Origin of the sequence: Gimesia maris (assembly GCF_008298035.1) — a bacterium.
GTDB classification, from domain to species: Bacteria; Planctomycetota; Planctomycetia; order Planctomycetales; family Planctomycetaceae; genus Gimesia; species Gimesia maris.
The window spans coordinates 57,672-115,342 of sequence record NZ_CP042910.1 but is presented as its reverse complement, the minus strand read 5'-3'; the positions used below and the strand labels follow the sequence as shown (position 1 = coordinate 115,342).

Sequence of the window (57,671 nt, the reverse complement as noted above, 5' to 3'; positions counted from 1 at the left end):
CATTCGCGTGGAAATGGTTTTAAGATGGACCGACGCCACTGATGAGCAGATTCGCAGTTATGTGAACGGGATCCGCACCCATGCCGGGGGAACACACGAAAGCGGGTTGCGCTCGGGGATCGCCAAAGCGGTCAAAAATTATATGGACGTGCATAACATCAAGCACAAAGGGCTGGCGATTACCACGGACGACATCCGTGAAGGCGTACTCTGCCTGATCTCCGTCTTCCATAATGACCCCATGTTTCAGGGGCAGACCAAAGAGAAGCTGAATAACCCTGAAGTCAGCGGTTTTGTTGAAGGGATCGTCCGACCGCTGCTGGAAACCTGGTTAAATCAGAACCCGAGTATCGCGGATGCAGTCGTAGGGCGGATCGTCCTCGCGGCGCGGGCACGAATGGCCAGTCGCGATGCCCAGAAAGAAGTACGGCGAAAATCGGTCACGAACCGCAAATCGACGCTGCCGGGCAAACTGCTCGACTGCCGCTCGAATAAGCCGGAAGAATCAGAACTGTTTCTGGTCGAAGGTCTGTCGGCGGGTGGTACGGCGGCCATGGGACGCGACAGCCGCATTCAGGCGGTACTGCCTCTGCGTGGTAAAGTTCTGAATACCGAATCGTTGGCCATTTCCAAAATCATGGGGAACCAGGAAATCAAAGACCTCGTGGAAACTCTGGGAACCGGGATTGGCCCGAATTTTGAGATTATGAATCTGCGTTACAACCGCATCATCCTGCTGATGGATGCCGACAGCGATGGTTATCATATCAGTACGCTGCTGCTGACGTTCTTCTTCCGGCATATGCGGGAACTGATTCGTCAGGGCAAGCTGTTTCTGGCCCAGCCGCCACTGTATTGCATCAAGGTGGGTAACGAGAAGCACTATGCCCAGGATGATGCCCAGAAGGAAGAGATCGTCGAATCACTGGGAGCGAACCGCAAGTACGAGATTGGTCGCTTTAAAGGTCTGGGGGAAATGACCGCCAGCGAGCTTAAAGAGACGACGCTGGACCCCAAACACCGCGTATTACTGAAAGTAGATATCGACAGCCAGCTGGAAGCGGACGCCACATTCGCACAACTGTTCGGAAAAGATGCCAGCCTGCGTTATGACCTGATCATGCAGGAAGCGATTGAAGCAGACGACATCGATTATTGATCACGACTGTTTTTAACGGCCGCTATAAAAAAGAGGCGAATCAATCGATTCGCCTCTTTCATTTTTCAGCTCAGACTTGAGTAGTCTGACTATTTTACGGAAGCAGTTTCTGCCGGTTCGGGTGGCAGAGGCAGCTTGCTTTCATTCTTTTCGACTGTCAGGTCGTTTCCGACGGTGATCGTCAACCAGCCATCGTTGGCTTTGATGCCAGTGATGTCCAGGTAGACGGTCCGGTTTTCCAGCTTGGCTTTGACCTGTGAATCTTCGACACGATCCGGAAATGCCTTTTCCATTTTGCTGCGAACCACGCCGGCCCGAGCGATCTGAGAAGCAATCCGTTCTGGTCGAACGACGGCTGATGATTTTACATCACCACGTGTGATGTAAATTTTGTCACCGTCGACTTTGAACTGCAGAGGTACTGTGATAATCTGAGTTGGCACAGCGGTTTCGCCCTGCTGTTCAAAACCACAACGCAGGATCAGATTCAGCGTATTGTCTGTAATCTGCACCCGAATAGGATCGTGATCGTCGAAGGCCAGGATATTGGGTCCTTTATCTGGATCAACGGGAGGTCGTTCCAGTTTGACTTTACGTCCCAGGACATCTTCGATTGATTTTTCAAATTCGGTGATCAGGTCCTGGTCTGTAATTTTACGGCCTTCCAGGTTCATGCGGGAAAGGCTGTTATTCATAACTGATTCATGCAGTTGCACCACAACACTTTCATCGGGAGTGATGGTCAGTGGTGGCGAATTGGCAGCCAGTTCGCCGGTGTCCATCAGCCGGGTGCGAATGTAAAGATGCGTGTCTGTCGAAGCGAAGCTGCGGGCTGTGGGGAACAATCCATTATCCTGCAGACGCTTATTCAACTTTCCGCCGACCTCTTCATTGGCGCGGTCAATGCGTTCGTCAACTTCTTCATCAAAGCGGGGACGAACCCGATCACGCACGCGTTGTGCAGCAATTGCTTCTGCTTCGCCTTTCAGTTCAGCAGTACGACGGTAAGCCATGTTGCGACCAATGCCGGCCAGCAGGGGAATGCCGTCCAGTTTAGTGCTGGCACCGACGGTGGTGTTGTTGGCGGCGACTTCCACCCAGGCAGGCTGAGTTACGAACAGATCACCATCAAAGTTGATTTCCTTGGTACCCCAGATCTGATGATGACCCGATGTGTAAATCGTGGCCTGGCTGGTTGTACCGGAAGTTTCACTGTTTGTAACACCATTCAGTGTTAAATCAAATCGCAGTGTAGAATCGCTGGGTTTGAAATCCACGCCGATTTCGGTGGTTGTGGCCTGATTTCCGGTCACGTATGCACCCAGAATGCAGTCTACAACAGGACCGGTTTCGCAGGTGCTGTCATGGATCAGACGGTTGATGAAGTCTTCAGCAACCATGACCCGCAGATTGTAGTTGAAGTAATTGTTTCGCAGTGCAGTCGTGAGGGGCTCCAGTCCACCGGCCAGTTCCTGACGCAGCAGAGCATAAGCCTTACGTGCTTCGAATGCATTCTTGTTGCTTTGAGTAGCTTCATACTCTTCGAGGTTGCTGACCAGAGTCGTCAGCTGCGTGCGAACTTTACCAGCGTCAATCTTGGTCGCACCTGGTTTGGAATCAGCCAGAAGCGCACGGACGGTTTTTTCCAGGTTCTGGAACTGAGGACGGTTGAAGAATTTTCGCTGCTCGGCATCGGTTAATGCGCCCCGCTCTTCAAATTTCTTTTTGAGCGATTTCAGCAGATCCATCAATTCAACTTCGGAATAGCTGTTTTTCAGTTCTTTCTGCAAATCATTTAGCTGCAGGTAATCGACCCAGCTGTTTCCATTCTCCATGCTATCCAGGTATTTTTTCAGAGCAGCAGCAGCTTTCGCCACTTTGTTCTGCTGTGATTTCAACTGGGCAGCTTTGACGGCAGCGACATCGACTTCCAGTGTTTTCAAAACCGCATCCGCGATTTCCACACGACGCTGCAGGCGGCCGGTGTAGTCAGCGAGAACAGCCTGACCTTGTGCATCCTTGATCTTTGTCTGCAGTGCTTTCAGAGTCTGCTTCTGTTGTTCCAGAGTCTGGTCTGATTCGTAGAGTTTGGCCAGCAGATCACCAACCTGTTGATCCCAAGTGGCCCACTTGCCTTCCAGACCTTCCGGAGCTTCCGAAAGATCTTCCGGAACTTCGGGTGGTAAAATGCCCTGCAGACCCACGTCTGCTTTTTCCGGCTTCTTGTCTTCGACAGCCATTGTGGTTGTGACAACCAACGCCAGGCTGGCTAATCCTAAAACTGCCAAGCCGAGTACACCAAAATATTTCTGGTTCTTTCTGGTTCGGTTTGATTCCTTGAGAAGCATATCTGATCTCACTCCGTCGACAAAGGGATTCGAATAACGGTCTCCACCATTCACAAGAACGCGGGACACCAAAGGCCCTCATTAATGGTAGTAGGGGTGGAAACTACCGTTGTAAAATAATTTATCGTCATTTAGCAGCAGGGAATGTGTGTTGAATTCATACATCCCCACAGCCAATTAACTTTTCCAGTATCAAACTCCGCAAAACCATATCTACATACAGGTTTCAAAAATAATATTTTGAGATTGCAGAATTCCTGTTGTTTTTCATGGCGAAAATCAGGACCGGCGATACTGGCCAGACACCCTATTCATTAAGATCGTCAAAGTCAGCCGGCCATTTTTCAACATACATCATCACACTCTCTCTGCGCAGTCTAGTGGACCCACAAATATTGTGCAATCAACCAAAGCAGCTTGTATTCGCAACATTACCAAAACATGCGAATGTTCACTACTTCTGCTCTCTGAACCTGCTTTTCGTCCTGAAAATGCCTGCGAAAACCCCTTCTTCCTTATACTAAGTGATGCAGATACAAATTCGGGCTGAATAATCAATGGGTTCGATTTGGAATTTGGGAAGCAGGACCGTACATTGGTCATTTCAGATAATAAATCCAGCTCAACGTATAAAAGGACTTTCACTTGGATTTTCAGCAGGTCCTGACGCCGCCTCAATTCGCCGCCGTCTCCCATCACCAGGGACCATTACTGGTACTGGCGGGACCAGGCTCAGGAAAAACCCGTGTTATCACCCACCGGATCGCCTCGCTGATCCATGCGCACGTTCCCGCCCATCAGATTCTGGGAATCACTTTCACCAACAAGGCAGCGGATGAAATGGGCGAACGGGTCAGGCAGCTGATACCCGACTCGCGCGTGGAGATTTCAACCTTTCATAAGTTTTGCGTCAAAATCCTGAGGCGATACGGCAGAGGGGTAGGCCTGGACAGTAACTTCTCGATTTTTGATACGACCGATCAACAACAGCTCATCCGCTTCGTGTTGAATGAATTAGACATCGATACCGTGGCGTATAATCCTTCGACCATCGCTTCGATGATCAGCCGCGCCAAAAATGATCTGATTACCGTAGATCGGTTCGTGGAAATTTATCAGGAATCGGTGGGCGATCATCTGCAGGCTGTCGCAGCTCGCGTGTATCCGATGTATCAGAAACTGCTGCTCGAATCGAACGCGGTTGACTTTGACGATTTACTGCTGCACGTCGCCAGTCTGCTCAAAGGCTCCCCCGAATTACGGGCGACACTGGATGAACGTTATCAGTACATTTTAGTTGATGAATACCAGGATACGAACCTGGCGCAGTATCAGATCATCATGGGACTCTCGCTCAACACACGCAATCTGTGTGTCACCGGAGATCCCGACCAGTCAATTTACGGCTGGCGGGGGGCGAAGATTGAAAACATCCTGCAGTTTGAGCGGGATTTCCCCGACTGCAAAACCATTCGACTCGAACAGAATTTCCGCAGTACCAAAGAAATCCTTCGGGTCGCCGACGATCTGATTTCTCACAATCAGCGCCGCAAAGTCAAATCGCTGTTTACAGAAAACGAGGAAGGTTCGCCGGTCGAGCTGCTCTGTTTTCAGGATGAGCGGCACGAAGCCGACGACATTGCCAGGCGCATTCGCAACGCCGTCGATCAGGGAAAGCAGGAATATACGGATTACGCCATCTTTTACCGGGTCAATTCGCTGTCGCGCGAACTGGAGCTGGCGCTGGCCCGGCATAAAATTCCCTACCAGCTGGCAGGCAGTGTGGCCTTCTATGAACGCACGGAAGTCAAAGATCTGCTTTCCTATCTGAAACTGGTCAATAACCCCGACGATCGCGTCGCGTTCTCTCGCATCGTCAATAAACCACTGCGCGGCATCGGCAAAACGACGCAAAACAAACTGATTCGCTGGGCCGACGAGCGGGGCATCAGCCTTTTGGAAGCCGCCCATCAGGCAGCAGACTGTCCGAAGCTTTCTAAACGGGCGGCGACCATGGTGGCACGGTTTGCCAAAATGATTAACGGATTTTCAATGGCCGACTCGGGATCCGTCGCGCACCTGATGGAAAATATCATCGACAGTACGCGAATGGTTGACAGCTGGAAAGAAAGTCCGGACGAAGCGGATCAGCAGCGGATTGCGAACGTCAATGAATTACTCTCCACTGCCAAAAAGTATGATGACATTTATGGTGAAGAAACCACGCTGGAAGGTTTTCTGGAAGTCAGTACGCTGGCCAGTGCAACAGACCAGCTGGATACTGACGCGGGGCGCGTGACGCTGATGACGCTGCATGCGGCGAAAGGCCTGGAATATCCGGTGGTGTTTATTGTCGGTGTCGAGCAGAACCTGATTCCCCATGAACGGGTGCTGCGTGAAGAATTCCGCGACGGACTGGAAGAAGAGCGCCGCCTGTTTTTTGTAGGGATCACCCGGGCCGAACAGAATCTGTACCTGACACAGACACGCGAGCGCTCCATGCGCGGCCGTCCCTGGAGAACCATTACCAGCGACTTCCTCAAAGAAATCGATGTGGAATTCAACGATCAGTCGACTGATGAACTGTTCGAATCCCGTTCGCACTTCGATGAATTTGTGGAATCGGTCAAGCGAGGCGAGATTGACACGGCCGCTTTGAAAGCAGCCAACCCGGAACGTCCCCTGCTGATGACCGGGGCAGATCTCCTCAAGGATGCGCCCCAGGCTGCAGAAATCCCGCAGGGATTTTCGGTAGGTATGCGAGTCAGACATCCGCGGTATGGCGTGGGAACGGTAATGGGCATCAGTGGTTTTGCCCGCAAACGAATGGTGAATGTCCTGTTTGACGATGCCGACGAACCACAGACCTTTGTCGCCGCACATTGCCCCCTGCAACCGTTAGGATTGCGCTAACCCGACACTGCTTCAAGCGGATCACGTCTGCTTGCCGATAAACCCGATTGGCGCCTGCCATTAATTCTGTGGAAGAATAAACTGGTAGTGTCGCAGTCTTTTCTCACTTAAACAGACTTCGGGTTCTCTCATGCCGCCACGTAAACGACCACCGGCGAATTCCAGATTCCAGGTCCGCAAACCAGCCGACCCCGGTGTGCATCTGGAACCCTTTCTGCATTACCTGGAAGCAGAATGCGGGATGGCAGTGAATACCGTCTCCGCGTATCGCTCGGATATCGTACAGTTTCTGGACTGGTACCGCATGCAGAAACCGGTTCCGCTGAGTGAAGTGGATCTCGCTTTTCTCTCCGGCTATCTGCAGCATCTCAATCGGCGCAAACTGGCGGCAACAACTGTTTCCCGACACCTGGTCACGCTCAAGCTCTTCTTTCGCTACCTGGTGCTGGAAGGCGTGCTCGCCGAAAGTGTCGCCGACCTGTTGAACTCGCCTAAGCTCTGGAAATACCTGCCGAAAGTTCTCAGTCCGGAAAAAGTCAATCAACTGCTCGCTGCTCCCTGCCGCCAGGATCGCTATCCGCTCCGCGACCGGGCGATACTGGCGATGATGTATGCGACCGGCTGCCGCGTGACAGAGATCGTCACTCTGCCTTTGAACTCGGTGAAGCTGACGGAAGGCTATGCCCGCTGCGTGGGAAAAGGAAACAAGGAACGCATGGTGTCATTAAATCCGGTCGCGGTCGCTGCAGTGGAAGCGTACCTGCGGCATGAACGCCCCGTGTTGACAAGGCGCAATACAACAGAACAGGCGCTCTTTCTGAATCGGGGAGGCAAGCAGCTGTCGCGGGTCATGGTCTGGAACATCGTCAAGAAAAATGCGGCACGAGTGGGCTGCAGTAAAGAAGTCAGTCCACATACACTGCGTCACAGTTTCGCGACACACATGATGGCTGGCGGAGCCGAGATCCGCGCGTTACAGGAACTGCTGGGACACGCCAACATCCGCACGACCCAGATTTACACGCACGTCGATCACAGTCGCCTGAAAGCCGTGCATCAGATGTATCATCCGCGTGGCTGATTAAAACGGGTCCATCAGTTTGCCATCGCCGCGATTCCCCAGTTGCTCAAGCAGTCCGGGGTCAATATTTTCAGAAATGAAGCGAACCGAACCGTCTCCCAGTCCGATGTGTGCACCGCCGACATGATAACTGCCAAACCCGCCGACGTTTAACAGTGGATCGATGGGAGCTTTTTCCTCTTCCTCTTCTTCAGAAGTGGGATAATAGGAACCTCCCCAGCCGCCTCCATATCCAGGCAGATCTCGATTAATGGAGCCGGTATTCCGCAGACTGGCGCGCGTTCCGGAGAGCCAGCCGAGGTTGGTATCATCATAGAGATGCTCGCCGATAAAGATAGTATTGCTGCTGCCGTCGGTGATTTGATCATAAGTAATGCTACTGTTTAAAAACATGACTCCCGAGTTGTTCACGTCGATCGGTGCTTCATCGGCGTTATAACAGGCCGCGTAGTTTGTCTGAAACAACGGGAGATTATCATCGATGGGGACTTCCATAATGGGCCCTTTGGGATCGGAAGGGCAGCTTAAAAACGAAATCGGTCTTTTGCGTACTTCGTAATTGGCCTCGGCGTACACACTCTGTTTGAAGTCAATATGCCGATAAACAATCGCCTGCTCCAGAAACGGCATAAGTCCGCCGAGCCAGCCCATGTCATAACCTTTGGGTTCATTTTTGACAGGTCCCGTCTGGTTGTAGACCCCTGCGGGCAGGACCTCGAACGCCATTTCGTAGTTTTGCAGCGCCAGGCTGATCTGCATCAGATTGTTTTTACACTGCGTACGTCGGGCCGCCTCGCGTGCCTGTTGTACGGCGGGCAGCAGTAGCGCAATCAGGATCGCGATGATTGCTATCACAACCAGCAGTTCAATCAGCGTGAAGCCGCGACGCTGCAGACTCTGGTAATATCGGGGGGTCTCTTTTTTCATCATCTGTGTTTCCTGAAACAATAATACCAACTCATTTAAAATCAGGTAAATTATAAGGACGGATCGCTGACCCGTTCAGTGTGGTCATAAAATTATTTTTTTTGTTCGGGTAATCGTATCAGTCTGATTCTCAGGATATTTCACTCGTGCCTGGATCGACAGTCGACGTTCTGCTTCCCCGTCACCTTCCGTTTTCAATACAATTTCAGCGGAAGCAGCATAGCGGGTTCCCAGTTCTTCCGGATCAATCTGCCAGACTTCCCCCTGGTATTCGGGATTCGTCAATCGTCGCTGTGCAGCGCGCTCCAGAGCCGACTCGACAAGCCAGTCTGCCTGCACCTGCAACTGTTCCTTCAGCATTTGCCGTCTCTGCATTAATGTCGATTTCAGCAGGGAAGCCATCACCAGTGAAATCAACAATAGACAGATCATGACAATGACTAACACTGCCCCCTGGCGCGTTTTTTTCTTCTGAGTTCCCATTTCTGATTTGTAGACGAGACGCATATGTTTGATCCTGTCACTCGGTTTTTTTTGTTTCTTTTTCTGGTTGTTTCAGCTTCAAATCCGCCAAACGATAATCATGGCCGATGGTGGAAATGATGGATAATTCCTGAACAGCCGGCCTCCCGGATTGATCTGATTTACTGTAGTTTTTACTCAATACACGCTGTAATGGATCGGGTTCTTCAATGGAAATTCCTGCACGATGCAGTCGCTGCTGTTCAAAAAATTGAGCGTGACTCCCCTCCGGCAGATAAAAGACATCACGGTGCGCTACTTCACCCTGGCTGGTGACCACTCGGAAGATCTGATGCTGGTCAATGCGATACGTCACACTCCGTTTGTCCGGCTGTTGAAGCGTGATTTCTGTGCCCCCCTCTGCGGGAAGCCGGACGTCATCGGCGGCATGGATGTCCGCGCGAAACAGATGGGAAAAGCGCTGGAACGAAGATCCCAGCCAGGCGGCTTTACTGGTTTCCCGTTCAGCGCGGAGTATGGTATGCATGGTCGTCATACTGATGCCCATCAGCACCGAGGCGATGCCCATGGCCACCACGACTTCCACCAGAGAAACCCCCGGGGGACAGCCATATTGTCTGATCGAAATAGTAAACCCGCGTCGCTGCATTACTGCTGTTCCTTCAGGCAGACCCACGAAGTGAGACTTACCGGCATTGCTCTGATTCCCTGCTGGTTTTTCCAGCCCAACTGGATCTGAATTTTTTTCATCTGCTTGACATCAGTCGCCTCACTGATTTTGATTTGCAACCTGGCATCAGGCAATTGCCTGACTGCACTTTCCGACAAGGCGAATTTATCCACGATTGACTGCTGTACCTGATCGTATGGTAAAGCGACCACGCGTTCCATCAGATTTTCCACTTCTACGATCGCTATCTGACGGCGTTCGGTCTGCCTGCGTTCACGATGCACCCAGTAGATCGCTGGCACCACAATCATGGAGACTGTCATCAGCAGCACGCCGGCCACCATCATCTCCACCAGAGTAAATCCGCGCCGTCGACATCGACGTGATGCGTCACGACTTGAACAGGCTCTCTGATTCTGATTTTGATTTCTCACGTTTCAACCGTTTTCTGAGGTTAAGACAGGGCATGCATGATGGTTACCAGTGGCAAAAACAATCCGATGACGAATATTCCCACTAAACAGCCCACGCTTAGAATAAAAGCAGGTTCCAGATATTCCCGTATCAGTGCCAGGCGATAATTGATGCGCCGCTCAATCCCTTTAGCAATCGCTTTGAGTGCCCAGCTTAAGTTGCCCGCCCGCTGCGCTGACTGTAACAGACGCACTTCACTGGGGGTCAGCAGACTGTAGTCATGCAGTGACGTCCAGCAGTCGTTCCCTTTATGAACATCTTCCAGGATCGCGTTAAAGCGGGCAGACAGATATGGATTTTTTGTGGTATGTGACAGGGTTTCAAATGCCCCCAGCAGGGGACGTCCTGATTCAGTAGTGATATGCAGAAACCGTAAGACATCTGGCGCAATTAAACGGGGATAATAACGCCCGGAAATAAACCGGGGACGCCAGCCATTTTCCAGATAGCCGGTATGGCGAAACCTGAGATACATGATCAAGAGAAACAGGAATCCTGGAAGAATCCACAGAAAGTAATTAACAACCAGATCCGAAGTATGAATGATCGTCACTGTCAGATCCGGCAGTTCCATATTGAAGTCATAGAAAATTTTTTTCATCTTGGGAATGATCCAGTAACAGATAAACATGAAGACATTTGCCATGATGAGAAAAACGGTAAGCAGATAAATTCCGATGCCGGGGCGCAGGTAATCCCGTTCACTGCGTTGCTCGGCACACACTTCTGCCGCCAGGGAAAGTGCCGAAGGCAGTGTTCCTGACTCGGCTCCCGCTTTGACCAGAAAATACGCATTGGCAGGAATGACATACGGGATTTTCTCAAGCGCTTCTGCCAGGGGAACGCCACTGCGCAGCAAGTCCACCAGCCTCATGATCTGATGACGCCAATGGCCTCGAATGTCCTTCCCGAACGTTTCCAGGACGTCGATTAACGGAAGCTGCTTGTCCGCGGCGATCGCCAGAATCCGCAGTAATGCCACCTGTTGAGAATAAGAAACACGCCCGAAGGATAGAATCGAACCGAGTGATGACGAACGCCTTACGTTGCCATAAATTCGATTCAGATTTTCAAAACGGGATTTCTTATCCATGAGTCTCTTAACTCGCCAGCGGTTCTCAACGTAAAAGATTTGAAATAAGTGATATCAGGACTCTGGCTGATTCAGTACAGCAAGTTCAATAATTGAATTAAAGGGGCCAGCATGGCGATGAACAGAAAGCCCATCAGAATGCCACAGAAAATGATCACCATTGGTTCAACAACAGACGAGAAGAAAGTAATGCGGACCCGCGTCTGACTGTTCAACATGTCCGACAGTGCATTCAGAATTTCGACAGAATAGCGGGGTCCCTGATGGGATGTGGTGCCTGACTGACTGGCCAGTGTCTGCAGGAACGTGGCCGGGAATATTTTCAATGACTCCAGGGAAGCAATCTCCGCCTGTCCGGACGATACCGATTCGGAAAACCGACGGCAGGCATTGCGGATTTCATAATTACTGGAACTTTCCCCGGTCATCTTGAGCGCTTCAAGGAACGGGACCTGGTTGTCAACCAGCAACGCCAGCAGATGGGAGAATCGCGAAACCGATAGACCGCTGAGCAGTCCGCCAATCAAAGGCAGACGATAGATTATTTTCTGTGACCAGATCTGACCGCGCTCTGTTTTCATCAACAGCAGATAACAGCCTGCCAGCAGCAGTCCCGTAGGCAGATACCACCACCATTGCGTCCGCAGGAACAGGGATAGCTCAAACAGCCGGAGAGTCATCCCAGGCAACTCGATTCCAAATTCCCGATAAATCGATTCAAAGGCAGGCAGGATCCAGAGCATGATGCTCAGAAACATCAGCATGGCAAATGCCATCAGGATCAAAGGATAGCTGAGCGCCATCAGCAACTGGTTTTTCATCTCTGAGATTTGTCGGGTATGTGCGACATAGTCCGCCAGGATCTCGCTCATCTTCCCGGAGCGTGTGCCGGCATGCACCAGGGCACACAGTTCGCGCGGGGCCCGGGAATCCGCGAGCACCGTTTCCAGGTCATTGCCGGCATCCAGTTGTGAAGCCAGATTCTGTACCGCAGACCGCAGACGCGGACTCTCGATTTCATAGGAAACCGCTTCCAGACCGGTTGATAAAGGGAGCCGCGCACGGGTCAGGTCAGACAGGTGATCGGAAATCACATCATAGTCGCGGGACGACAGTTTCTGACTGCCTGCGGAAGCAGACACGGCCGGCATGGAAAAGGCCAGCGCTGATTCTTCCTCTTCGATCCGTGCTATCTTCAGCCCCTGATCCTGCAGCCTGCTCGCAACTTCATCCCGGTCTGCGGCCTGGATGCGGCCGGAGACATGTTTACCCTGCGAATTGATTCCCTGGTAACGATACCAAATCATCTGATAACCATCCCGCTATGCTTCCCATTGCTGCAATCATTAAACTTCGAATCAGGACAATAGCCTCTCACTCTAAGAACCTCATGGCTGGGCCAATTGTTTAAGCATGTCCGAGAACGGAAGAAATAATACCAGAGAATAGCATAACACCGTCCCTCCGCCGATGATCGCGCCGGTAAAGATTGGAAACAAAACGCGAAACCAGCGTGTATAACTGGTGGCTTTTCTCCGATACATATCTGCTGCGTTTTTCAGCGCCAGGCTGAGATCCCCCTGATGATTTTTCGTCGTGAGCAGCCAGGTTAACAGCGGAGGCCAGCCATATTCTTTCGTGGAGATGACGGTCTCGGGCTGTGCTTGCAGATGCCGGTCCGCCATCAGACTGGCCGATTTCACCAGCTGATCATCACCGGTCGCTTCCGCCGCCAGTACGACCGATTCAGCAAAGGGTATGTTCTGTTGAATCAACAGTGACATCAGTTCGGAAAAATTGCCGTACCGATAATAGTTGGCAATTTTCTGCACACCGGGAATCCAGCCGATCAGGCGACTGGTCCCTTTGAAATTCAGCAACTGTGAACTGCCCGTTCTCATCCATAAGATAGCAAACAGAAACAGTACCAGCGGCGGAACCATGCCCCAGTAGACGACCGTGGACTGCATGGAGTTTAACAACTGCAGAGGCTTTGATTCGCTGAGACGAAAAATATCGTAAGCGGCATTGAACCGTGACAGCACTTCAAACAGGAAAATCATAAACAGCCCGTATGCCAGGCTGAACACAATCAGCGGGTAGACCATCGCCATACCGATCTGGCGGCGCAGGTGAAACAGTTCCCAGGCATAATTCGACATTTCTTCCAAAGCGACCGTCAGCTTGCCTGACTTGATGCCTGCTTCGACGATCACGCGATACACGCGCGGAAAACAGGCGCCTTCCGCGGCCATCGCTTCCGGCAGCGTACTGCCCCGCTCCATCCTGGTTGCCAGGTCAGCAGTGATCCGGCCGAGACGATCGGGGAGTTCATTTCCCATTTCGCGGAGCCCCAGTTCGAGGGGAATCCCGGCCTGCACGAGTGAAATAATTTCTTCATTCAGCGCGATCAGTTCATCGAGTTCAAAGCGGGTTTCGCTGGTCTCGTTCGATTCAGAATCGTCTCTTGAATTCATGGTCACACCTGCTTTTGACAGAAACGATTATTGCCGTGTCATGTTATGTTATGTTATCATTCGAATTTCAGGGTGAATTAATCGATCACCCTTTAACCGTTGTTGCGCGTCATGCCCAGTACCCGACGTACTTCCGCCGGACTGGTGAGCCCCTGGTTCACTGCCTCTTGCGCGCGATCCCACTGGGTCCGCATGCCCGACTGGATGGCCAGTTGATGGAGTACCGTGGCATCCGCGCCATTTAAAATGGCATTCGCCACTTCGGTCTGACCGGGCTGTAACATCTCCGTCAGAACCATGCGCCCCTGGTAACCGGTCTGCCCGCATTCCACACAACCGACGGGCACTTTCCAGTGTTCGACATCCAGCCCCATGCGATCTTCTTCGGCCCGGGAAATTTCCGCACACGCACAGAGTCGCCTGAGCAGTCGCTGACTGAGTATCGCCAGGAGACCGCTGCGCAGCAGATAAGGTTCGATGCCCATGTCCGACAGGCGGCTCACCGCTTCTGTCGCACTGCCGGCATGAAATGTCGTGACGACCAGGTGCCCGGAAAGCGATGCCTGAAAGACAGTTTCCGCGGTCTCACGATCGCGGATTTCACCGACCATAATCACTTCCGGATCCTGTCTGAGCAGAGACCGCAGACCGAGGACCATATCAAAGCCCGCAGCCGGATTCACCTGCGACTGGGCAACCGTAGGCACGACGACTTCAATCGGATCTTCCAGTGAAGCCAGACTGCGAGACCCTTGAGACTGCCGAATGATTTCGCGCATACAGGCATAGATCGTGGTTGTTTTTCCGCTGCCGGCCGGCCCTGTCATCAGGATAACGCCTCCTGTCTGAGTCAACAGGCGCTGCAGTTCAAACAGGATTTCGCCGGGCAGGTTCAGGCTTTCCAGATGTTTGTAATGCCCCGAACCCACAAACAGCCTGACAACCACTTTCTCGCCGTAGAGCGTGGGAAACGTACTGATGCGTGTTTCGACCGCCTGCTCACCCGATTGCCGCAGCCGTCCCTCCTGGGGGACATCCGTGCGATAGGTCAGCAGATGCGACAGGACTTTGAGCCGCGAGGTAATCCGTGGAGCCAGTTCGGGAGAGAAATCTGCGACGTGATGCAGCACACCGTCAATCCGCCAGTCCATCCGCATTTTGTTTTCGGATGGGAGCAGATGAATGTCGCTGGCATTGATGGCCTGCGCCTGATTTAAAATCAGATCGACCAGATTGGTGACATACTCCGGATGATTCTCGGGTTTCTCAGGCAAGTGTTCCTGGAAATGTTGGGACAAACTCTCCTGCATTAATCGCCTCGATGAAAGATTTGCTCAATCGTTCCTGCACGCTCATTGCGAAACTGAACGACGGCATCGACGAGCCCCCATTCACCCGAATGTTTTAAAGTCGCCTGTACCGAATTCCAGTCCGTTTTGATTGCCGCTGACTGGCGGGTGGCTAAAGAAATGCCTAACACTTCGTTTCCCTTGATATAGAGTGCTTTGGACCAGCCTGAAGCCTGCGGAGAAGTGGATCCCGAACTGCGCAGGCACCAGAACAGACCACAGCAGGCGAATAACATGCTGCAGACAATCCATCTTCGCTGGCGTTGCCTGCGATTTCCTGCCTGCCGGGCTGCTTCCAGAACCTGCTGACGGTGTCCGTCGCGCAGACGAACGGCTGTGCCGGCACCGGCCTGCAGCAACTGTTCTTCCAGGGAATTGTGATCTTCGAATTCAAACATTAATATCCTCATGCGTCACGGGACGCAGATAATTATCTAATTTCTGGAGCGCATAACGATAACGACTGGCCACGGTATTCGGCGATTCATCCAGCACACTGGCAATTTCCGCAAAAGTCATGTCTTCCCAGATCTTCAAGACTACCACTTCTGACTGATTCGTCGGCAGACGCTTCAATGCTTTGCGAATGACGCGCGCCTGATCGTTTTCTTCTACAATTTCTTCATCTCGCGCCCAGAGCTGTCGGCACTGAGCAAATATCTGAAACGGCTTCCGCTTCTGCAGAATCCGTAAGGCTTCGTTGCGGGTCACCCGTAACAGGTAGGCCCAGGGCTGTTGTGCGGTGGCCAGAATTTTCGGTTTCATGGCGATCCGCACCATGGTAGCCTGAATCGCATCTTCCGCATCCGGCATATTGCGGGTGACCGTCACGGCATAACGCACCAGTCGCTCTGAAGTCAAATCGTAGAGCGAACCCAGCCGGTCCACTCCCTGATCGTGCAGATCATTAGCACAACATCTGATTTGTGCTGCAAATTTGACTGGTGACTGTTTTTCCACGATGGAATTCAATTCTGCAAAGCTTCAGAAAAACTTTGATTCTCACTGCTGATTCACAGCAAGAACGTCCTGGCAGAACTGCCAGGCGGGAACGACGAGTAAAATTTGTGTGAATTCTGCACAAACAGAAGTTCCCTGCTTGTGTTGAATCGAGCCGGAAAATAACAATGACCGTTCACTCCCTTTTCACACAGTTCCTATTAGAACTGATTTGCGATATTATTTGTTTTGCTTTTCCCCGGATTTTTCATATTTTTGTAGATCTGGAGAACTTAGATTTCCGTAAGCCTTTATTTATCAGACAGTTGCTGCTTTTATGTTTTTGTGGACCGATCATCCGCGTGTTCTGAATCAGAGTCAGCGCCTCCTCGCAATTCGCATCAGTGAGGAGTGCCCGGATGGCTGCTGAAGCTGCACCTGAGAATCCGGGAGTCATCCTGATTGGGATGCCCGGGTCGGGAAAGTCGACCGTGGGAAAACTACTGTCTGAACAGACAGGTCTTCCCTTCCTCGATACGGATGCATTAATTGAAGCCGGCGAGTCAAAAAGGCTGGCGGAAATTATCTCCGAACACACCTCGGAGGGATTCCGGAAAATCGAGGCAGCATATGTCCAATCGATCCAATCCTCAGGATCGATAATTTCTACCGGCGGAAGCGTCTGTTACAGCCGCGAAGCCATGCAACATCTTGGCAGTCTTGGTACCATAGTCTGGCTGGATGTGTCACCTGAAGTCCTGGAGCAACGGGTGGCCGACGCGTTCGACCGGGGCGTGTTGATTGAACCGGGTACGACGCTGGCCGACTTATACGACAGCCGATTCCCGCTGTATGAACTGTATGCACAATTAAAAATCGAGGCGTCGCTGCTGACGCCTGAGGAAGTTGTTTCCCGGATCTGTGAGCAGTTAAGTCTCTGAATACGATCATCAACCGAAACCAAACACTTTTTTAGTAATGAAAAACGATTGCAAGCCGATGTTACCCATTCAAAACGTCAACATTCATGATTCCGTCCGCCTGGTGGCTCCACAGGAATTGAAAGATACTTACAAGCGGACCGACAAAGTCACAGAGACGGTTGGCGAATCGCGCGAGCAGATTAAACGTATTCTCTCGGGAGAAGATCATCGGCTCATCGTAGTCGTCGGGCCCTGCTCGATTCACGATCCCAAAGCCGCCATTGAGTACGCCACGCGTTTAAAAGAACTCTCCACCAAAGTGGACGACCGGATGTTCCTGATCATGCGGGTCTACTTCGAAAAACCACGCACCACGGTCGGCTGGAAAGGCCTGATTAACGATCCACACCTGGATGGCACCTTCGATGTCTCTTCCGGATTGAAGATCGCCCGCCAGCTGTTACTGCAGATTGGCGAACTGGGAATACCCGCCGCAACGGAAATGCTGGAACCGATCACGCCTCAATACATTGCCGACGCGATCTCGATCGCTTCGATTGGCGCACGCACGACAGAATCTCCCACACACCGCCAGATGGCCAGCGGACTTTCCATGCCCGTCGGTTATAAAAACGGTACAGACGGCAGCCTCGACGTCGCGTTGAATGCGATGCTCGCCGCGCAGAGCCCCCACAGTTTTCTGGGAATCGATGCGGACGGTCAGACCTGTGTCGTCAACACGAAAGGCAATCCCTGGGGGCACCTGATTCTGCGTGGCGGACGTTCCGGCCCGAACTACTCGCGGGAACACCTGGAAGAAGCCAGCCAGAGCCTGCAGGCCGCCGGCCTGTCACCCCGGTTCATGGTCGACTGCAGCCATGCGAACTCCAACAAAGACTATCGCAACCAGGGCAAAGTCTGGAACGACGTGATCGACCAGCGCGTCGCCGGCAACGATACGATCATCGGCCTGATGCTGGAAAGCAATCTGCTTCCCGGCAATCAGAGTCTGCCAAAGGATCTGTCACAACTCCAGTACGGCGTCTCCATCACCGACGAATGCATCGACTGGGAAGAGACCGAAACCCTGATCCTGACCGCACACGAAAAACTGTCATAAGCGGTCTGGAACCTGCTCAACTGATGGCCCACAGTTTCACATTGGGTGAGGTGATTTCAATGGAATCGCTTTCATGAGCCGTTTGGCCACCCGACTCTCTTCTGGTGTAAAGGATTTTTTCAGTGGAGTCACGATATCCTTATCTGCCTCTTTCTGCTGTGCAGCGGTGAGAGGCTCGCAGGCCAGGGGAATAATACCAAGGGTTGGAAATATCCCGTCATTAGATTCCAAGGCCACACTGACTGCCTCATCCAAAGCCATCAAACCTTTTGATGCATCTCCTTTTCTCAACAGTTCTAAAGCGATTCTTTCGAGAACCATCACTTTTATCGAGCTATTTGTCCTGGAGCTGGCCGGAACCTGTGTAGCAATCTTCAAAGCTTCATCAGATTTACCTGCTTCGGAAAGGTGGGATGCAACCAGTAGCAGTGCCGAATCATGATCGGTTTTTGTCTGATTTTTTTGAGCAAACTCGATCGCCTTTTCGGTCTTTCCTGAACGGGCATAATTACTGGCGATGGCGTCCCATACATGTTTTTTTTGTTCCGGCGACTGGATCATCTCAACAACCTTCATCGCTGATTTCAAATGTCCATTTTCTACGAGATGGAATGCAACATTATTCAGAGACAAGGGCCGATCACGCAAATGATACATTTGGGAGATCTTTTCCACTACTGCCATAGTTTGCGCTTCATTTCCTGTCTTAGCCGCGAGTGTCGCGATTTCTTCCAGGGCCGGCTTTCTATATGCCGCTATTTCACTCTCGCGCCCCTTAATCTCGTCAGCGACTTTCATTGCCCATTCAAAATCGCCTGAATCCCTGGCAATGATCGTCGAAATATTCATAAGCGCAAGAAACTTTCCTGTGCTATACTGCAATTTGGATATTTGAATTTGATTGACGATTTCCAGTGCCTGCTCATAATCTCCAGATTCCCTGGCAATGTGCTCGGCAATCTTCGCGAGCTCAGCGTTTCTGGATTGCGGCACGCTGATTTTGTTTGCAATTTCCAGCGCGCGTTTGGAATTACCTCCTCGTGCGTAGGCAGCAGCAAGCTTAACCATTAATTGATCTCTCCTGGTCATATAACGATCTACCACAGTCTGGTCATCGACTTTCTGATACCAGTCTGCAATTGGTTTCAGTAGCTCGAATGCTTTCTGGGAATCACCCTGTTTATGATAAACCATGGCCAGCGCACACAGTGCCGCTCCTTTATGATTCAATTGAGGAATCTGTTCCACAAACTCCAATGCCTGTTGCTGTTGCCCCTGTTGAACGAGTGACTCGACAACGCTTTCATAAACTCGTATCGCAGACCTCTCATTCTCCAGATTTTGAACTGCTTCGACAGCCTCCGATATTTTTCCGGTTTTAATCAGTTCTAAAGCAATCGCTTTAAACGCAGGATCAGTCAATACGGGGCTTCTAAAGTCCTTTGCTGTCTGAACTGCTGTCTCGACCTCCCCCAATAAAATCAGCGTATCTATAATCGATGTATTCTCAGCACCAATATCAACGGCCTCGTGAATCAGCTCTAACGCCGGTTGTAAAGTCTGCAGCGCCTGCTCTTTTTCACCCGCTGCCAGTTGCGCCCGGGCAATGTCATTTAACAATTGGCACCGAGAATTAACTCTTTTATCTTCCTGTGCTATCAGCAAGACCCACTCAGTTGGCGTCTGCCACTGATCTGATTCAGAATCTGAACTGCAACCTATACTCCACCCTGCCGATAACAGTAGCAAAGCAGGGATTGCCAGAAAGAGTGAATTAGATTTTCGTTCCCTTCGTCTCAGATTCCTCTGCTGTTTCATCTTGAGAACCTCATGTCTGTAGACTGGATCGGTTACCTGTGAATGGACTTACTAAAAACTGTGCACAAATCTTATCGTCGGTGTAATCGAATACCATATACAACAGTGATCGATTGTACCATGCTACGGCAAGCTCAGATGAGACATTCCTGCTGCATTCATCCAAGAAACACAGGTTTCCCACAGCATGAGTGTTGCGAATGTAGAATCGAAGCAGGAGCTTTTCGCCAGCAACTAGAATTTAATCTGGTTGTCACTGTTTCTATTGAGCAACTTGCAGTAATTCTTCTGCGAGTCGCTACTCTTAAGGCGTAAAGACGGAATAGGATTGAGTCGAAGTCCCCAGTTCTGAATTCGGGGTTCCCTTCGCCAGAACTGGAATTGCCGTGGCAAAGAAAGGGGGCTCACCAAATCGTATTGATACAGACACTACCTCTTTCAAAGGGGTGAACTTTCGATCGGGCTTGTGTACTGTATGATAGACGCCTGATTTGCGTTTTCACCAGACCAGCCGCTTTGTCGAGACGGAATACAGGTTCTAAGAGGGAATCGCGGGGGCACGTCAGTGCTGTCGCTGCAGGAAGAAATAGAAATGAAAGAGACGTTAAGCTAACAGGCTTATTTGAAGAGTCCCTATAAAAGTATCAAGCACAGCACATACTTCGAAGTATACGACGACCTGTTTCCCCGCTACCGGGGAAAGAACGTCACGTTTGTCGAAATTGGTGTGCTGGGGGGGAGGCTCGCTTTTTATGTGGTGGGAGTTTCTGGGACCACAGGCCAGAATTATTGGCGTTGACATGAATCCGAACGCGAAAAAATGGGAAAACGGAGGCGGTGAAATTTTTATCGCGAATCAGGCTGACGAACCGTTCTGGCAGGAGTTTAAAAACCAGATCGGCCGGGCAGATATGATCCTGGGTGATGGCGGGCATACCTTCGAATAACAGATTATCACGACCGAAATGCTGCTCGACATGATCAACGACAAAGGCATGCTCGTTGTTGAAGACACTCATAGTTCTTATATGGACGGGTTCGGCTTTAGACGATTTTCCTTTCTGGAATACGTCAAACGTTTCATCGACAAAATCAATCAACGTTATAGCCAGTTTGACTAAACAGCCGCCGACCACCGGGTCTGGTCGATTCAGACGTACGAATCATTCGTAGCCTTGCACATTAACCGAAAAGCTTCGAACATCATTTCAGAGCGAACCGACAACGGCGGAGAGTACGACTCGGCAGAAGGTTATCGCGATTCCGATAACGCAGCTTTGAAATCGATGGATGCGTTAGTCCGGAAATGGAACTTCCTGAAGTATATTCCCGGCAGCAAATGGTGAGATGCCAAAGTAAGAAGTTACTTTATCGTCAAAAAATCAAAAAGCAGACTGAAAAAGTATTTCTCATCAGATTCTTAAGGTCGCCTCTGAGAAGAGTCAGTGGTTTCGGAAAAGAACTTGAACAAAAACCCGGTTATCCTGACCTGTTCCCACGTCGTGATTTCGTTACGATAGAGCAATTCATGAGATCCCTTTTTCAAAACTACTATTAATGTGGAACTGATCCCCGTTATGAAAACACTCACCAGAGAACTCTGGATGGATATCCCAAAGCGCCGGCAGATTATCTCCATTCACGATGATGTGGAACAGCTGGTCGAAGAAAGCGGCGTGCAGGATGGGTTAGTCCTCGTTAATGCAATGCATATCACAGCCTCTGTCTTCATCAACGACAACGAATCGGGCCTGCATGCTGACTACGATCGCTGGCTGGAACAGCTGGCCCCCTTTGATGCAGGCAGTGATCCTGCTACCGGCGGGTATCTGCACAATCGCACGGGGGAGGACAACGCCGACGCCCACCACAAACGCCAGATCATGGGCCGCGAAGTCGTCGTCGCTATCACCGACGGAAGGCTCCACCTGGGACCGTGGGAGCATATTTTTTATTACGAGTTCGACGGCCGCAGGCGGAAGCGGATTCTGGTGAAGATTATTGGGGAGTGATTTGCAACGGAGTCTGCAATGAGAAAATTTCAAACCCAAAATCTTTTTGAAGTTGTCGCAGATGCGGCCACCGGGCCAAGCGATCTCACTCGGCATGATCTGGCGGAAGGTGTCGCAGTTTCATTCCTTTACAACGGCCATGAGAAGAACCCAGACACCTGCCAATGGCGAATTGTTGCCCAAAATGAAGTGCGACTTCGGCAAGTCGTGCAGCAGTTAGGAGAAATCCTGACAGCAAAGGGAGTCCGATGCAAGCCTGCACACTTTAGTGGGTGCGTTTGCCATTTTCGAGATGAAGGGCCGTGGGGGGGGAGTTACTTCGTTGTGACAAATGTGTCTGGGGAACGCAATACGGATTCTGTTGAGAAAGTGCAGAGTATGACGAGAGAGTATTCTCAAAAAGAATGGGATGAACTGATTTCCAAGTATCCGAATGGAACGCCGATGTCTGGCAAGGTGTGTGAACAACAGAGGTATGGTGTGTGGGTCATACTTGACGAATTACCCGAAATACCCGCCTTGCTCGAAATCATTCATTTCAAAATCAATGAAACCAGACCAGGATACAGGATTCAGTTCCCGAATGACTATCCTGCGACAGGGACCCTGCTCGAAACACGTGTCCTGGCCTGGTCTGCAAATCCTAAAGAGGTTCGATTGACGCAACTGAACCATCTAAACTGGAGTCATCAGCAATTTCTCCATGAGCAGGCATCTGAGGTTGAGACGAATCCTGTGAAAGAAAATGAAAATATGTGACAACAAAACAACCAACGGCTATGCTTCGACTTTCGATCATTCACTTCCTCTAACCTGTTTTTAGTACGAACGACGAGAAGCACTGATGAACCATTCGACAACCTGGGATCCCAAAACTTATGATGAACCGCGACGGCGACTGGTGCCCGACTTTGATGCGTTTTATGGAACCGCAGCTACGCTCGTCGAGATGACCGTCCCCGCTGAGGCGCGGATCCTGGACCTGGGTTGTGGCACCGGTCTTTTTTCCGAGTTCATTCTGAACCGTTCACCAGCGGCTACTGTCACTCTGTTAGACCAGTCTGCGGAAATGCTCGACGTGGCGAAGACGCGTCTGCAACAGTATTCCATTACGGCGGTGCACGCCTCGTTCGATGAAGCGTTACCAGTTGGCCCGTTCGATGCGGTCATTTCCAGCCTGGCCATTCATCACTTAGCCGACGATCAGAAAGCCCGGTTGTTTCAGCGCGTCGCTGAGGCACTGGCCGACGGTGGCATCTTTATCAACGCCGACCAGGTGGCGGGACCCTCTCCCTGGCAGACGGACCTGTATCGAACGATGCATGAGCAACAGGCGCGCGAACTGGGGACAGACGATGCAGAATGGACTGCTGCCCTGGAGAGAATGGCCATCGACCAGTACGCCTCCGTTGACTGGCATCTCGCACGCTTCGCTGACGCCGGCCTGAAGCGATGCGACGTTTTCTTTAAACGGTTCGGTTTCGCCGTTATGGCCGGCTGGAAATCATCGGCATCATGAGAATATGAACGTCTTCAACCACCGTGAACTTTCAAAAGCAGAAATCATCGTGGCGCACTCGCTGCGGGGGCTCTTTAAGCAGACGGCTGTGGGTGCGTCTTTTGAGGAGACCGAAGATTACCGACTTCTCATGGGTGCGTTAGACTATTTGATTCCCGAAGTCCTGGCCGAACTTTGTCCTGAATGGAAATCTGACGCACTGGATGATGTGATTCCGCTGGTCGCAGATCGCACCGGGGAACGAGAAGCGGTTTTCTTTGGTATGAGCTGGCTGATCCGGGATCAGACTGTTGTGCCTGCGTATCTTCAACTGCAGATTGATTCTGCCATTGATCGTGTCAACTGGCTGGAATGTCGTATCGGCGAACGGGGGCCGCAGGGCATGCTTCGGCGACCGGGTAGTTCATTCGACAAACAACTGTGTCGACTGCAGGGCCGGGAAGATCAGATCGACTGGGCTTATCGTGTGACTTATGGTGAGAAAGGCTCTTGATCGGGAAATTCTATCAGCGTTTAGAGTGGCTCAGCCTGTAAGTTCATTCAGCGCAACAGCGATTTTTCGGAATTGGCATGGGATGTGCGTATACCTGCTGGCATGTGTTAGTCGGTAAACTCCCTGCGCCCCACCAGAAAGGCTGTGCGATGTTTGAGAAGTGGATCACGGACCAATGGACTGAAATGCCGATGGTACTGCTGTCGTGTGTGCTGACTTATGCGGTGATTCTGATCTATACACGGCTCACCGGTCTACGAAGTTTTTCCAAGATGTCCGCTGCCGACTTTGCGATGACTGTTGCCGTCGGTTCTGTCTTTGCTTCGACAATTTCTGGTTCCACGCCGACACTCATCATCGGTTTGACGGCGCTCGCCAGTCTGTTTTTAGGACAGTGGATCCTGGCGATGCTCAGGCAGCATTTCGTCTGGTTCAGCAAGCTGGTTGACAATGAGCCCTTACTGCTGATGCGAGGATCCGAGATGCTCGATGAGAATCTCAAAAAAGCGAACATCACCCGGGACGATGTGTATGGTAAACTGCGCGAGGCGAATGCATTGAATGCCGACCAGGTGCTGGCGGTCGTGTTTGAGACGACAGGCGATATTTCCGTTTTGCATTCAGCGGACCCGGATGTAAAACTGGAACCAGACTTTTTTCGGAATGTAACTGGTGCCGAGCAGCTGTTTGAAAACCGCGAACATCCTTCTGGGTCGTTTGCTCGCACCAGCGTTTCCTGAAACATTATTTCAGACCGGACCACAACATTGAACAGCTCGATAAATACACCGGAAAAAAAAGAGTCAGTTTCAAACGAACCTGGCTGGCAACGCTGGATGTGGTACGGACTTCTGCTGGCGTGCGTTATCCTGTCGATCACCGCTTTTCTGCCTTTGCTGTTAGTCGACTGGTGGTGGGTGCGCATCGGTGATTTTCCACGACTGCAATTATTGGTTTCTTATATCGTCGTACTACTGGCAATTATCCCGTTTCGTAAGCGGATGACGGCGAAAATTGCTGCGATCACCTTGTGCGCGGGCATCGGCATTCAGCTGTTCTGGATCTTTCCTTACCTGACGATTGCGTCCAATGAAGTCGAAACCGCCCAGTCGCAGGATTCAGAGAAACGGCTGCGGATTCTGACGGCCAATGTACTGCAGAAGAATACCGATGCGGCGGCGGTGCTGGAGCTGATTGATCGCGAACAGCCGGACATCGTTGTCTTGTGCGAAGTCAATCAGCGCTGGATCTCTGATTTGTCGCCGCTGGAAAGAACCTATTCTTATCATCTCACACATCCCCTCGATAACACTTATGGGATCGCGTTCTACAGCAACCTGCGGGTCAAGTCTGCAGAAGTGAGAGGTCTGGTGAAAAAGGAAATTCCGTCGATTGATGCCACCATTCTGCTGCGTTCCGGGAAAGAGGTCCGGCTGTTTGCCGTGCATCCCAATCCTCCCCGACCGGGAGAAGACACTACCAAGCGGGATGCGGAACTGGTACTCGTCGGACGCGAAGTCAGTAAAAACCGAAGTGCGATCGTGCTGGGTGATCTGAATGATGTCGGCTGGTCGCGTACGACCAATCTGTTTCAGGAAGTCAGCGGTCTGCTCGATCCGCGAAAAGGGCGCGGGCTGTTTGCGACATACGACGCCACCTCCTGGATCTGGCGCTATCCGCTGGATTATCTGTTTGTCTCCGATGACTTCCGCCTGTCGGAAATCCGCACGTTGCCTTACATCGGTTCGGATCATTTCCCGCTGCTGGTGGAACTGAGTTACGAGCCCGAAGCGGAGGTCACACAGGAAGGACCGAGCCTGGATGCAGGAGACCAGGAAGACGCTGCAGAGGCCGTTCAGTCTGCCCGGGAAAAACATCCGTCTCCCGAAAAATAATGACAGCCCACCGCGCACGCTGACCGCTCAGGAACCGTTCCATTCGCTCTCCATTCGGGAAATGGACATTACCGGTGTGCTTAAATGAAGAAAACCGAAGCTAAGTCGAGAGACAAGGTATTTACTCACATTGGCACATCGTTTGCGAATTAGATCCCAGAAGTCAGATTGACTCTCAGCTTTTATTTCCAGTGGCGATGCAGGTTGCGCGCCGCGGTTCATTTTCGGTTATTACTCACCATGGAATCCAAAAGGGTTTAAGATGTACCATCACGTTAAGAAGCTCATGTATACAGTCGATGTCAGTGATCCTGATCCCCGTTTCGGAAAGATGCTGCTGGAGCAGTTCGGAGGTGCGAACGGCGAACTGGCTGCAGCGATGCAATATTCCATTCAGGGTCTGAACTGTGAAGACCCTGCCCGAAAAGACCTGTTGATGGATATCGGCACAGAAGAATTGAGTCACCTGGAAGTGATCGGTTCACTGGCCCGCATGCATCTGAAGCCTCTCCGCAAAAATGGTGAGGCGGCTCTGGAAGATCCTCTGATTGCTGTTGTGGGGGGAGGTGGCGTGTCACTCAATAACTCCCAGGGAGTTCCCTGGACCTCCGCGTATATCGCTATCACCGGTCAGCTGGAAGTCGATCTGCGGTCCAATATGGCGGCCGAAGCCCGGGCCAAGATCGTGTATGAACGCCTGATTGATTATACCGACGATCCCGGTACCAAAGATGCGTTGAAATTTCTCATGACCCGGGAAATTACCCACTTGAAAGCGTTCGGCCAGGCGCTCGAAAGCATGGACAAAAAGCCGCTGGAAATTGGGAATCTGAAGCCGGATGACAAGTGGGTCGATCAATATTTCAACGACTCAACTGGATCAGGCGATCTGGGCGATGACTACGAAGGCCCCTGGAATACCGGGGATGAATGGAATGTTGTCGAAAACCCTGCCTTTCAGGAAAAATAACAGGCACCCACATGCACAAGACAGGAGAGAAGAATCTGTCCGCTCATAACCAACCTGAGACGAGAGCGCGAGCTGATGCCGACATGGTGAAGAATTTGCAAACCGATTCTTCTCATACCCTGGCTCACACGATCATAACTTTGATTATCGTCGTGGTTCTCGCCTCAGCGTTGGTCATTGCCTGGGAAATTATTCTGGCGCTGTTCATGGCAGTCCTGTTCGGCGTTTTTCTGACTCATACCAGCCGTCTGGTGAGTGACAGAAGCCGTCTGCCTTACAAAGCCAGTCTGGCTGCGCTCGTTCTACTTCTGATCTGTGCATTTCTGGGCACCACTACGTTTTTCTTTGTGCAGATCAACCAGGAAATAGAAGAAGCCCGCCAACAGATTGACGAGGGAATCAACAGGATTCAGAACTGGGCTGAAGAATATACGTCGATCAGTTCCGTCATTCACTCCACACCCATTCTGGCGCAGATGCTCTCCTCACAGAAGGAGAAACCGAACCAGGACAAAGCGGAGCAGCCTTCTCCTGCGGAGAAAGAACAAAGCGGTTCGAAGCAGGAACCTGGGTCAGCGGAGAAAAATTCGCAGAACAGCATCCAGTCACTGACACAACCCGCGCAGCAGGCCATGTCGTTTGTAGGCAGCATGTTCAAATCCACCTTTGGGGTCGTCGTCAATGTAGTTTTAATTCTGTTTGTCGGGCTGTTCCTTGCCGTCTCGCCACAAACATACCGTGATGGTGTGGTCGTTCTGTTTCCACCGGAACGCAGGGACCGCATTCAAGGTCTGATGACTCAACTGAGTGACACACTCTGGCACTGGTTACTGGGACGCTTTGGTTCGATGATCATTACCGGGCTGGGCGCGTGGCTGGTCCTTTCGCTGATCGGGGTTCCCATGGCGGGCACGCTGGGACTGATCTCCGGACTGTTGACGTTCATTCCCAATATCGGCTCTTTGATTGCCTTCTGCCTGGCGATTTTAATTGCGCTCCCCAAAGGCCCGACGACCGCAGCGCTGGTTGTACCTGCATTTATCGGTTTACAGCTGGTCGAAAGTTATCTGATCACCCCCCTCATCCAGGAACAGCAGGTCTCACTCCCCCCCGCACTACTGATTTCGTTTCAGGCGATCATGGGTGTGCTGTTCGGCTTTCTGGGTGCGATGGTTGCCTCGCCTCTACTGGCGGCAAGCAAAGTCATTGTGCAGGAACTGTATGTCAAAGACTACCTGGAAAAGCAATCTTCATCTGTGCCTGGTGACTAAGCCAGGCCAGGGAACCGGTTGAGGCGAAACCGTGTCCAACCTGTGGCAGACTCTGATCGTTGTCTGCACTTCTCTCAGAATTTCAGGTAGTGAGAATTCTTTGTAGAAAATGACTGGACGTAAGATTACAATCGAATGATCTGTTTTCGAGCTTTCCATCAGACCACCTGGCGGGCAATATCCCGCGCTTTGCATAAGACTTCATCCGTATGACTCCAATCATTGGCATCGACCTGGGTACCTCGAATTCGTTGTGTGCGGTCTTCGAGGATGGACAACCCAAACTCATTCCCAATGCGCATGGTTCTGTGATAACGCCTTCCGTCATCAGTATTTCCGCCGATGATCGCGTGCTGGTCGGCTCTGCTGCCAAAGAGACCCGCGTGACACAGCCCGAGCGATGTGCCTGGGTATTCAAGCGGTTGATGGGTACGGATCGCAAAGTCGAGATCGGCGGGCATGTCTTCACCGCAACCGAGATGTCCAGCCTGGTGCTGCAGTCTCTGAAACAGGATGCAGAAGCCTACCTGGGCCTGGAAGTGCACGATGCCATCATCACGGTGCCCGCCTATTTTAATGATCATCAGCGAAACGCCACCAAGCAGGCGGGCGAACTGGCGGGTCTGAATGTCCGCCGCATTATCAACGAACCAACGGCGGCGGCGCTGACCTATGGATTTCATGATCGCCAGGCCGAGAAAAAACTGATCGTGATTGACCTGGGAGGCGGAACCTTTGATGTGACGGCGATGGAAGTCTTCGAGGGGACACTGGAAATCATTTCGACCGCTGGCGAAAGCATGCTGGGGGGTGAAGATTTCACTGACCGCATTCTGGCAAAAGTACTGACTGCCCAAAACCTGCAGGTCGAGATCGCGGAAGTCAAGCATCCCCTGCTCGTTTCCCGTCTCAAGCAGGAATGCGAGGCGGCCAAGTGTATTCTTGCACGGGAAACGGAAGCCAAAATCCGCATTCCGAATCTACAGGGAAAGATGGAAGCGGATGCCGCCACCCATACGATGACGCGCGACGAATTTCTGGAACTGGCCGACCCGCTGGTCAAACGGCTGGCGCGTCCGATTGCCAAAGCGGTTCGCGATTCGCGCATTGCTCCACAGGACTTCGACAGTGTAATCCTCGTGGGGGGAGCAACTCGCATGGAGGCCGTCCGCGGATTCATTCGCGAGTTTTTCGGCGTCGAACCATTGTGCACTCACAACCCCGATGAAGTCGTCGCGCTGGGTGCTGCCGTCCAGGCAGCGCTGATTCAGGATGACCGGGCCGTGGAAGACATGGTGATGACAGACGTCTGTCCGTTTACGCTGGGCACGGAAATCATTAAAGAGTTCGGACGACGCCAGGTCAACGGCTACTACCTGCCGATCATCCATCGTAATACCACCATCCCCGTTTCCCGTGAAGAAGTGGTCGGAACGGTCGAACCCAATCAGCGCGAGATGACCGTCAATGTCTACCAGGGCGAAGGACGCAAAGTCGAAGACAATCTGTTCCTGGGAACCATGAAAGTCACCGGAATCCCGCCGGGGCCTTCGGGCAAACCGGTTCATCTCCGTTTCACATACGACCTGAACGGCATTCTGGAAGTGGAAGCCTTCGTTCCCGAGACCGGCAAGAAGTTTAAAACGGTTCTGACACAACATGCCAAACTGACGTCGAAAGTCGATATCGACGCCGCCGTTAAGAATCTGCAGAAACTGAAGTTTTATCCGCGCGACGACGTCAAGAACCAGCATCTGGTCCGTTATGCCGAGCGGGTGATTGGTGAAGTCAGTCCGTTTCAGCGCGATGAGCTGGAGTCTTCGATCGACTACTTTGAGCAGTCGATGGCCTCCGGTGACCCCGAGTATTTCGAGCAGGCAAAACAGAACCTGTTGACAGCGCTGGCGGCTTTGGGCTTCTGTTATGATGAGGATGATCAGGAATTTCAGGTATGACGGATTCACGCGAGACCGATTATGTCAGACGGTTGCTGCAGATGAACCCGCTGGAACAGCCCCTCGAAATTCTTACGCTGCGACGCGACTTCCTGAAACCGCAGGACGACAGGCGGCCGGTTGTAGATGCATCCCTTTCGATTTATGAACGCAAAGAACAGACGCTGAAAAATATGGAAGCGCTGCGAAAATGCCTGTGGAACCTGGATGACGAAAGTCTGCGGGAGCAGGTGGAAGCCATCGACATTTCCGAGTTCCCGGATCTGGCGATTTCGTATGCCCGGCTCAAAGCGGTCGCCGATCACCGGGATTCATTTCGGCTGCTCCGAAAGCATCGCCACTGTTTCCCGGAGTTTTTCAATCAGTTCTGCGGCCTGGTATCGGCGTCTCCTCAAAAAACAACGGAGCGTCGTGCCGAATGCATGGAAGCTTCGCGGAAAGGATCGTTCGATACCCGGAATCGCAGCCCGAAAGATTACTATCGTATCGCGCTGGCCATTCGGCAGGAAATGCCGGAGCTGTACCAGCTGGAAAAGCCCTGGCTGAGCCATATTCTCTCGAAGCGGGATGCGAACAATGTGTTTGGTTTCAGTGAAGCGGTGCTGGCAATTGTTGCGTTTCTGGTGATGATATGCGCATATTATGCTTCGAAGATGATCTTTCAATAAATTCGCATGCGACTGTGGGAGTAGTTCATGAGTGGCCCCATCGAGCCGCAATGGAATCTGTTACCTGATGATCCGGAAGCATTTTTCGGACTTTCAGGCGAATATGATCTGCGCGACCTGAAACGAAAATATAATTCCTTCATCCGCCAGTTCAAGCCGGAACGCTTTCCGGAAGAGTTTCAGAAAATCCGCGCTGCATTTGAACGACTGAACGATGCGCTACGCTATCACGAACGTCCCGGCACTTCTGTCATCCAGCCCGATCAGCAGTTCGACTGGAAGTTCAACGAACCAACGAAGCAGAATCCGCAGCCGGAAAAACGACCACCCGAACTGGTAGAGCCACGTGAATTCCCTTTCCCGGATGACGCCCGCCCCGTAGAACGCAGCGATAGCCTGTCAGCCCAGTCCGACCCGCAGCCATTACATGAACGCATCAGTGTCGAATCGCTGCCAGGCATTTTCGAAGATCTCAAGCAAAAAGAAGAGAAAACTCCATACGACTATTATACGCTGGCCGTCCTCGCGGATATCCGGCAGGAGGAGACACACGCGTTCGCTTACTGGTTACTGGAAGGCCTGCAGGCGCATCCCGACGAACCGGCGCTGTTTGAACTGCTGCGTCAATATTTCGCCAACCAGCCTGATCCTGACGGACTGCCGGAGTTGCTGGAAGCGACCTCGCGCGCAGTTCGCACGGACCGGTACTATTACCTGACTGAGCGGGCCTGGGATGAACTGCTGTGTCATGATGCCTTTAGTGATTTCCGCGAGCATCTGGAAACCTGTGAAGCGAACCTGCTGGATCACCGTATCGATCACATGCTGGTGTTTTATCTGCATATTTTAAAAACGGCAGTCTGGAAGGCCAGCGACCACTGGCTGCGGGAAAAATTTGGCGAGATTGAAGCCCACTACGATCGTCTGCCTTACTGGGCGGAAGAGGAAATTGATTTCCTGGAACAGATCAATCTTTACCGCAGCCAGCGCAGCGAGTTTTTAGAGGGGGGCCCGGTCCGGGCCATGATTGACCAGGCAATTTTTGATTATTGTACGAAACGGGAATCTGATGCCGACCGGAGCTTCCTGGAATGTCAGAATCAACTGGTTTCACTGGAAGAAGAAGTACTGCGTGAATTTAATGTTCCCGAAAAAGATTTTGGAATCGTGCTGTATCTCTGGGAGCGGATCTCGTCTGAAGTACTGGAACGTATCGCAGAGGAACTGTACCCGGAACAGACCGAATCACTGGAAGTTCAGGCAAAGAAGCTGGGACATCGTCTGCTGACAGAGGGGGTGGGCATCCGCTATCAGGTTTTACACTCGCTCGCCTTGATTCTGGGGCTGGGAGTCCTTGGTTCGATTGGACTGATCATCTACTTCCTGGTCCATATTCTGGATTCATTCTGGATGAACTCCCTCAAAATTTTTGGTGTCGTGATCGCTGATTTTGCAGCCCTGCTGATTTATTCCCTGCTGCAGGACCGGGTTATCCTGGGACATTATCGCAGCTGGTGGCGTTTTGAACTCATGCGGTTTTACCAGACCAAATGGTTCCCCCTGCACGATCTGGCTGACGAACTGGCGCAACTGAAATCCATCAAGGTGGGAGACGAAGAGCGTGAAGGGCTCGATAAAATCGCGGAAGCCATGCGAAAAGACATCGGCCTGTTTCTGTATGTCAACGCACAACGTCTGTTGACGGCCTGCCATTAGGAACGATCGGGAAGATTCGCCATGTCTGATTCACCAAAGCAGGAATATCTCAGCCAGATACTGCAGATGAATCCGCTGGAACAGCCGGCAGAAATCCTGAACCGCCGCAAACTGTTTCTGCAGCCACAGTCGGACCGTCGTCTGTACGATTCGATGAATTCCAGTTACGAAGAACGCAGAGCGCAGATCCTCGAACAGATGAACTCTTTACGCAAACACTTCTGGTCTTTCAAAACTTCGGTGATTGAGCAACGGCTGAATGAAATCGACATTGCGGATTTTCCCGAACTGACGTTTGCCATCGGGCGTCTCAAAAAAATCGCCGCGTTACGGGAATCCTTCAGCCAACTGCAACATCGTTGTGAGAACTGTGAAGAGTTCTATACTCAGTTCAGCACCCTGGTGATCTCCTCGCCTGCAGAGGCCGAACGACTCCGCTCAGTCACGTTTTCCCCGTCTGCAGCGAATACTTTTGACTTTGAGCTGCCTCGACTGGAAGACCATCGCGAGCTGGCACGTATCGTCCAGCAGGAATTTCCAGAGCTGCATGCGCTGGAAAAAGACTGGATCAACCAGCTTGCGGCGACTTCTAAAAAGTCCAACGCCATCGCGTGGATGGTGCAGACTTTACACACGTTAATCGCGATTAACGCCGGGATTTCAGTAGTACTGATTTTGTATTTATGCCTGTGACACACAAGACAGATGAGCATACAGCTGAGATTGATTGGAGCCTTTCATGAGTGATTCCGGCGATCCACAATGGGATCTGTTACCGGATCAACCTGAACCGTTTTTCGGTCTGTCAGGCGAGTACGATGTGCGCGATCTGAAACGGAGCTACAACGCGTTGATTCGCAAATTCAAACCGGAAAAGTTCCCTGAGGAATTTCAGAAGATCCGGGCCGCTTATGAACGTCTTGACGATGCACTGCGGTATGGTGAAACCTCGCAGACAAGTCCCGGTACATCGGATTTGCAGTTCAACTGGGCAGAACTCCTGCAGGAGCAACTGGAACCGGAGCCCACAACAGTTCCTCTTCAGCCCCCCACTGACGCGAACGCTGATCACGAGCACGCGGAACCTGTGTTTCTGTCGGATGAGCAACCTTTACATGAGCGTGTCAGAACAGAACGACTGCAGGATCTGTACCAGGAACTGAAAACGCTGCCGGTAAAAACACCTTATGAATATTACGCGCTGGCTTTTCTCTCCGATTTTCTGGATAGTCATTCCCAGTCGTTCCCGATGTGGCTGTTGAAAGGATTGAAAGCACACCCGGACGACCAGGCGCTGTTTGAACTGCTGCATCAGTATTTTGTCACCTGTGACTCGCTGGAGGGGCTTGAGGAGCTGCTGGTCAATACATCGCGTGTGGTTCGGTCCGACCGGTTTTATTATCTGACTGAAAATGCCTGGGACCGCCTGCTCCGGGAAAGCCCGTTTCTTGCCTTCCGCCACACACTGGCTGCCTGCGAAGAGAACCTGCTCGACTATCGGGTCGATCACCTGCTGGTATTTTATATCCACATTCTCAAAGCGGCACTCTGGAAAGCCGACCGGGTCTGGCTGGCTTCAACCTTTTCCCTGATCGAAACCAATCTCAGACGGCTCCCCCCCTGGCTGGAGTACGAATTCCATTTCCTGGAGCTGATCCGAGTCTATCAGCGCGAGCGGGAACTGTTCCTGACAGGCGGGCCACTGCGCGCCATCATCGATCAGACCATTCAGGATTATTGTACCCAGAGTGAACAGCAGGCGGATCAGAGTTTTCTGGAATGCCAGCAGCTACTGGTTTCACAGCGGAATGAGCTGCTGGAAGAATTTGATCTCACTCGCACGGAATGTGAAACCATTCAAATGCTCTGGGAAAAAATCGCGGAAGATGTCTTCGAACGGATCAATACCGGATTCCATGACTCGTTTCCGGAGACACTGGAACAACGCACAAAGCAGCTCGTCGCGCAATTGTCGGAGGAAGACAGTGGCGCCGATTATCGACGGTCCGTGAAAATCCCCCGACTGGGCTTCCTGTTGTTTCTGGCGGTATCCGTCATGATCTCACTGCTCGGCCTGGTCTTCAAAGGGGATGCCATCAACGGACCCTTTTTGATTCTTGGCTGCCTGCTCCTTTTAAATGGAGTCGTTTTCGTGATCTCCAGTATCATTTCCGAGCATGTGGTCCGCGCCTTTTATCTCAGCTGGTGGCGACAGAACCTGATGCAGTTCTACCAGTCAGACTGGGTTCCCTTAGTCGCACTCGCGTTGCAGCTGAAACAGCTCAAACAGAAACAGTTCAGGAAAAACAAAGCCTACAATCTCGACGAAGTAGCGATCTTCATGCTGCACGATGTGAGTCTGTACTTTTACACAACCGCCCAACGCCTGCTGACGGCCTGTGAGTAGCATTTTTTGTTTCTGAAACTTTTCCCTTGACATTCTAGGGGTAGTCGATAATACTCTCCCCTAAGCATTCTTGGGGAGAGACGCATGGCAAAAAAACAGAAAGCCGATCTGCTGCAGGGGACGCTGGATATGCTGATCCTGAAAAGTCTGCTGGCCCAGGCACGACACGGGTATGGAGTCGCGAAATGGATTCAGGTCACAACGAAAGGTGCCCTGGAGATTGAAGAAGGCTCGCTCTATCCGGCCTTGCATCGCATGCAGAAACGAGGCTGGATCCAGTCGGAGTGGGGTCTTTCGGAAAGTAACCGGCGGGCGAAATATTATGAACTGACGGCTCTTGGCCGCGCGCAGCTCAAAACCGAAGTCCAGTCCTGGTCCCATCTGGTTGATGCGATCAGCCTGATTCTGAAATCCAATCTGGCGGAGGGCTGAGATGTTACGTCACTGGTTCCGCACCCTGATCTCGTATCTTCGTCTGCCGTTGATCGCGCATACGGATCGTGAACTGCACGATCTTCGTGAAGAAATCGAATTTCATCTTTCTTCCAGTGCCGCGGATCATCACAGTGAAGGAATGGATCCCCGGCAGTCTCAGCAGACCGCGCTGGAGCAGTTTGGTGATGTCAAAACAGTGGTAGACGATTGTTGCCACGTCTCGCTTTCTCGGCACCTGTTCTGGCATCGCCTGCATCAGTTGCTCACACTGGGACTGGTGGTTGCGATGGGCTGGCTGATCTGGATATATTTCCTGTCGGAAAACCAACCGCCGCCCGCCAGCACTCAACTGGCGGCTTCAGGATATTTGGAATCGGAAACGACCGGCGACATCCAAGGCACGGTGGTTGCTGAAGAGGGGCAACCTCTCAGTGAGACACATATTCTGGCAGTCGTGAAAACCTGGCCTCCTCATGGTTACCGGCAGAATTCGTATACCGCTCTCACGCGTCCCGACGGGACTTTTCTGATCGAAAATGTCTACCCGCCCGGGCAGGAATATGAAGTACAGATCGCCGCCATCGCCGACGCGCATCTGCTGAAATCCGAATATGTCTCGATGCGCACAGGCACACTGGATCCTTTTCACTTTCAACTGACCAGGTCTGCGGGGCTGGTTTTGCATTTTGAATCGAACGCAGGGACGCCCCTGTCGGGTGTCAACGCATTTCCGTTTGAACGCGTTGATCAAAACGGGCAAGAGCATTGCATTTATTTCTGTAGCGCCCAGCCTGTAGTTCGTCAATCGAACCTGGAGGGGAATCTACCCATGCCCCACTTTCTGCCGGGCGAACAGGTGACCGTGTACGTACAATTTCCTGGCGGTGAATGGCAGACACGAGAGTTAACCGTACCCGCTGACAGTCAGTCTTTAATCCTCACACCGGAACCTGCCAGTCCCTTTGATGATGGCTGACAGAGATCGATTCTGAGTTTAAACATTCCATCATACAGCGGCGCACAAGGTGCGCGCCGCTATTTGAACAGACAGAAAGGCTCGATGATGCATCACAGATATGAGTTCACTTTAACCTGGATCTTACTCATCCCGTTCAGCATCAGTGTTTCTTTTTCCGCGGAACCGGAGGCAATTCTCAAGGACAGTTTCGAAACCGGAACCAAAGCACCCGAAGAGTGGCAGACCGGCTTTAATGTGCCCGGGGTCAGGTATGTCTATGATAAGGGGCGTGGAAAAACAGGAGACCGCAGTCTCTCGCTGCAAAAATCCGCCCGCCGCTATTTTCCGATCGCACAGTGGTACCGCCTGCTCCCTTATCAAGGTGAGAAACAGAATCTTCAGGTCCAGTGTGAAGTGCGGGCGGAACAGACCAGCAAAGCCATTATCGACGTGCTATTCCTGGATGAGAACAAAAAAAGTCTCGGCCATCAATGGCTCAGCTACATCGGCGCGAAAGAGTCCGGCGAGTCTCCCGTCAGTCATGACTGGAAAAACTATACCGGCTCTGCAGAGATCCCGGAAAATACGAAGCAGATTGTGATCGGCTTGCAGATCTACGGACCGGGGAAAGTCTGGTTTGATGACCTGGAAGTGACGCTGACCGGCGAATCAGCGCCTGTGAAACCCGAAAAAAAAGAGCACGCAATTGAGATCCCGCTCAACGGAGAAACCGGAGAGTATCTGCTGATCACGCCTCAAGACAAATCTGATAACGAAAAACCGCACGCACTGCTGATCGTACTTCCCGGCGGTGACGGTTCGGCCGATTTTCATCCCTTTGTGAAGCGAATTTTCGAAAATGCCTTGAGTGATGACTTCGTACTGGCACAACCGATCGCGAAAAAATGGACCGCTGATCCCAAAGTCGTCTGGCCGACAAAAAACAGTCAGACTGCAAAGGTCAAATACACGACAGAAGAACTGATCGCTGCCGTGATCAAAGATGTCAGCGGAAAACAGAAGATCGATTCCAGACGAATTTATCTGCTGGCCTGGTCTTCAGGAGGTCCCGCAGCGTACGCGACGCTGCTGCAAAAAGAAACCGACATTGACGGTGCGCTGATTGCCATGTCCGTCTTTAAGCCAGACCAGCTCCCTGATATCGCCAATGCAAAACAGCGCAGTCTCTATCTGCTGCATTCCCCCGACGACAAAGTCTGCCCTCACCGCATGGCGAAAGCAGCCCGCGATACATTCAAGAAGACAAACGTCCGCGCCACACTGGTCGACTATCCCGGCGGGCACGGCTGGAAAGGAAACGTCTACGGCAATATTCGCCAGGGTATCAACTGGCTTGAAAAAGCAGACTGAGCTACCGATTCAATTGCAAAGAGGACCAACAGTATGGTCGCCGCGCTTTAATCATCTAATTAATTAAAAGATTTCTTGACGAACTGAGAATCCTCCAGTAACATCATCTAAAGAATTAGATGATTGATATTGAGATGCGTTTTTGCTGTTCTTCGTTTGAGGAATCTTTAGATGGCGCGACCCGGATCTGAACACCCGACCGAACTGGAACTGGAAATCCTGAAGATCCTCTGGGACGAGGCGCCGCTGCCCGTGCGAGATGTGCGGGCGCGGCTCGAAGCGCAGGCCGCACGACCGCTGGCACACAGTTCCGTAATCACGACGCTTAACATCATGTATCACAAGGGGTTCGTGAAACGGAAAAAGGATGGCAAGTCGTTCCTGTTTTCGCCGAAGCTGCAGAAAAAAGCGGTGACCGGCGGCATCCTGGGAGATCTGTTATCGCGGGTGTTTGATGGTTCCTCATCGGCTCTGGTCATGAACCTGATTGAGACGGTCGACCTGGATTCCGAAGAACTCGCGGCACTCCGCAAGCTCATTGCCCGCAAAGCAAAGGAGCAACAGCAATGATCTGGAATACGCTTCTCGATCCCGCTTTAAGCGGCCGCCTCTGTCTGACGCTGCTGCATTCCATCTGGCAGGTCTCCCTGCTGATCGGCGTGCTCTGGCTCGTGGAGCGCTGCTGGCAGAAAAATAACGTAGAACGATATTATGTACTCTACGTCACGGCTCTGCTGTTCGCCGTGCTGGCGCTCCCCGTGACATTCGCTCTCGTTGATCAGACTCCGACTGAACCCGTGGCAGCCCGCGTGACTCCAGCGAGAACAGAGGCGTTGCCTTCCCTCGCCGACATGCGCCCTGTCGCGCCGGTTCAAACCAGTCCCGTTATTTCAGAGCCACTACCCGCTACGAAATCCCAGTTCATTGAGCAGCAGACAACACGCTCCGCCATTGATCTTTTCCCCGAAGATTCCAAGGCGTCTCCCGCAAGACGATCACAGGTTTGGCTTTGGCTGGCTCCCTGGATCGTCGCCTGCTACGTCGCGGGAGTCGCCTTGATGTTGTTCCGCCTGTTGATCTCCAGTATCCGCGTACAGCGACTCGGCGCGACAGCCGAACGGATCTCTGCGGGGCCGCTCGTCAATTCATTACGCCACCTTGCTCAGACATGGTCGTTGAAAGTGGTTCCGGTACTGGCCTGTAGCGAACAGATTCTAGTGCCTCGCGTGACAGGTATTCTGCGACCGATGATCCTGCTGCCCGCTTCTGCCATCAGTGGACTCACCACTGACGAGCTGGAACTGATCCTCGCGCACGAACTGGCTCACATCCGCCGTTTCGATTTGTGGATCAATCTGCTGCAGCGGTTTACGGAAGCGATTCTGTTTTTCAATCCCGCGCTCTGGTATCTGAATCACCGGATCAACATGCTGCGGGAATACTGTTGTGATGAAATGACATGCCAGCTGAAACTCGATTCCACTTCCACATTCGAATCGCGTGTGAATTATGCCACAGCGCTGCTGCATGTCGCGGAACTGGCGAAACGCAGTATGTCCAGCAACGATCTGACGACACTGGCTGCCAGTGGCAAGTCTCCTTCAGAAATCCGCCGTCGCGTGGCCCGGCTGTTCGGTGAATCCCTGCAGGAGCCCCTGCCGGTCTCGCGCGGCGGCTTATGCGGGCTGTTGATTCTGGGAGCGGCTCTGGCGATTGTCGGCCTGATTTCTCCCTCCACGGCGCAGACGAGCACACCAGGGAACGAACAGAAGCAACAAACTGAGACAAAACCTGCCCCTCAGAAAAAACCGGTTTTGCATGGCCATATTACCGACACCAAAGGAAAGCCGATCCCGGATGTAGAGGTCCAGCTCTACAGTGGCGTGGCGACACGGTTTCGCGGTCAGAAAACAACCACGGATGCGGACGGCAAATATCGGTTTGACCCTCTTAAGACAGGGACTGCGATCATACTTGATGATACGCCTGAAGATAAGCGTGCTTATCAACACTTCGGCGTGCAGTTCCAACATCCTGAGTATGTACCCGCCGATGGCCAGTCGTGGCGGGATCTTTCTCTGCAGCTGAAAGAACCATATCAGGAAGAATTCAATCTGAAAATGACGCGCGGCGGTTTCATTAAGGGAACTGTCGTCGATCCTCAAACCGGCAAACCGATGCCTGACCTGGATCTGAGAATTGGAAATTCATTCTTCCTGAAGGACAAACGCAAGACGTTTATGGTTTACGCCACGACTGACGAAGCTGGGCAGTTTACGACCGCGCCCCTGTTCCCGGGGAAATACCTGATCGAAATTAACAACGTTCATTTTCAAGGCAGATATCGCTACCCTAAAATCGGCAGTGCCAGAGTAGAAGCCGATAAAACGACTGAATTGAAACTGACCAGCGACTTGGCAAAAATGTTCCAGGATCCGTTTCATATCACTGGTGATGCCGTAGTCAAAGATGGTCAATCAATAACCGGCGGGCGCGTTGAAATGCGGCTCGTCAACAGTAAAAATAAAATGCGAAACCAGGAAGGTGTCATCAATCGGCTCGATAATTTCGGTCTGCAGTTCGGCCCGGTCGAGCGTGGTGAGGTTTCCGAAAAATCCCCTTATGGCGTAGGAACACACGATGTAGAGCTATTCTGCAAATATCAGCGTATGGGTTACAAACTCGTGAGCCGCAGACCTTCCGAACCGCTGCGTATCACAGACGATCCAGATATGCCTTTTCTCAAAGACGGCATCCGATACATTCGCCCCAATGAATCCATCAACTTTATGCTGGTCTTCGCGCCCGACAAAGACATGATGCGGCAGTTTCAATTGAGCGTCGTTGACTCGGCTGGCAAACCGGTGCCTGATACGACCGTCGAAATCCGCAGTGGTCCCGCTCCCACGGCCGATCAGATCATCAAAGGTGAGTTCCTGCGAGACGCGACCTATGGACCGTTTGTGAAAACGAACGACAAAGGCGAACTCCGCTTTCGCATGACTCATCACCTGAAACGCTTCAACCTCAGTATCAAAAAGCCCGGTTATGCACCCTACTGGGCCAGCTGGCCTGTGGACAGCATCCCGGATAAATTTACAGCGATGCTGGATAAAGGCTGGACGGTAGGCGGCATCATTGTTGACGAAGCAGGGAAACCGATCGCAGGCGCAAAAGTTTCGCCCAGCGTAGATTTCAAAAAACGGCCCGGCGATACCAGTCAGTTAGGTGTTGGTACGAAAATCAAAACCGATGCCCACGGTCGCTGGCAGTTTGATTATGTCCCCGCTTCCAAAGCAGAAGTGTATCTTTCCGTAGATCACCCCGACTATCGTCCCTGGCGAAAACGTGTGGCCCGCAGTGAATTTGAAGTGAAAGCCAATGCCAGTCCCACTGCACAAATCACATTGGAGCAGGGATTGAATATCACGGGTAGCGTGACGGATGAGAAAGGTAAACCCATCGCCGGCGCGCTGGTCCGCACGAAGTTCATGAATGACATTCGCAAAGCGACCACAGATGAGTTTGGCGTCTACCTGATCACCGGCTGCGAACCCCGGGTGACACGCGTCGCCGTTTCCGCGAATGGTCGTGCTCCGGAAGTTCAGGATGTGCGCGTGGAACCTGATATGACCCCAGTTGACTTCTCACTGAAGCCGGGCGGAAAAGTTCACGTGCGTGTGGTCGATGAAAATGGGAACGGCATCCCCAAAGCACGCATCTTTTTTCAAAGCTGGCGGGGGAAGTGGGTTAATAATTTTGAGTTCGATGATGTGAACCAGTACGCCGATGAAAATGGTGTCTGGGAATGGGACGAAGCGCCCCTCGATTCATTCAAGGTGGATATCTGCCGCCCTGGCGGGATGCAACTCACCAATCAGAAATTGCTGGCACGTAAAAAAGAATATGTGTTCCAACCACCCAAAGCGTTAGTGATTTCAGGAAGTGTCGTCGACGCGAAGACAAAACAGCCTGTCAAAAAGTTCCGCGTCACACCCGGAGTTCAAAGAGACGATTCAACGTCCAGCCTGTTCTGGAATACGTCTTACAGTTTTGAAGCCTCTGATGGCAAATACCTGATTCGCATTACGCGTGACGAGCCGGCCCACTTTGTACGAATTGAAGCAGACGGTTATGAGGTCGCTACTTCACGTGCTTTCAAACCCGACGAGGAAAGTGTGCCGTTCGATTTCGCTTTGAAACCTGCAAAAGATATTGCCGCCACCATTCTGACAGCAGACGGTAAACCCGCCGCGGAGGCAGAAATTGCCGTCGGGATAGAGGGTTCTCAGATCATGATCAAAAACGGCAGGATCCGCAACATTTCGACGTATGCCACGCAGTTCAAATCTGACGCCAAAGGCTTCTTCAGTATTCCGCCCCGAACGGAACCCTTTCAACTGATCATTCTGCATCCAGATGGCTTCGCACACCTCAAGTCGGAAGCAGGTCCGATTCCCGATCCCGTCAAGCTCACTCCCTGGGCGCGACTGGAAGGAACATTCCGCGTGGGGAAGGACATCGCCCCGCATGTCGACCTGACGCTGTTTGGTAACGGCTTCAATCTCTACGGCGACAAAGAGCCGCATATTCACACAGAGACTGAAACCAAATCCGATGAAAACGGCCGTTTCGTTTTTAACCGGGTCTTTCCCGGCAAATGCCGCGTGGGACGTGAAATCACAATGATGGCGAATGAGGGAACGAGCGAGGTGACATCGTCACATCGGGAAAAGGTAGAATTATTCGCAGGAAAAACCACGACCCTCAATCTGGGGGGTACAGGGCGGCGGATCGTCGGTCAACTGGCGCCCGCTACCGGTTATACCGGCAGGGTCATCTGGAATTTGAATTTGCTCCAACTCCAAGGCACTCTCCCACCCCCACCAGAACCGCTGACTAAAGCAGAGGATTTCAAAGATCCTGAGCGGTACGAAGCCTGGCGTCTTGCGTATGAACAGCACCTGCAGCTGCAGACAGACAACACTTACTTCTCAGCCAGTATCGGCGACGACGGTGCATTTCACATCGACGATGTGCCACCAGGAAACTATGATTTAAAGATGTGGTTGCATGACAATCCCGCTGGCAAATTGAAAGACGTTCATGTTTACGTACCACCGTCCGATGGGAAGAATGCAACAAAGCCCATCGATCTGGGTATACTGACACTGGAGAAAAAATAACCGTGCTGACGGTTCACTCTTCCATTTTCGTCTGTAGAAATACAACATTTTCTTGACCTCGTCTACACGATTGAATACTGTGCATAGATGTATGTTACAGATCGCGCCCAGCGAGATCAGGACGACAGACACTCGATCGCCTGCTTTCATCACACCGGCTGAATGCGACTGAATCAATTCAAAATCAGCCGTGCTCCACGTTGATCGCTTCCAACCAGGTGAATTCATGATTATTTTTGATACCCCGCCGTACCGACCGGCATCGAAAGCCGTTTCCGATGTGTCTCGACACGGGATTCCACTCAAAGACTTTCGAATTCTAACGGGGCTGATCATCCTCTTGAGTCTGATCGCGGGAATTCAACCCCTCCATCTGGCGAGCGCGCAAGACAAGAAGAGCCCCAAAGCCGCTGCGGACAAAGACTGGACCGTGGGGGGTATCGTTGTTGACAAAGCGGGACAGCCTGTCGCCGGTGCGAAGATCTCGGTGGATGTGCGCCGCTATCGACGGAATAAAGATGTCAGACGACCGGCTGTCAACACGAAAATCGTGACGAACGCAAAGGGGGAATGGCAGTTCGATGATGTCCCTGCTTCCGAAGCGGAAGTTTTCATCGCCATCAATCACCCCGAATATGGTCCCTGGCGAAAACGGATCAACCGCAGTGTCTTCGAAGTGAAAGCCGATGCGAGTCCTTCCGCAAAAATGATGCTGGGACAGGGTTTGAATATCACAGGCAGTGTGACAGATGAAAACGGCAAACCGGTCGGCGGCGCACTGATTCGTACCAAGTTCCTGAATGAAATTCGTGAAGCAAAAACCGACGAGTTTGGCGTCTACCTGCTCAGTGGTTGCGAACCTCGCGTGACGCGTGTTGTCGCATCCGCCAAGCGTCGTGCATTGGAAATGAAAGAAGTCCGCGTGGCCCCAGAGATGGAACCGGTCGACTTTGTGCTCAAGCCCGGCGGTAAGATTCGCGTGCGTGTCGTCGATGAAAACGGGAAAGGAATTCCCAAGGCACGCATTTTCTTTCAGGACTGGCGTGGCAGAATCGATTACTTCGAGTTCGACCATGTCAGTCAGTACGCCGACGAGCATGGCGTCTGGGAATGGGATGAAGCCCCCCTGGATGAATTTCAGGCCGACATCTGTCGTCCCGGCGGAATGCAGCTCTCCAAAGAACCACTCGTCGCCCGCGAGAAGGAATATGTCTTCACTCCGCCCCCGGCACTGGTGGTTTCGGGTCACGTGATTGATGCCAAGACAAAACAACCGATCAAACAGTTTCATTTCACTCCCGGCCTGCGCAACAGCGATCCTCGCCTCGGAATGGATTGGAGCCCCCGCGACGGTATTGATGCGACCGATGGAACGTACCGCATTCGCCTGAAACACGGATATTCTGCGAATCTGGTGAAAATTGAAGCCGCCGGTTATCAGCTGGCGATCTCGCGTGATATCAAAACCGACGAGGGAGAAATCGAGATTGATTTTGCCCTGGAACCGGCAACAGACATCGCTGCAACCCTGATGACAGCAGCGGGGAAACCGGCGGCGGGCGCGAAAATCGCCCTTGGTGTCGCCGGCTCGCAGATCAGCGTTGAGAATGGTGAAATTGATGACGGTTCGACATATGCCACACAGCTCAAGTCGGATGCAAAAGGGCATTTCAGCATTCCGGCACGGACAGAACCATTCCAGCTGATGATCACGCATCCGGCGGGTTACGCGCACCTCAAATCGGAACAAGGGGCGATACCGGAAACCGTCACACTCACCCCCTGGGCACGCATTGAAGGAACGTTTCGTGTCGGCACGAAGCCGGTTGCGCGAGTCCCGCTCACCATCTTCAGTAATGTGACCCCGTCTTACGGCGAAGGCGTTCCGAATATCTTCACCCACCACGACACGACCACGGGGAAAGACGGTCGTTATGTGTTTGAGCGTGTCTTTCCGGGACACGGACGCATTAACCGCCGCATCATGTTGACCGTCAACGCAGGCGCCACCGAACCCACTTCGTCGGTCCGAGTACCCGTCGATTTTGTCGCCGGAGAAACGATCTCGCTGGACCTGGGAGGCACCGGGCGACCGGTTGTGGGCAAACTCGCAGCGCCTGTCAATCACACGGGTGAAGTACTTTGGGCATTTGCGATGGTTGACGCACATCGGTATTTAGAGCCACCAGCGGGTATGTTATCGATAGAGGCGGTCAGGAAAGACCCCCTGCACTTTCGCGACTGGGTACTGGCCTGGAGAAAATCGCCCACATATGAAGCGGAGAAAGTGGTCTATCAGAGATACAAAGACGCACGCAGTAAATTACTGACCGATTCTCCCAGTCTCACCGCCAGCATTGCCCGCGATGGATCGTTCCGTATCGACGATGCGCCGCCGGGAGACTATCTCCTGAAAGTCACCTTCAGAGAGCGAAAGCATGCCGCGGGCAGCTTAAACGATGTCCACTTTACCGTTCCGCCTGTGAAAAATGGATATAGCGCTGAACCCGTCGATTTGGGCACCCTGACGCTGGAGAAATAATAACCGCGCGGCATTGAGCAGATGAATGTCAGCTTCTTTAATTTGCAATACCGCTGGGTGGCGACCTGCGATATTTACTCTGCGACGCGGGTGAGGCGTGTTACCGGCCCCCGCTCGATGATCCGTGACCGGGCAGGTAGATCGAGTGCCTCCAATGCAAACGTACTCTCCTCAATAGTGGCATTCGGCTTGATCGTATTGAATTCCAGCTCCCACTTTTTGTGGGCGATGTAGGAGACCTCAATCATCTTCTTGACGCACCAGATACCATCGATTTGCGTCCAGTCTAAATCATGCGACGTCATCAGTTTTCCCTGCGGGTTTTCACAGCGATAGCTGCCTAAATGAAAACCGTCTTTTTTTCGAAACAGCAAATCGACTTTTCCTGCCTTCCCCTGTCTGCCAACCAGATATCCTGCTGCGATGTCTCCTTGTGGTGTATAGGAACAGAAAAGCCTGTCACGACCCAGGTTTTCGATTACCATGAGAGGGTAGCAGGCTTCCCGATCGAGGTGGGCGATATCCCAGGGAAAATGAAAGATCTGCGGAGACACAATGCCTGATCGCGAAGCACGGGCAGGAAACAGCTCGCCAGCGGCCCCGGTCACAGAAATTCGCGGTGAGAAATAACTGCTCGCAAGTGTACTGCCATCAAACAGAATCACGCGGCGTTGATACGCTTCCTGCGGAATCGCACGACGCTGATATGGTTCCTGAAGAGTCGTAAATTCCAGGTTGAGATAATATCGCGCCCCGTTGCACTTCGCTGTAATTTTCGCTTCCCTCAACAGAGGAAAGTCATCACCTGCAATGTCATATTCCCGGAAGCGCCCTTGGGCTGTATAACTGCGGAGCTGCGTTGTTACTTCAGAACTGATTTTGACGAGCTTATCAAGAGCGTCCTGATCCTCGGTGGAGACTGGTCCTTCAGCAACAGCCGTCGAACAACAGAGTGAGAGCAGGCAAACACATGTCGTTAAGCGATAATACATCAGAGAATCCCCCCCGTCTGGTAAGATGCCAGACCTGTAATAGTACGATGGAACAGTTCAACACTTTCGATCGTATGCAGGGGGGCTCAGTGTACCAGAATCGATCTTACCGCAACAAGACCGTTTCTACCCTGAATATTTTAATGTAGAAGCGAACCCTCCATGAGGGTTCTTCTCGTATTGCTGCGTTTAAAAAGCGAACCTGTTCTCGCGAGAAGTCTCCGGCGGTGGAGAATTCCTGCTCTGTTTCGAAAAACTATTTCGCCGTCTGTGTTTCCAGCGCGAACCAGGACTTATTCAGATAACTGCAACTGCAGGCGGCGGAGGCATCGGGGACGAGGACCAGACCACCGGCAGGGATCGCATTGATCCAGCAGCCGGGCCGGACGCCTCCGTAGTTTTCGATGCTGTCATTTTTATTGAAGTCGAAATACCCCAGCGTCGCCGACCGGAAGAACATCATGTTTTCGCAACTGGCAAGAATGCCACAGCCGTAAGAACGTTTGAAGTTGAAAGGCTGAGGCTTGCCCGATTTCAGATTCCAGGCGCCGCCCTGGGCATACACGGTTTTTCCGTTAATCAGCGGCCGCGATCTGTAGTTGGCTTTCGCCTCCCAGGTTTTTTCTCCCGTCGTGCTGTTGAAGACACTCAACCGGCCCCCCTTTTCAGAGGAGAGTTTGAAACTCGTTGGCTGATAGCTCATCAGCAGGGCATCGTTTTCGGCACTGACGGCGATCATCGTGCCATAGATGTCTTCCTTGTTTTTCCACAAGACATAGCCATCATGGATGCTCAGGCATAACAGTTGACCGGTGGCATGTTTAGCAGTTTTAGGAATCGGTTTATTGCGCGTCTCTTTCGTGCGATCAAAATCGGCCAGCGGACGATCAATGAGATAGAGTTTCTCGTTGGCAATCGCAATCGCGTTGTGTCGAATCGAATCTTTCGGCTCGTATTGCCATTTCAGTTTCCGGGTTTTGGTATCAAAGGCGAACAGCCGCGTTGATTCGGTCAACTGTTTCGTCATATCTCCGGTCGTCGCACGATAGCGAAAAGCGACCACATGATTCGGATCTGCGGCGGTGCCAATTAACATACCGTCGTGCCAGGCAATATATCCCCATGGTTGTTTCGTTTTCTCTGCTTTGGAATCTTCGGAGGGAGGGACATCGAATGTATGCAGCAGTTCTCCCGTCGCAGCATCCAGTTGATAACAGTGTTCTTCGTGGCGGATAAATACGGAATCACCTCCCAGGCAATAATTGCTGCCTGTTCCCGAAGCGCCCATCAATTCATCCCCATCGTAGGCGGCCAGCACGCCCTCGATTTTAAATCGCCACAGTTCATGACCGTTATACGCATCGACTGCCAGCAGACCATGATTACCCTCATGAAACAGACGCCCTTTTGAGTACAAAGGGGCAGGACCGCGTCCGTGCCGCGAAGGAATGACGAAATCGAAATCCCGATACCACAACATGCTTAGCTGGCCGTTAACCAGTTTATCGTTACTGCATAGCGTGTTGGCAGCGTCCGCGTACTGATGCGTCCATTCGCCGGCACCTGCAATCGCGCCCCGCTTCTCGATTTTCAATGCGCCCGGTTTCCCCAGACAGATCACGCCGCCATAAGGGCGCTGCAAGCGTTTGAGTTCCTGCTGGGAAAGTGTGGCGGGGTCCTCTGAAAGGGATCTCCCGGAGACGACCAGGTTGGCGACTTTATTCGGCGTATTGGTTTGATCCAGCGACCGCTGCAGCACTGTGACGCACGATCCATACACGCCTGCCGCCGTCAGCTTCTGCCGTGCCAGCGCGACCAGCTCCGGGTCAGCTTCAATGGCGATAATCCGCAACTGCGTGCGGGTCGCCAGTTCATACGCTAAGGCGCCATCACCACAGCCTACATCAAAACAATAACCTTTCTCAATGCCGGTTCGTTTGATGATTTCAGCGGCCGCCCGGGCAGCTGCAGAATCAGTGGGGTATGGAGACTTCACTACTTGTTCGTCGTTACCCGTAGCGGGTACCGCCGTTTTATCACCAAATGCATAGACCGTTCCGTGATCGGTGCTGACCAGCAGTCGTGCGTTGCTGGCCGCCAGTCCGTAAGCGGTTCCCTTCACCGGCGTGGACCACAGTGGCTTACCGTTTTCCAGATCAATGGTCTCAACCAGTCCGTTTGCTCCGGATACAATTTTATCACCCGCGATAATCAGAGCGGCACTGGGCTGTGTCTGCTTCACGGTCCAGATCTGTTTTAAGGCTTTTCCTCGCACCAGCTTGCCTTTGCGGTCCGGGCTTTCCGTGTCGATCCATTGATAGCGTGAAATGCTTCCCCGGCTCGCCTGTACCAGGCCATCTGGTGTCGCCACTGTGGGACCAGGTGTTGACTTGGCGATGGCTTCCCCGTCGGCTGCTTTAAATACCACGCCGCTGTTCAGAAACAGATCGCCGGCCACAATCGTATCGCCGCCCCCCTGTGCCCGGTTTTTCTGCAGGTGAAAATATTCGAACTGACCGTTCAGGCGATTCATCGACGCAGGCACGGCACGACCAGCGGGCACCAGCAGATGATCTCCGGCCACGGCCAGATACCCTTGAGCCGAGATGCCGCTGTTGGCATCGGCGCCCCCGTGTGGTTGCGGCATATAAATCTGGCCTGAATCCGTGTTCGACCAGACCGGCTTTCCCGTTTTCGCGTTCAAAGCGTGCAGAAAGATACCATCGCTGGGCCAGATTCCCGCAGCATAGTACACGGTATCATCGACGACGACTGCCGCGCCACGGGCCGGCCATTTGGAGATCACACGTTCGTTGCCCACGACCATCTCCGCACGCGGGCCGCCCCGATGTTTCCACAACAGGCTTCCCTCTGCAAGACTCAAAGCATAAAGAAAACCGTCATCACTGGTCACCAGCAGTTGATCCTGCCAGACCGTGGGGGCAAAACGCACGGGACCTTCGGTAAAATATTCCCACACTGGTTTTCCGGTCTGCAGGTCGACCGCCTGAATTTTTCCGGTCGCACTGTCGCCAAAGAAAACCCGATCATCGGCGATGACACAATGATTCACACGGTCATAAGTCAATCGCGTACTGCGAGGCCAGGCGGACTGAATGGCATGCGAATTCTGAATACGCCACTGCAGCGCCAGTTCTCCAGGCAGGTCGTCGGTTGTGAACCCGCTCCGCTGCGCGTCGGCCCGGTATGCGGGCCAGTCGGCTGCCTGCATCCGTTGTTCCACCTGACAGACTGCCAGACAACACGTAATAAACAATAGAATGGCTCTCAGGTTTTTCATGCGTAATCGTTCCTGCTGCGGAATCAGTCAGTGTCAAAGTCGACCTGTTCGGAATCGTATGGCTTTGCAGCCTGCGTTACAGTTTCATCATTTCTACAAAGCTCTGCTCTCGAGTGTATCACTCCTCAAACCCTCGGGAAACAGCAGCACAGAGAAGAATTTCGCACTCTCTTCAGGTTTCCTGCTTTGTTAAATTTGTGATGAATAAGTCGTGAAGCTTCTCGGTATATTTCATAAAGAAAGTGGTCCCATCCGTCTTTGATAACCGCAGTCGGCGCGCTCACAATGTTTGTCCCTTCCGATTTGATCACAGAAGAATAGAGTGAACCCGTTGATCATGGCGACTTTACGGGGTCATTTTCCCGATTTTTCTCGCACGGGAAGGCGCCGGTCTGCTACAGTACACAAATGCGCAAACTGGATCATGGGCCCCTTTTAAGGTGAGAAGGTGATATGCGGATTTTGATTATCGGCGCCGGCATTGGTGGCATGACTCTGGCCGCGTTACTCAAACAGCGGGGTCTGCAGCCGACGCTGATTGAAAGGGCGGCCAACTTCGATCACGCGGGTTACATGCTGGGGCTCTGGCCCCTCGGTTATCGGGTGCTGCATGGACTGGGTCTGTACGAAAAATTCGCCGCCGACTGTGTGGAGTGCAAAGATTACGAAGTCCGCGACAATCACGGCGAACTCGTCAAGCACTGGTCGATGGCGCCCATCGCGGATCGTTTTGGACCCAATCTAAGCTGCACGCGTCCGCAACTGGTGAAGCTGCTGCATTCTGCACTCGACGGCGTCGACCTGCGGTTCAACACAACTTTTCAATCGATAAGTCAAACGGGAGACGAAGTTGCCGTTCAGTTCAGTGATGGTAAGATTGAAACCTTCGACCTGGTGGTAGGCGCGGACGGCCTGCATTCCAAAGTTCGCCAGCAGGTGTTCGGCGAACAGCCTTATTATCACACGCACTGGGGAGGCTGGGTCTGGTGGGTCGATCCCGCGCAGCTGCCACGGGAAACGTTCATCGAACACTGGGGCGCGGGCCGTTTCTTCGGCATCTACCCGACCAGAGACGGAGCCGGCGTGTATGCCGGCGCACCGGTGGCCGGGGAGTTCGGCGAACAGAGCCCGGGTCGAAGAGACCGCATCCGCGCGCAGTTTGGCGGCATGGGGGAACTGACTGACACCTGCCTGGCCGCGCTGCCCGATGACAGCGAAGACCTGTTTTTCTGGAAACTCTCCGACGTCCGCTCCCGAGAATGGGCGCGCGGCCGTGTGGTGCTGCTGGGCGATGCTGCCGCCGGTTTCCTGCCGACCGCGGGCATTGGCGCGTCGATGGCAATGGAGTCCGCCGCCGTGCTTGCGGATGAACTCTCGCGGACGAACAACGAGTTTATAGAACATGCACTGTCACTGTATGTCAAACGCCGCAAACACCGTGTGGAGAGCACGCAGAACGACTCACGTCATCTGGCCAAAATGATGTTCATCAAATCCGCCACCGTCGCCCACATCCGCGATGTCGCCACGAAATTTTATTCCCTCGAACAGTTGGCCAGTTCCATTGCGAAGGCCTTCGATGAACCGATTTAACAGAGACCGAAATCCGGATGCACCACCGCGCCCAAGAGCTTTACATACTGCGCCTTTCGAGGGTAGATTCGCTGCCGGAAGGAGGTGTTTTCAGCTGGGAAAACAGGATGCATTGATCCATACATTCAAAGCCAGATTGACATTAACCAGGAGTGAGAGATCAAGATGAATACTTCTGTATGGAGTGCAGGCTGGCCAGAGCGGCTGCGGTCGATCATTGGGACACAGGGTGAGAACGATGTGTTTCAGTTCGTCATGCTGCGGAAAGGGGAATCGTTCGGAAAACTGCTGGGTACAATTCGAAAAACAGCGGAGGGTGATGCAGCCAAAGAAATCTGCCTGCAGCATCTCATTCAAACGTTTTACCTCGATGCGCACGCAGCAGGTCAATTGCGTGAAGCGGTTTGTGAATCTCTGGCCCGCAGTTTCTGCCAGCACATGTCTTCCGGCTGGAATACCGGGAAGAAAATTCGCGAGCGCCGCATCGATGTCCAATCCCGTTGGGAATTTCCGAGCGTCGTAACCCATCAGAACTGGGAATTTGAGGACTGGCAACAGTTCAGAACACAAGTCTGGAGTGATCTGGAAGAAATGAACCCGCCGGCAGACTGGTGCCCCGCGGATTATCAGGACCCCCTGCTGCAACTACTGTTCGAGAAACACTGGCCTATATCCTGATAGACAATTTCCTGTTCCAGCTACAATCCATTTGAAAACCAGTGCCGGCTCTGTCAAACTGGAAGGAACCGTTTCATACAGGGAACGCTGATTCTGTCCGATTGGTTCAAGAGGAGTCTGTGATGAAAAGTTGTCTGAGGTTGCGTTGCCTGACATTGTGTTGTCTGTTCTCCGCGGTATCAGCAGTTGCGGAAGAGCCACAACCGATCACAATAGACATCAAAGAATTCAGCGAACTGAAACCGGCTGAACAGAAAGCGTTGATCCTCAAAGCGTTTGCACGTCGACTGGAGCATGCAAAGAATCTCTATTATGAAGTCGACCTGACCGGGCTGATCTATGAAAACAAGAATGAACAGCCTGGAAAATTGCGTACAAAGACTCCCTTCAGAAGATGTCGACACTGGTTGCTCGAAGACTCATACCGGATCGACTCAGATATGTTTCGCCCTGATGAAGAAGAAGCAAATCAATGGGTTTCTGACAGTTATGACGCTCAACAGCGCATCACACGTGGAACAATTATTAATAAAACACACTCTTTTGGCAGGATTGATAGAGTACATGATCGCGTTATCAGTGACAATCATTATATCTACTGGTTACGCGGTGAATATCCTGACAAATCCGAATACCTGTTTCAGGATATGATTGATCGCAAAGCGAGTTTTGAAATCCGGGCACCCGTGGACAGTGGAAAAGTACAACTTACTGTAAAGTACCAGCCTTACTGGACTAACAAACCATATGGAAGCCGAAAAATGATTCTTGACCCGGAGCGGGGTTTTCTTCCCATCCGGGGTGAATCACGCTGGAGAGAATTCCCCGGCTTGGAGCGAAAGCCAAGCTATCGCATCGAGCGATTTACGGTATCCAAAAGCAAGCTTGTAGAAGATGTCTGGATGCCAGTAGAAATTCGGGAGGATACGATGACCTCATCTTTACCTCAAAGTATCTCTACCCTGGAAATAAAGATCACACGCATTGAACAAGGAAAAGTCAAACCCGCTGATTTAGTTGTTCCATTTTCAGATGGCATGATGATCGTTGACACAATCAAAGGTGTCTCTTATGTGTCCGACGATGCAGGAAAACCAACCGGTCCTGTCGAGCCATTGTATTATGGTCCCCCACCTGTGGCTCCCAAGAAAAAGTCTAACGAACCTCAATGAGAAATAGGCGAGTTCGTTTATTCCATTTGAAAACCAGTGCCGGCTCTGTCAGACTGGAAGGAACCGTTTCATATAGGGAGCGTTGTTTCTGGCCGTCTGTTATTTTGAGGAGCCTGTGATGCGAAGTTGTCTGAGGTTGTGGTCTCTGGTTTTGTGCTGTCTGTTGTTGTGGTCTGCTGTGCCGGTGGCTGCGGAAGAGCCAGAGCATATCGGGGCGCGGCGGGAGCTGTTTGTGGATGACTGGATGATTCACAGTCTGGACAACGCGCGGCAGGAACTGCATCATCCGCAACCCCAGGATATCGCGATTACCTATGACGGGCCCGCGGAAGGCAATACCAGCTATTACGTGCGCATCCTCAAAGATGGCGACAAGTATCGCATGTACTATCGCGGGTCGCATTATGACTGGGAACAACGCAAACGCGGACATGCCGAAGTGGTCTGCTACGCCGAGAGTGATGATGCGATTCACTGGACCAAACCAGACCTCGGGCTGTTCGAGTTCAACGGCTCGAAACAGAATAACATCGTCTGGTCGGGCATCGGTGCGCATAATTTCTCGCCGTTCGTGGATACGAACCCGGCCTGTAAAGCGGACGAAAAGTTCAAAGCCCTGGGTCGCGGCAAGGGCGGGCTCTACGCGTTCGCCTCACCTGACGGCATTCACTGGCAGTTGATGCACGACAAACCGGTGATCACCAAAGGAGCCTTCGATTCGCAGAACCTGGCGTTCTGGGACGAGCATCGCGGCCGCTATGTCGATTTTCATCGTGCGTTTTCGAATAAAGTGCGGGCCATCATGACGTGTACTTCGGATGATTTTCTCAAATGGACGCCGCCTACACTGATCGACATCAAAGATTCGCCGCCTCAACACCTTTATACGAACGCAACGATCGCCTACCCGCGGGCCCCGCATCTGTTTCTGGCGTTTCCCAAACGCTTCGTTCCCAGTCGAAAAGCGGCCTGGCATCCGGACCCGAAAAATAATCATCCCGGCGTCAGCGATGGCGTGCTGATGACGAGTCGCGACGGGAACACCTGGAAACGCTGGGACGAAGCCTTCCTGCGACCGGGACAGAACCAGGAACGCTGGTGGCAGCGAAACAATCACATCGCCTGGGGCATCACCACCACACCCAGCCCGCTGCCCGGCCATGTGCCCGAACTTTCATTGTATGCAATTGAGAACTACTACGTCGGGCCCTGCCGATTAAGGCGGTTTACACTCAGGCAGGACGGTTTTGTTTCGATCAATGCCCCGTATACCGGCGGTGAAATGACGACACGGTTGATTACGTTCGACAAGTCCCAAGGGGATACGCCGGTCGAACTGGAACTCAACCTCGCGACCTCCGCAGCGGGCAGCGTGCAGTATGAACTGCTGGATGAAAGTGGAACGCCGATTCCCGGCTTCACATTGAAAGAGAGCGAAGAATTTTACGGCGACGAACTGGCACACACGGCGACCTGGAAAGGCAAAAGCGATCTGAGCCAACTGGCGGGGAAACCGGTGCGGGTCCGTTTTGTACTGAAAGACGCCGACCTGTATTCGCTGCGGTTTCGCAATGAATGAGCGGCTGGCTGTTACGATTCGTCAGTCAGTTGAAATATCTCCTCAACGGGGACATCAAATGTTCTGGCGATCCGTAACGCGAGAGCCAGCGAAGGCGAGTACTTTCCCGATTCGAGTGCGATGATCGTCTGCCGGGTGACGCCGACATGACTTGCCAGCATCTGTTGCGTCATCTCGTCGTGTTCAAAGCGAAAGCGACGGATCTGATTGGTAAGCTCGGCACGTTCTCGGGCGGCCATCTGTTATCCTCGCGCGTTCTGAATCAAAGTTGCCAGTGAGGTCACTCCCACAAATAACACCATCGCATAGAAGACGCTCAACTGTACGACGATGACGGGGATGTTTCCTTCCTGCCCATAGACGAGTGGGGAGAGTAGAGCGGCGACCAGAACAAATACGAGCCAGAACGCGGTATAACCCAGTAGCGTGGCACGTCGTTGTATCAGAATATCCCGCTCATCCGTGACCACTTCGCTGGCGCTCTTGCGATAGAATACAGGACCCAAACCAAGCAACCCCGCCAGTCCCAGTGCCCCATTTGCTGACCAGCCCAGAAATGGATACAGGCAGGCAACCAATAACAAAGTTCCCCCAATGACTGCGATATTGAACCAGGCATGTTTTTGCGTCGCGGACATCGTAAAGCCTCCGTTGAAAAAAGATCTTTTACATTCACTGACCACACATACAATGTAATGCTTGCATTACTACATGTAAAGTTTATTTTACTTATTATCAGCAATTTAAGGTAATATTTCAAATCCATCTCGATTCCGGCAGTTGGTGTCACAGACGGTGGTCTGCATGGGAACAGCGGAAGATGAGCAGAGCAGATTGTTTTCTGAAGCCACGCACATAGAATGAAAATCAGGGCATTCCTCTAGAATTGGGAGAAACTGTGCGAATCGGAATTCTGTCAGACTCACACAATCACCGGGAACGGACAGAACGAGCTGTGGACCTGTTGCGTGAGGCAGGTGCCCAGGCGCTGTTTCACTGTGGCGATCTGGCGAGTGAAGAAATCGTTGCGACTTGTGCGGTGCTCCCCTTTTATTTTTCGCTGGGGAACCATGATGCTGACATGGTGCGCATTCTGGAACGGGCGGCGGACCAGCATGGTGCGCACTGCCTGGGCTGGGGTGGGGAAGTGACGCTGGCCGGGAAACGGATTGCCGTCGTGCATGGTCATATTAGCCGTGATCTGAAGCCGCTGCTGGAAGCAGAGCCGGACTACCTGCTGACCGGGCATTCGCATCAGAGTCATGATTTTCGTGCAGGAGCCACCCGCCGCATCAATCCGGGGGCACTCTTCCGGGCGAAGGTATTTACCGTCGCGATACTCGATCTGGCAACCGATGAACTGGAACTGCGGGAGGTGGCAAGATGACGTTGCCACGATTTCAGCTGCGCTATAATCGTTCCGGTCTGGGTTGTCTCCTGATGTTCTTCGGCGCGCCGCTGCTCTTGATTGTGTTCTGGCTGTATGTGCCGAAAGGCTGGCTTCTGCGCTGGGAGCTGGAACTCCAGTTGCGTCGTTTTGCCCGCACCACGATTCAGATGTCCGACCCGTCAGTGATCCCGGTGCTGCAGGAGTATCTGCAGCACGAGGACCCGCAAATCAGAACCATCACGGTTTTCGTAGCGGGTGATTTTTTCGACTATCATCAAAATGAAAGTCAGCCTCTGGTCGCAACACTCTGTCAAATGGCGGAACAGGATCAAAATAACTCGGTGCGGGCATATGCGCTGGTGACATTGCGCAAAGTCCATTTTTCTTCACCCGAAATCGATCAGACCATCTTGAAATTACTTGATGACCCGCAGCAGACGATATGGCCTGCCGCCGAGGAACTGCTGCTGACTCGCATCACCCGGGAACTGGAGATGTCTGCGGAACTGTGCCGGACCCGTGATCGGTTAATGCCCTACCTGGAAGACGGTGATCCGAAACACAGTTCCACAAAAAGACTCAAAGCGTTTCTGGAACGATGTGAAAAGAGCGAACAGAAATAAAATCACGGCTATTAACAAATCCGCTGTCTCACCTGCGAGGCACACCCAGGCAGATGCGAAAGCCGTCGCGGGAATCGGAGTAGGCCGGGCCCTGTAACCCTAGGCGGACGGCGCAGCGGGCATTGCCGGGGACGTCGAAGTAGTTGCCGCCCCGACAGACGGGACGCGGGTTCTGTTCGACGACATACAGTTCTTCGTGTCCCCCTTTGGGATCGAAGTCGTCGAGGACGATCTCCCAGACGCCGCCACACATGTCGGCCAGTCCGAAACCGTTGCGACCTTTTTCGCCGTACTGATCGACGGGGGAGACGAAGGCAAAGCCATCGCTCCAGGGCGCATTCGCCAGTGGCCAGATTTTGTTGCGGCCGGGCAGAAAGTCGACGGCGGAAATATTCAAGCGGCCTTCGCCGTCGCGGAGATCGTTGCCCCACCAGAAGTAGTGGCTCTCTTTGCTGCCTCCCCGACACGCGTAAGCCCATTCGGCTTCGGTGGGCAGACGGTATTCCAGTCCGTCCGGCAGCCGTCCCGCTTTGCGTTCGCGTTCCGTGAGCCATTTACAGAAGGCGCGGCCGTCATTCCAACTGACACAGACCACGGGATACGAGTTCCGCAGCGGGAAACCAAAATTCGGATCGCGCCAGCTTTTGCCTTTCATGGAGATCCAGGGATGCGGGGGTGCTTTGGCGGTGATCTTCCATTCGGGATCGAAGACCTGCGTCTCGCCGTCGGGTTGCTCGGCGTCGGTGACGTAGCCGCTCTCCTCGATGAAACGTTTGAACTGCCCCACGCTGACTTCGGTACGGCCCATCCAGAAACCGTCTTTGACCTGCATCGGTCGCGGCTGTTCGCCTTCATACGATTCCCGTTCGGTACCCGGCGTCGCACCCCCTTCAATGCCGGTCGCCCAGGCTTTTTCTTCGGGTGTACTACCCATCATGAATTTGCCCGGCGGAATATACAGGACTTCCAGAGAAACATCGCCGCCCAGATCAATCTGTTTCGCGGTCCCCTGCTGCGGCGGATCTGAGGCATGAGACGGGTTGCTGATTTCCCATGTAAGAACAAGAGACAGACAACAGAGCAGCAAACGACAGACGCGGGAGATTCTCATCGGGTGGGTTCCTTGTTAAAGTATCTTTTGCTGGCAGGACGTCTCAGGCAGGAGTCATCT

General features: G+C 52.5%; 49 protein-coding genes and 1 pseudogene (1 of these 50 only partly in view). 33 read left to right on the top strand and 17 right to left on the bottom strand.

Going from position 1 to position 57,671, the window contains the following annotated elements; translation table 11 throughout:
- A protein-coding gene (locus GmarT_RS00455) for a DNA gyrase/topoisomerase IV subunit B (RefSeq protein ID WP_002648096.1) crosses the window boundary here: on the top strand, positions 1 to 1,159 show its 3' portion. It extends 773 nt beyond the left edge of the window; the window shows 1,159 of its 1,932 coding nt (coding positions 774-1,932); the start codon falls outside the window, past its left edge; its stop codon occupies positions 1,157 to 1,159.
- A gap of 89 nt (positions 1,160 to 1,248) precedes the next feature.
- Here the strand turns inward: GmarT_RS00455 and GmarT_RS00450 are convergent, their stop codons facing one another.
- On the bottom strand, positions 1,249 to 3,576 hold the full coding sequence (locus GmarT_RS00450; RefSeq protein WP_149302375.1) for a hypothetical protein: 2,328 nt from the start codon (positions 3,574 to 3,576) through the stop codon (positions 1,249 to 1,251).
- Positions 3,577 to 4,152: 576 nt separating this feature from the next.
- Here GmarT_RS00450 and GmarT_RS00445 point away from each other — a divergent pair.
- Together GmarT_RS00445 and xerD are read left to right on the top strand one after the other, a co-directional pair.
- The gene (locus tag GmarT_RS00445) at positions 4,153 to 6,420 is read left to right on the top strand and encodes an ATP-dependent helicase (RefSeq protein ID WP_002648098.1); all 2,268 of its coding nucleotides are present in this window, start codon (positions 4,153 to 4,155) and stop codon (positions 6,418 to 6,420) included.
- Between the two features lie 130 nt (positions 6,421 to 6,550).
- A complete protein-coding gene (gene xerD / locus GmarT_RS00440; protein WP_002648099.1) occupies positions 6,551 to 7,501 on the top strand; it encodes a site-specific tyrosine recombinase XerD in 951 nt (316 codons plus the stop codon).
- On the opposite strand, the gene GmarT_RS00435 is transcribed toward xerD, so the two are convergent.
- The 10 genes from GmarT_RS00435 to GmarT_RS00390 all read right to left on the bottom strand — a co-directional run bounded on the left by GmarT_RS00435 (position 7,502) and on the right by GmarT_RS00390 (position 15,946).
- The gene (locus GmarT_RS00435) at positions 7,502 to 8,431 is read right to left on the bottom strand and encodes a DUF1559 domain-containing protein (RefSeq protein ID WP_198139436.1); all 930 of its coding nucleotides are present in this window, start codon (positions 8,429 to 8,431) and stop codon (positions 7,502 to 7,504) included. It abuts the gene before it with no gap.
- Between the two features lie 81 nt (positions 8,432 to 8,512).
- A complete protein-coding gene (locus tag GmarT_RS00430; protein ID WP_002648101.1) occupies positions 8,513 to 8,935 on the bottom strand; it encodes a hypothetical protein in 423 nt (140 codons plus the stop codon).
- Positions 8,936 to 8,948: 13 nt separating this feature from the next.
- Positions 8,949 to 9,560, bottom strand: coding sequence for a PulJ/GspJ family protein (locus tag GmarT_RS00425; RefSeq protein WP_002648102.1), 612 nt, complete (start codon positions 9,558 to 9,560; stop codon positions 8,949 to 8,951).
- A complete protein-coding gene (locus tag GmarT_RS00420; RefSeq protein WP_002648103.1) occupies positions 9,560 to 10,015 on the bottom strand; it encodes a prepilin-type N-terminal cleavage/methylation domain-containing protein in 456 nt (151 codons plus the stop codon). Before GmarT_RS00420 ends, GmarT_RS00425 begins: the two co-directional genes overlap by 1 nt.
- Positions 10,016 to 10,035: 20 nt before the next feature.
- On the bottom strand, positions 10,036 to 11,148 hold the full coding sequence (locus GmarT_RS00415) for a type II secretion system F family protein (RefSeq protein WP_002648104.1): 1,113 nt from the start codon (positions 11,146 to 11,148) through the stop codon (positions 10,036 to 10,038).
- Positions 11,149 to 11,219: 71 nt separating this feature from the next.
- Positions 11,220 to 12,455, bottom strand: a complete 1,236-nt coding sequence (locus GmarT_RS00410) for a type II secretion system F family protein (protein WP_002648105.1) — start codon at positions 12,453 to 12,455, stop codon at positions 11,220 to 11,222.
- An 81-nt stretch (positions 12,456 to 12,536) separates the two neighbouring features.
- Complete coding sequence (locus GmarT_RS00405; protein WP_002648106.1) at positions 12,537 to 13,625, bottom strand: type II secretion system F family protein; 1,089 nt, start codon at positions 13,623 to 13,625, stop codon at positions 12,537 to 12,539.
- Positions 13,626 to 13,717: 92 nt separating this feature from the next.
- A complete protein-coding gene (locus tag GmarT_RS00400; RefSeq protein ID WP_157158978.1) occupies positions 13,718 to 14,923 on the bottom strand; it encodes a GspE/PulE family protein in 1,206 nt (401 codons plus the stop codon).
- 11 nt (positions 14,924 to 14,934) lie between these two features.
- Positions 14,935 to 15,372: a hypothetical protein gene (locus GmarT_RS00395; RefSeq protein ID WP_002648108.1), complete on the bottom strand. Its 438-nt coding sequence runs from the start codon at positions 15,370 to 15,372 to the stop codon at positions 14,935 to 14,937.
- Complete coding sequence (locus GmarT_RS00390) at positions 15,365 to 15,946, bottom strand: RNA polymerase sigma factor (RefSeq protein ID WP_002648109.1); 582 nt, start codon at positions 15,944 to 15,946, stop codon at positions 15,365 to 15,367. The genes GmarT_RS00395 and GmarT_RS00390 overlap by 8 nt, the downstream gene beginning before the upstream one ends.
- Before the next feature lie 386 nt (positions 15,947 to 16,332).
- On the opposite strand from GmarT_RS00390, the gene GmarT_RS00385 reads away from it, so the two are divergent.
- Complete coding sequence (locus tag GmarT_RS00385; protein WP_002648110.1) at positions 16,333 to 16,854, top strand: shikimate kinase; 522 nt, start codon at positions 16,333 to 16,335, stop codon at positions 16,852 to 16,854.
- Between the two features lie 58 nt (positions 16,855 to 16,912).
- Complete coding sequence (locus GmarT_RS00380) at positions 16,913 to 17,956, top strand: 3-deoxy-7-phosphoheptulonate synthase (protein WP_002648111.1); 1,044 nt, start codon at positions 16,913 to 16,915, stop codon at positions 17,954 to 17,956.
- 36 nt (positions 17,957 to 17,992) lie between these two features.
- Here GmarT_RS00380 and GmarT_RS00375 read toward each other — a convergent pair whose 3' ends face one another.
- Positions 17,993 to 19,774: a tetratricopeptide repeat protein gene (locus GmarT_RS00375; protein ID WP_044239353.1), complete on the bottom strand. Its 1,782-nt coding sequence runs from the start codon at positions 19,772 to 19,774 to the stop codon at positions 17,993 to 17,995.
- 752 nt (positions 19,775 to 20,526) lie between these two features.
- On the opposite strand from GmarT_RS00375, the gene GmarT_RS00370 reads away from it, so the two are divergent.
- The 22 genes and pseudogenes from GmarT_RS00370 to GmarT_RS00275 all read left to right on the top strand — a co-directional run bounded on the left by GmarT_RS00370 (position 20,527) and on the right by GmarT_RS00275 (position 45,172).
- Complete coding sequence (locus tag GmarT_RS00370; protein ID WP_002648113.1) at positions 20,527 to 20,721, top strand: hypothetical protein; 195 nt, start codon at positions 20,527 to 20,529, stop codon at positions 20,719 to 20,721.
- An 18-nt stretch (positions 20,722 to 20,739) separates the two neighbouring features.
- On the top strand, positions 20,740 to 20,895 hold the full coding sequence (locus tag GmarT_RS29310) for a hypothetical protein (protein WP_002648114.1): 156 nt from the start codon (positions 20,740 to 20,742) through the stop codon (positions 20,893 to 20,895).
- Between the two features lie 54 nt (positions 20,896 to 20,949).
- Positions 20,950 to 21,120: a hypothetical protein gene (locus tag GmarT_RS29305; RefSeq protein ID WP_002648115.1), complete on the top strand. Its 171-nt coding sequence runs from the start codon at positions 20,950 to 20,952 to the stop codon at positions 21,118 to 21,120.
- Between the two features lie 231 nt (positions 21,121 to 21,351).
- A complete protein-coding gene (locus GmarT_RS00365) occupies positions 21,352 to 21,786 on the top strand; it encodes a secondary thiamine-phosphate synthase enzyme YjbQ (RefSeq protein ID WP_002648117.1) in 435 nt (144 codons plus the stop codon).
- 18 nt (positions 21,787 to 21,804) lie between these two features.
- On the top strand, positions 21,805 to 22,545 hold the full coding sequence (locus GmarT_RS00360) for a hypothetical protein (RefSeq protein ID WP_002648118.1): 741 nt from the start codon (positions 21,805 to 21,807) through the stop codon (positions 22,543 to 22,545).
- A gap of 85 nt (positions 22,546 to 22,630) precedes the next feature.
- A complete protein-coding gene (locus GmarT_RS00355) occupies positions 22,631 to 23,305 on the top strand; it encodes a class I SAM-dependent methyltransferase (RefSeq protein ID WP_002648119.1) in 675 nt (224 codons plus the stop codon).
- Positions 23,306 to 23,309: 4 nt separating this feature from the next.
- Complete coding sequence (locus GmarT_RS00350) at positions 23,310 to 23,798, top strand: hypothetical protein (RefSeq protein WP_002648120.1); 489 nt, start codon at positions 23,310 to 23,312, stop codon at positions 23,796 to 23,798.
- Positions 23,799 to 23,947: 149 nt separating this feature from the next.
- A complete protein-coding gene (locus GmarT_RS00345) occupies positions 23,948 to 24,538 on the top strand; it encodes a DUF421 domain-containing protein (RefSeq protein WP_002648121.1) in 591 nt (196 codons plus the stop codon).
- A gap of 96 nt (positions 24,539 to 24,634) precedes the next feature.
- Entirely contained in the window at positions 24,635 to 25,693 is a 1,059-nt protein-coding gene (locus GmarT_RS00340; RefSeq protein WP_044239384.1) for an endonuclease/exonuclease/phosphatase family protein, read from the top strand.
- A 262-nt stretch (positions 25,694 to 25,955) separates the two neighbouring features.
- A pseudogene (locus tag GmarT_RS00335) lies at positions 25,956 to 26,654 on the top strand (manganese catalase family protein); the annotation flags it as partial.
- 20 nt (positions 26,655 to 26,674) lie between these two features.
- A complete protein-coding gene (locus tag GmarT_RS00330; protein ID WP_002648124.1) occupies positions 26,675 to 27,934 on the top strand; it encodes an AI-2E family transporter in 1,260 nt (419 codons plus the stop codon).
- Positions 27,935 to 28,143: 209 nt separating this feature from the next.
- Positions 28,144 to 29,889 carry an Hsp70 family protein gene (locus tag GmarT_RS00325; protein ID WP_002648125.1) on the top strand — a complete coding sequence of 582 codons (1,746 nt, stop codon included), beginning with the start codon at positions 28,144 to 28,146 and terminating at the stop codon, positions 29,887 to 29,889.
- Positions 29,886 to 30,557: a hypothetical protein gene (locus GmarT_RS00320; RefSeq protein WP_002648126.1), complete on the top strand. Its 672-nt coding sequence runs from the start codon at positions 29,886 to 29,888 to the stop codon at positions 30,555 to 30,557. The genes GmarT_RS00325 and GmarT_RS00320 overlap by 4 nt, the downstream gene beginning before the upstream one ends.
- Before the next feature lie 27 nt (positions 30,558 to 30,584).
- A complete protein-coding gene (locus GmarT_RS00315) occupies positions 30,585 to 32,273 on the top strand; it encodes an LMBR1 domain-containing protein (RefSeq protein ID WP_002648127.1) in 1,689 nt (562 codons plus the stop codon).
- A 21-nt stretch (positions 32,274 to 32,294) separates the two neighbouring features.
- Positions 32,295 to 32,966: a hypothetical protein gene (locus tag GmarT_RS00310; protein WP_002648128.1), complete on the top strand. Its 672-nt coding sequence runs from the start codon at positions 32,295 to 32,297 to the stop codon at positions 32,964 to 32,966.
- A 46-nt stretch (positions 32,967 to 33,012) separates the two neighbouring features.
- Complete coding sequence (locus GmarT_RS00305) at positions 33,013 to 34,680, top strand: J domain-containing protein (RefSeq protein WP_002648129.1); 1,668 nt, start codon at positions 33,013 to 33,015, stop codon at positions 34,678 to 34,680.
- A gap of 84 nt (positions 34,681 to 34,764) precedes the next feature.
- Positions 34,765 to 35,112, top strand: coding sequence for a PadR family transcriptional regulator (locus GmarT_RS00300; protein WP_002648130.1), 348 nt, complete (start codon positions 34,765 to 34,767; stop codon positions 35,110 to 35,112).
- Position 35,113: 1 nt separating this feature from the next.
- The gene (locus GmarT_RS00295) at positions 35,114 to 36,091 is read left to right on the top strand and encodes a carboxypeptidase-like regulatory domain-containing protein (protein WP_002648131.1); all 978 of its coding nucleotides are present in this window, start codon (positions 35,114 to 35,116) and stop codon (positions 36,089 to 36,091) included.
- Positions 36,092 to 36,175: 84 nt separating this feature from the next.
- On the top strand, positions 36,176 to 37,444 hold the full coding sequence (locus GmarT_RS00290; RefSeq protein WP_044239357.1) for an alpha/beta hydrolase: 1,269 nt from the start codon (positions 36,176 to 36,178) through the stop codon (positions 37,442 to 37,444).
- 171 nt (positions 37,445 to 37,615) lie between these two features.
- Positions 37,616 to 38,014, top strand: coding sequence for a BlaI/MecI/CopY family transcriptional regulator (locus GmarT_RS00285; protein ID WP_002648133.1), 399 nt, complete (start codon positions 37,616 to 37,618; stop codon positions 38,012 to 38,014).
- The gene (locus tag GmarT_RS00280) at positions 38,011 to 42,630 is read left to right on the top strand and encodes a carboxypeptidase regulatory-like domain-containing protein (protein ID WP_002648134.1); all 4,620 of its coding nucleotides are present in this window, start codon (positions 38,011 to 38,013) and stop codon (positions 42,628 to 42,630) included. The genes GmarT_RS00285 and GmarT_RS00280 overlap by 4 nt, the downstream gene beginning before the upstream one ends.
- Positions 42,631 to 42,856: 226 nt before the next feature.
- Positions 42,857 to 45,172, top strand: a complete 2,316-nt coding sequence (locus GmarT_RS00275) for a carboxypeptidase-like regulatory domain-containing protein (RefSeq protein ID WP_002648135.1) — start codon at positions 42,857 to 42,859, stop codon at positions 45,170 to 45,172.
- A 74-nt stretch (positions 45,173 to 45,246) separates the two neighbouring features.
- On the opposite strand, the gene GmarT_RS00270 is transcribed toward GmarT_RS00275, so the two are convergent.
- Complete coding sequence (locus tag GmarT_RS00270; protein ID WP_002648136.1) at positions 45,247 to 46,164, bottom strand: hypothetical protein; 918 nt, start codon at positions 46,162 to 46,164, stop codon at positions 45,247 to 45,249.
- A 256-nt stretch (positions 46,165 to 46,420) separates the two neighbouring features.
- A complete protein-coding gene (locus GmarT_RS00265) occupies positions 46,421 to 49,465 on the bottom strand; it encodes an outer membrane protein assembly factor BamB family protein (protein WP_149302374.1) in 3,045 nt (1,014 codons plus the stop codon).
- A gap of 453 nt (positions 49,466 to 49,918) precedes the next feature.
- Here GmarT_RS00265 and GmarT_RS00260 point away from each other — a divergent pair, with 453 nt between their 5' ends.
- The 4 genes from GmarT_RS00260 (at position 49,919) to GmarT_RS00245 (ending at position 54,487) form a co-directional block, all read left to right on the top strand.
- Positions 49,919 to 51,058: an FAD-dependent monooxygenase gene (locus GmarT_RS00260; protein ID WP_002644872.1), complete on the top strand. Its 1,140-nt coding sequence runs from the start codon at positions 49,919 to 49,921 to the stop codon at positions 51,056 to 51,058.
- A 165-nt stretch (positions 51,059 to 51,223) separates the two neighbouring features.
- Positions 51,224 to 51,736 (top strand): hypothetical protein, encoded by a 513-nt coding sequence (locus tag GmarT_RS00255; RefSeq protein ID WP_002644873.1) that lies wholly within the window; start codon positions 51,224 to 51,226, stop codon positions 51,734 to 51,736.
- A 122-nt stretch (positions 51,737 to 51,858) separates the two neighbouring features.
- The gene (locus GmarT_RS00250) at positions 51,859 to 52,908 is read left to right on the top strand and encodes a hypothetical protein (RefSeq protein WP_149302373.1); all 1,050 of its coding nucleotides are present in this window, start codon (positions 51,859 to 51,861) and stop codon (positions 52,906 to 52,908) included.
- 118 nt (positions 52,909 to 53,026) lie between these two features.
- Positions 53,027 to 54,487 carry a hypothetical protein gene (locus GmarT_RS00245; protein ID WP_063825422.1) on the top strand — a complete coding sequence of 487 codons (1,461 nt, stop codon included), beginning with the start codon at positions 53,027 to 53,029 and terminating at the stop codon, positions 54,485 to 54,487.
- A gap of 11 nt (positions 54,488 to 54,498) precedes the next feature.
- On the opposite strand, the gene GmarT_RS00240 is transcribed toward GmarT_RS00245, so the two are convergent.
- Entirely contained in the window at positions 54,499 to 54,726 is a 228-nt protein-coding gene (locus tag GmarT_RS00240) for a helix-turn-helix transcriptional regulator (RefSeq protein ID WP_002644876.1), read from the bottom strand.
- Positions 54,727 to 54,729: 3 nt separating this feature from the next.
- Positions 54,730 to 55,125 carry a DUF2178 domain-containing protein gene (locus GmarT_RS00235; protein ID WP_002644877.1) on the bottom strand — a complete coding sequence of 132 codons (396 nt, stop codon included), beginning with the start codon at positions 55,123 to 55,125 and terminating at the stop codon, positions 54,730 to 54,732.
- Between the two features lie 260 nt (positions 55,126 to 55,385).
- Between GmarT_RS00235 and GmarT_RS00230 the strand changes: the two genes are divergently transcribed.
- Both GmarT_RS00230 and GmarT_RS00225 read left to right on the top strand, forming a co-directional pair.
- Positions 55,386 to 55,874 carry a metallophosphoesterase family protein gene (locus GmarT_RS00230; protein ID WP_044236855.1) on the top strand — a complete coding sequence of 163 codons (489 nt, stop codon included), beginning with the start codon at positions 55,386 to 55,388 and terminating at the stop codon, positions 55,872 to 55,874.
- Positions 55,871 to 56,500, top strand: a complete 630-nt coding sequence (locus GmarT_RS00225) for a HEAT repeat domain-containing protein (protein WP_002644879.1) — start codon at positions 55,871 to 55,873, stop codon at positions 56,498 to 56,500. The genes GmarT_RS00230 and GmarT_RS00225 overlap by 4 nt, the downstream gene beginning before the upstream one ends.
- Before the next feature lie 28 nt (positions 56,501 to 56,528).
- On the opposite strand, the gene GmarT_RS00220 is transcribed toward GmarT_RS00225, so the two are convergent.
- Positions 56,529 to 57,611 carry a formylglycine-generating enzyme family protein gene (locus tag GmarT_RS00220; RefSeq protein ID WP_002644880.1) on the bottom strand — a complete coding sequence of 361 codons (1,083 nt, stop codon included), beginning with the start codon at positions 57,609 to 57,611 and terminating at the stop codon, positions 56,529 to 56,531.
- Positions 57,612 to 57,671: the final 60 nt, after the last annotated feature.

What these genes read in the sequence shown, in the direction of transcription:
- GmarT_RS00435 (WP_198139436.1), bottom strand. Translation starts at nt 8,431, where the DNA reads ATGATGAAAAAAGAGACCCCCCGATATTACCAGAGTCTGCAGCGTCGC.
- GmarT_RS00430 (WP_002648101.1), bottom strand. Translation starts at nt 8,935, where the DNA reads ATGCGTCTCGTCTACAAATCAGAAATGGGAACTCAGAAGAAAAAAACG.
- GmarT_RS00345 (WP_002648121.1), top strand. Translation starts at nt 23,948, where the DNA reads ATGTTTGAGAAGTGGATCACGGACCAATGGACTGAAATGCCGATGGTA.
- GmarT_RS00370 (WP_002648113.1), top strand. Translation starts at nt 20,527, where the DNA reads ATGTGGTGGGAGTTTCTGGGACCACAGGCCAGAATTATTGGCGTTGAC.
- GmarT_RS00275 (WP_002648135.1), top strand. Translation starts at nt 42,857, where the DNA reads ATGATTATTTTTGATACCCCGCCGTACCGACCGGCATCGAAAGCCGTT.
- GmarT_RS29310 (WP_002648114.1), top strand. Translation starts at nt 20,740, where the DNA reads ATGCTGCTCGACATGATCAACGACAAAGGCATGCTCGTTGTTGAAGAC.
- GmarT_RS00415 (WP_002648104.1), bottom strand. Translation starts at nt 11,148, where the DNA reads ATGGATAAGAAATCCCGTTTTGAAAATCTGAATCGAATTTATGGCAAC.
- GmarT_RS00350 (WP_002648120.1), top strand. Translation starts at nt 23,310, where the DNA reads ATGAACGTCTTCAACCACCGTGAACTTTCAAAAGCAGAAATCATCGTG.
- GmarT_RS00365 (WP_002648117.1), top strand. Translation starts at nt 21,352, where the DNA reads ATGAAAACACTCACCAGAGAACTCTGGATGGATATCCCAAAGCGCCGG.
- GmarT_RS00425 (WP_002648102.1), bottom strand. Translation starts at nt 9,560, where the DNA reads ATGCAGCGACGCGGGTTTACTATTTCGATCAGACAATATGGCTGTCCC.
- GmarT_RS00250 (WP_149302373.1), top strand. Translation starts at nt 51,859, where the DNA reads ATGAAAAGTTGTCTGAGGTTGCGTTGCCTGACATTGTGTTGTCTGTTC.
- GmarT_RS00280 (WP_002648134.1), top strand. Translation starts at nt 38,011, where the DNA reads ATGATCTGGAATACGCTTCTCGATCCCGCTTTAAGCGGCCGCCTCTGT.
- GmarT_RS00310 (WP_002648128.1), top strand. Translation starts at nt 32,295, where the DNA reads ATGTCTGATTCACCAAAGCAGGAATATCTCAGCCAGATACTGCAGATG.
- GmarT_RS00300 (WP_002648130.1), top strand. Translation starts at nt 34,765, where the DNA reads ATGGCAAAAAAACAGAAAGCCGATCTGCTGCAGGGGACGCTGGATATG.
- GmarT_RS00325 (WP_002648125.1), top strand. Translation starts at nt 28,144, where the DNA reads ATGACTCCAATCATTGGCATCGACCTGGGTACCTCGAATTCGTTGTGT.
- GmarT_RS00385 (WP_002648110.1), top strand. Translation starts at nt 16,333, where the DNA reads ATGGCTGCTGAAGCTGCACCTGAGAATCCGGGAGTCATCCTGATTGGG.
- GmarT_RS00360 (WP_002648118.1), top strand. Translation starts at nt 21,805, where the DNA reads ATGAGAAAATTTCAAACCCAAAATCTTTTTGAAGTTGTCGCAGATGCG.
- GmarT_RS00410 (WP_002648105.1), bottom strand. Translation starts at nt 12,455, where the DNA reads ATGATTTGGTATCGTTACCAGGGAATCAATTCGCAGGGTAAACATGTC.
- GmarT_RS00320 (WP_002648126.1), top strand. Translation starts at nt 29,886, where the DNA reads ATGACGGATTCACGCGAGACCGATTATGTCAGACGGTTGCTGCAGATG.
- GmarT_RS00285 (WP_002648133.1), top strand. Translation starts at nt 37,616, where the DNA reads ATGGCGCGACCCGGATCTGAACACCCGACCGAACTGGAACTGGAAATC.
- GmarT_RS00355 (WP_002648119.1), top strand. Translation starts at nt 22,631, where the DNA reads ATGAACCATTCGACAACCTGGGATCCCAAAACTTATGATGAACCGCGA.
- GmarT_RS00220 (WP_002644880.1), bottom strand. Translation starts at nt 57,611, where the DNA reads ATGAGAATCTCCCGCGTCTGTCGTTTGCTGCTCTGTTGTCTGTCTCTT.
- GmarT_RS00330 (WP_002648124.1), top strand. Translation starts at nt 26,675, where the DNA reads ATGCACAAGACAGGAGAGAAGAATCTGTCCGCTCATAACCAACCTGAG.
- GmarT_RS00290 (WP_044239357.1), top strand. Translation starts at nt 36,176, where the DNA reads ATGATGCATCACAGATATGAGTTCACTTTAACCTGGATCTTACTCATC.
- GmarT_RS00405 (WP_002648106.1), bottom strand. Translation starts at nt 13,625, where the DNA reads ATGAATTCAAGAGACGATTCTGAATCGAACGAGACCAGCGAAACCCGC.
- GmarT_RS00270 (WP_002648136.1), bottom strand. Translation starts at nt 46,164, where the DNA reads ATGTATTATCGCTTAACGACATGTGTTTGCCTGCTCTCACTCTGTTGT.
- GmarT_RS00265 (WP_149302374.1), bottom strand. Translation starts at nt 49,465, where the DNA reads ATGAAAAACCTGAGAGCCATTCTATTGTTTATTACGTGTTGTCTGGCA.
- GmarT_RS00315 (WP_002648127.1), top strand. Translation starts at nt 30,585, where the DNA reads ATGAGTGGCCCCATCGAGCCGCAATGGAATCTGTTACCTGATGATCCG.
- GmarT_RS00395 (WP_002648108.1), bottom strand. Translation starts at nt 15,372, where the DNA reads ATGTTTGAATTCGAAGATCACAATTCCCTGGAAGAACAGTTGCTGCAG.
- GmarT_RS00260 (WP_002644872.1), top strand. Translation starts at nt 49,919, where the DNA reads ATGCGGATTTTGATTATCGGCGCCGGCATTGGTGGCATGACTCTGGCC.
- GmarT_RS00380 (WP_002648111.1), top strand. Translation starts at nt 16,913, where the DNA reads ATGTTACCCATTCAAAACGTCAACATTCATGATTCCGTCCGCCTGGTG.
- GmarT_RS00255 (WP_002644873.1), top strand. Translation starts at nt 51,224, where the DNA reads ATGAATACTTCTGTATGGAGTGCAGGCTGGCCAGAGCGGCTGCGGTCG.
- GmarT_RS00235 (WP_002644877.1), bottom strand. Translation starts at nt 55,125, where the DNA reads ATGTCCGCGACGCAAAAACATGCCTGGTTCAATATCGCAGTCATTGGG.
- GmarT_RS00340 (WP_044239384.1), top strand. Translation starts at nt 24,635, where the DNA reads ATGTGGTACGGACTTCTGCTGGCGTGCGTTATCCTGTCGATCACCGCT.
- GmarT_RS00240 (WP_002644876.1), bottom strand. Translation starts at nt 54,726, where the DNA reads ATGGCCGCCCGAGAACGTGCCGAGCTTACCAATCAGATCCGTCGCTTT.
- GmarT_RS00295 (WP_002648131.1), top strand. Translation starts at nt 35,114, where the DNA reads ATGTTACGTCACTGGTTCCGCACCCTGATCTCGTATCTTCGTCTGCCG.
- GmarT_RS00305 (WP_002648129.1), top strand. Translation starts at nt 33,013, where the DNA reads ATGAGTGATTCCGGCGATCCACAATGGGATCTGTTACCGGATCAACCT.
- GmarT_RS00375 (WP_044239353.1), bottom strand. Translation starts at nt 19,774, where the DNA reads ATGAAACAGCAGAGGAATCTGAGACGAAGGGAACGAAAATCTAATTCA.
- xerD (WP_002648099.1), top strand. Translation starts at nt 6,551, where the DNA reads ATGCCGCCACGTAAACGACCACCGGCGAATTCCAGATTCCAGGTCCGC.
- GmarT_RS00245 (WP_063825422.1), top strand. Translation starts at nt 53,027, where the DNA reads ATGCGAAGTTGTCTGAGGTTGTGGTCTCTGGTTTTGTGCTGTCTGTTG.
- GmarT_RS00225 (WP_002644879.1), top strand. Translation starts at nt 55,871, where the DNA reads ATGACGTTGCCACGATTTCAGCTGCGCTATAATCGTTCCGGTCTGGGT.